The sequence below is a fragment of the Streptomyces sp. NPDC026417 genome, assembly GCF_055567695.1.
Genome location: NZ_JBVHPY010000011.1, coordinates 230754 through 272959 on the forward strand (window position 1 = coordinate 230754; position 42206 = coordinate 272959).

Genomic DNA, 42206 nt, shown 5'->3' on the forward strand with positions numbered 1-42206 from the left:
CCTTTTCTGGGTGCCTTGGTTCCCTTTTCCCCCCCCCCCCCCCCCCCCCCCCCCCCCCCCCCCCCCCCCCCACCCCCCCCCCCCCCCCCCCCCCCCCCCCCCCCCACCCCCGCCACCCCCCCCCCCCCCCCCCCCCCCCCCCCCCCCCCGGCCCCCCGCTCCGTTTCCCCCGTTCCCCCGTGCGGTGGCCTACTCGGCGAGGACCGGCGACGGCAGGGTCCCGGTCCGGGCGGCCTCCCGGTACCAGTGCGCGCTCGACTTCGGCGTACGGGCCAGCGTCGAGTAGTCCACGTAGACCGCGCCGAACCGCTTGCCGTAGCCGTAGGCCCACTCGAAGTTGTCCATCAGGGACCAGAGGTAGTAGCCGCGGACGTCGGCGCCGGCGGTGATCGCGTCGCGCACGGCGGACAGATGGCCGTGCAGGTAGGCGATGCGCTCGGGGTCGTGCACACGGCCGTCGGGGTCGGGCTTGTCGTCGTACGCGGCGCCGTTCTCGGTGATGTACAGCGGCAGGCCGGGCACCTCGCGGGTGTAGCGCATGATCAGCTCGTGCAGGCCCGTCGGGTCGATCGTCCAGCCCATCTCCGTGCGCTCGCCCGGCGTCTGGTGGAAGGCGACGTCCTCCGCGCCCGGCCACGGCGAGAACGCGCTCGCCCCGTGGCCGTCCGCGCGCGGTCCGGCCGCCTCCGTCTCCGCGGCCGACACCAGTGCCGGTGTGTAGTAGTTGAGCCCGAGCGCGTCCAGCGGCTGGTGGATCAGCCGGAGGTCGCCGTCGAGCACGTACGACCAGTCGGTGACCGAGGCCGTCGCCGTGAACAGGCTCTGCGGGTACGCGCCGTGCAGCATCGGACCGTGGAAGACGCCGTTGGCCAGGTCGTCGATGCGCCGCGCCGCCGCCAGGTCCGCCGGGCTCTGCGAAAGCGGCCTGACCACCGACGAGTTGAGACTGACCGCCACCGTGTTGCGGGCGGGCATGGCGGAGCGCAGTGCCGACGTGCCGAGCCCGTGCGCCAGGTTCAGGTGGTGGGCCGCGCGCAGGGACGCCGCCGGGTCCGTACGGCCGGGGGCGTGCACACCCGACCCGTAGCCCAGGAAGGCGCTGCACCACGGCTCGTTGAGGGTGATCCACTGCTCGACCCGGTCGCCCAGCGCCTCACCGACGATCTGCGCGTACTCGGCGAACCGCAGCGCCGTGTCCCGCTCGGGCCAGCCGCCCGCGTCCTCCAGCTCCTGGGGGAGGTCCCAGTGGTAGAGGGTGACGGCGGGCTTGATGCCGTGGGCCAGCAGCTCGTCGACGAGCCGGCGGTAGAAGTCCAGGCCGCGCTGGACGGCCGGGCCCCGGCCGGTCGGCTGCACGCGGGGCCAGGAGACGGAGAAGCGGTAGGCGCCCAGGCCGAGGTCCGCCATCAGGGCCACGTCGTCGCGGTAGCGGTGGTAGTGGTCCACCGCCACGTCGCCCGTCTCACCACCCGCCGTCCTGCCGGGTGTATGGCTGAAGGTGTCCCAGATCGAAGGAGTGCGGCCGTCCTCCCGCACCGCTCCCTCGATCTGGTAGGCGGAGGTCGCCGCACCCCAGAGGAAGGCGGGGGGAAAGGACACGGGCGTCACGGACTCGGGCATGGAAGCGCTCCCATGAAAGGTCGGGGGAGACCGACGGTGAAGAGAGAAGGGAAAGGCGGGGGGCCGGGGCGGCGATGACCCGGCCCCCGGAGGACGAGGGGTCAGCCCTTGACGGCGCCCTGCATGATGCCGCCGACGATCTGCTTGCCGAACAGGGCGAAGACCAGCAGCAGCGGCAGCGTGCCGAGCAGCGCGCCCGCCATGATCAGGGACTGGTCGGGCGTGTAGCCGCGGCCGAGTCCCGCCACCGCGACCTGCACGGTCGGGTTGCCGGTCTGGGTCAGCACGAGGAACGGCCACAGGAAGTCGTTCCACGTCTGCACGAAGATCAGCATGCCGAGGACGGCCATCGCGGGCCGGGCCGCGGGGAACACCACGTGCCAGACCACCCGCCAGCTGCTCGCGCCGTCCACCCGGGCCGCCTCGATCAGCTCGTTCGGCAGCGCCTGGATCAGGTACTGGCGCATGAAGAACACGCCGAACGCGCTCACCAGGGAGGGGAAGATGACCGCCTGGAGCTGGTCGGTCCAGTCGAGCTTGGCGACCATCATGTACAGCGGGATCACGCTGAGCTGCGGCGGCACCATCATGGTGCCGATGACGATCAGCATCATGGCGCCGCGGCCCCGGAAGCGCAGTTTGGCGAAGGCGAAGCCGGCGATCGTCGACAGGAAGACGACGGTGGCCGCCGAGATCCCGGCCACGAGCGTGGTGTTGAACATCGCCTCGCCGAGGTTGGCGTCACCCCAGGCGAGATCGAGGTTCTTGAAGAGGTTGGAGCCGAACCACAGCGGTGGCGGGGTCTGCGCCAGCCGGTTGGTGTCGCGGGAGGCGGCGATCGCGGTCCACACCAGTGGAAACAGCGAGCCGATGGTGAACAGGGCGAGGATCAGGTACGCGATCGGGCCGCCGTGCAGCTGTCCGCCCGCGCGCGCGGACTTGGGGCGCCGGGAGCGTCCCGGCTCCTTCGGCACGGTGTCGGCGGGAGGTGTCGTCAGGGTCGTCGTCACGGCCGGTTCTCCTTAACTACTGGCGCGCAGCCGGCGCGAGATGACGTAGTTGACGATCCCGATCACGATGAGGATCAAGAACATGGTCCAGGCGATGGCCGAGGCCCGCCCGAGGTGCTGGTTGACCCAGCCCTGCTCGTACAGATAGAGCCCGAGCGTCTGGAACTGGTGCTCGGCCCCGCCGGAGGCTCCCTTGTTCTGGTCGAACAGCAGCGGCTCGCCGAAGACCTGGCTCGCCCCGATCGTCGACACGACCACGGTGAACAGGATCGTCGGGCGCAGCTGCGGCAGCGTGACGTGCAGGAACTGCTTCCAGCGCGAGGCCCCGTCCAGGGCCGCCGACTCGTACAGGTCCTGCGGGATGGCCTGCATCGCGGCCAGGTAGATCAGCGCGTTGTAGCCGGTCCAGCGCCACACGATGATCGTCGAGACGGCGATCTGGGAGGGCCACTTGTCGTTCTGCCAGTCGATGCTGTCCACGCCCACGAAGTGCAGCGCCCAGTTGATCATGCCGTAGTCGCGGCCGAAGAGCAGGACGAAGACGAGGGAGGCGGCGGCGATCGACGTGGCGTACGGCGCGAGCATCGCGACCCGGTAGAAGGTCGAGGCCCGCAGCTTGTAGTTGAGGATGTGCGCCAGGCCCATCGCCATCAGCAGTTGCGGGACGGTGGAGATGATGCCGATGGTCAGGGTGTTCTTCGCCGCGTTCCAGAAGAACTCGTCGTCGAAGATGCGCGTGTAGTTGCGCAGGCCCGCCCACTCCATGTCCGTGGGTGCCGTCAGCTCGACCGTGTGCAGCGACGCCCAGCCCGTGTAGATCAGCGGGAAGAGCCCGAAGGCGAGGAAGAGCAGGAAGAACGGTGAGGCGAAGACGTACGGGCTCCAGCGCAGGTCCCGCTGCCAGCGGCGCGAGAGCCGGGCCCGGCGCCGGGCCTCCGCGTCCGAGGGCGCTCCGGCCGGAACGCGGTCGGCCGGGGCCGCGCCCCCCTCCTTCACGGGGGGCGCGGCGGTGTCGTGCCGGGTGGCCATACCGGTCACTTCTCCAGGTTGTTGTCGATGGTCTTCGTGGCCGTCTTCCAGGCGTCCGCGGGGGACTTGCCCTTCGTCACGAGGAACACGCCGTTGTCGGTCAGACCCTGCTGGATGATCTGGTCCTTCGGGCCGATCACCTGGACCGGGCTGTCCTTGGCGGCCGCCGCGAAGATGGTGCCGATCGGGGCGTCACCGAAGAAGTCGTTCTTGGCTCCGGTCACCTCGGGAAGGTCGTAGGAGCTCTGGGCGCTCGGGAAGCTGCCCCGCTTGGCGAACAGGGTGGCCTGCTGCTTGGGCGCGGTCAGCCAGGCGGCGAGCTTGGAAGCCTCCTCGACGTTCTTGCCGGCCTTCGGCACGGAGAGGAACGAGCCGCCCCAGTTTCCGCCCTTGGGCGCCTTGGCGACGTCCCACTGGCCCTTGGTCTCCTTGTTCGCCTTGGACGCGATGTAACCGAGCATCCACGGCGGGCAGGAGACGGCGGCGAACTTGCCGTTGGCGAACGCCTGGTCCCACGTCGGCTGGAACTGCGTGAGGTTGCCGGTCAGACCGTCCTTGGCCGCTCCCGCGGTCAGGTCGAAGGCGGACTTCACGGCGGGGTTGTCCTTGTAGATGACCTCGCCCGACGCGTCGTAGAACTTCTCGGTCTCGCTGCCGAGGACCGCGTTCAGCAGGCCGCCGGGGGAGTCGAGGAAGGTGGTGCCCTTCGGCGCCTTCTTCTTGTACTCCTTGCCGACGTCGACGAACTTGTTCCAGTCGCCCTCCCACTTCTTCGCGAGTTCCTCGCGGTCGGTGGGCAGACCGGCCTTCTCGAACATGTCCTTGCGATAGCAGATCGCCATCGGGCCGATGTCGGTGCCGAGGCCGACCGTCGCCCCGTCCTTGGCGGTGGCCTGCTTCCACTTCCAGTCGAGGAAGTCCCCCTGCTTCACCCCCGAGACCTTGGAGAGGTCCACGAGCTTGGACGCCTGGGTGTCGACGACCTCGGCGATGTTGCCGACTTCGACGCCCTGGATGTCGGCGAGACCACTGCCGGTGGTGAGGTGGTTGACGAGAGCCGGGTAGTAGTTCTCGTTCCGCTCGGTGACGTTCTCCTGGATCTTGATGTCCGGGTTCAGCTTCTCGTACTCGTCGTACAGTCCGGCCTCCTTGAAGCCGAACGTGCCGAACAGACCCAGGGTGATGGTGGTCTTGCCCTTGCCGCCGCCCGACGAGCCAGAGTCGTCACCGCCGTCGTCGGCACAGCCGGCCAGCAGCCCGGCGCCCAGCGCTGCGACGGCCGTGACGACCACCGCCTTGCGGGCGGTAAGGGTACGTGCTCGCATTGCATCCTCCTGTTGCCCTGACGTGCCGACCCCCCGGCCAACTGCTCTGTTGGGCCCGTTAGTTCTCGCTGCGGCTCGGGCGGGGAACGTGCGGGATGTGTTTTGTCAGGTACCGTGGGAGCGCTCCCACAAGTGATGTGTTGAAGAGTCGTCGGTTCACGCGGGGGTGTCAAGGGTGGGGACGCGGAGACCTGCCTTCGGTTATCGGGCTGTTAACTAATCCGTGGCCGGAGGCGGAGCGACTCCTCTCCGGGCGTCGTGCGCGGATCAAGACTGTTAGATTCCAGGCCAACGCGGAGTGACGCGGTGTGAAGGGAGGCGGACCATGGCAGGCCACGGAGCGCGGGGCCGGAGCGGCGGACGGCCGACTCTCGAGGAGGTCGCCGCGCGGGCCGGTGTGGGCCGCGGCACGGTGTCCCGGGTGATCAACGGTTCGCCGCGGGTCAGCGACGCCACCCGCGCCGCCGTCGAGGCGGCCGTCGCGGAACTCGGCTACGTGCCGAACACGGCCGCCCGCGCGCTCGCCGCGAACCGCACCGACGCCATCGCCCTCGTGGTCCCCGAGCCCGAGACCCGCTTCTTCGCGGAGCCGTACTTCTCCGACATGCTCAAGGGCGTCGGCGCGGAGCTGTCCGAGACCGAGATGCAGCTGCTGCTGATCTTCGCGGGCAGCGACCGGGAGCGTCGGCGCCTGGCCCAGTACCTGGCGGCGCACCGGGTGGACGGCGTCCTGCTGGTCTCCGTCCACGCCGACGACCCCCTTCCGGACCTGCTGTCCCAGCTGGAGATCCCGGCCGTGATCAGCGGCCGGAGATCCGCCCGGGAGACGCTCCCGTCGGTGGACTCGGACAACTTCGGCGGCGGCCGGGTCGCCGTCGAGCACCTGGTCGCACGGGGCCGCCGGACCATAGCCCACCTGGCCGGACGCCTGGACGTCTTCGGCGCCCAGCGCCGCATCGAGGGCTACCGCGAGGGACTGGTCGCCGCGGGCCGCGAGGTCGACGAGGACCTGATCGTGGCCGGCGACTTCACGGAGGAGGGCGGCCGGCGGGCGATGGCGGAACTCCTCGACCGCTGCCCCACCCTGGACGCGGTCTTCGCCGGCTCCGACGTCATGGCGGCCGGGGCCCGCCAGGTCCTGCGCGAGGCGGGCCGCCGTATACCGGACGACGTGGCGCTGGTCGGTTACGACGACTCGGCCATCGCCCGCCACATGGATCCCCCGCTGACCAGCGTGCGCCAGCCGATCGAGGAGATGGGGCGCGCCATGATCGACCTTCTGCTCGGTGAGATCGCGGACCGCAGGCCCGTCGCCTCGCGCGACCTGGAGAGCCGTCAGGTGGTCCTGCCGACGGAACTGGTGGCGCGCGCTTCGTCCTGACCTCCGGTAGGGCAAGCTGGCGTCCATGGTCCTCCATCCCTTGCTGGCAGTCGACGAAGTCTCCGCCGTGGAGCCGTATCTGGGCCGGGTGGGTGAGGTGTTCACCGCGTTCCGGGAGCAGGACTCCGGGTGCGTGTCGTACGGGGTACGGCTGCTCGACGGCCAGTGCTGGTTCGTCAAGGAAGCGGTCACCGACCGCGCCCGCCGGTCGCTCGAACGCGGCTGGGCGTTCCACCGCGCGGTACGGCACGCGGCCATCGTCCCGCAGGTCCACCGGATCGCCGTCCGGGACACCTGGGCGGTGGTGATGCCCTGGCGCAAGGGCGAGGTGCTCTGCCACCCCACCGCTGCCGGGCCGGGTGACCGCACGAGCCCGCACACCCCGATGGCCCGCTTCCGCGCCCTGCCGACCGCCGACGTGCTGCGCGCCTTCGACCGCGTCCTGGACGCCCATCTCGCCGTGGAGGGCGCCGGCCATGTCGCGGTCGACTTCTACGACGGGGCGCTGCTGTACGACTTCGCGGGCGGCGTGGCCCATCTGATCGACCTCGACGAGTACCGTCCGGGCCCCTTCGTGGTGGAGGAGGAGCGGCTGCCGGGCTCCCGGCGGTACATGGCGCCCGAGGAGTTCGAGCGGGGCGCGGTGATCGACGCCCGTACGACCGTCTTCACCCTCGGCCGCACCGCCCGGCTGTTCCTGGACGCCGGGGACGAGGAGCGCGCCTGGCGGGGTACGGCGCCGCAGCTGGCGGTCATCGAGCGGGCGACCCGGACGGATCCCGGCGAACGGCACGAGGACGTCGCCGCGTTCGCCGCCGCCTGGCGGGCCGCCTGTCCGGCCCGGGCCGCCTGAGGCCGGCGCCCGCGCGGACCCGGGTCCGCGCGGAGGGCCCCTGATACGCAAACAGCCGGTGACCTGTCTGAACAGGTCACCGGCTGATTACTCAGGGTGAGTGACGGGACTTGAACCCGCGGCATCCTGGACCACAACCAGGTGCTCTACCAGCTGAGCTACACCCACCATGCCCGGCGGTTCTGCGAAAGTCGTTTCACCGACCGGCCGAGAAAAAGTGTACAGGGTCCGAAGGGGTGCTCGCGCCCGCCTTTTCCGCGAGGCGGGCGGGAGGCTATTCGGCGGGCAGGACGTGCTTCGCGGCGATGGTGCGGGCGGTGTCGGAGTCCGGGCCCGGCTGCGGGACGAAGATCGCCTCGCGGTAGTAGCGCAGCTCGGCGATGGACTCGCGGATGTCGGCCAGCGCCCGGTGGTTGCCGTTCTTCTCGGGGCTGTTGAAGTACGCCCTCGGGTACCAGCGGCGGGCCAGCTCCTTGACGGAGGAGACGTCCACGATCCGGTAGTGGAGGTAGTCCTCGAGCGTCGGCATGTCCCGGAGCAGGAAGCCGCGGTCGGTGCCGACCGAGTTCCCGCACAGCGGGGCCTTGCCGGGCTCCTTGACGTGCTCCCGTACGTAGGCGAGGACCTGTTCCTCGGCGTCCGCCAGGGTGGTGCCGGCGGCCAGTTCGTCGAGGAGGCCGGAGGCGGTGTGCATCGTGCGCACCACGTCCGGCATGGTCTCCAGCGCGGCGTCGGGCGGACGGATCACGATGTCCACCCCCTCGCCGAGTACGTTCAGCTCCGAGTCCGTGACCAGTGCGGCCACCTCGATGAGCGCGTCGTCCGACAGCGAGAGGCCGGTCATCTCGCAGTCGATCCACACCATGCGATCGTTCATGTGTCTTACCCTACGGCCCGCTCCGGCCCGCCGGACCGCCCGTGCACCGGGCATCGGGTGCGTGGGGCGGCGGTGGGCCGGGTGGGAGCCCGTGGGCCCCCACCCGTGGGGTGCTACGGCGCGCTGCGCTGTCCCGGCAGGCTCGGGCGGCCCGCCGCGTAGAAGTCCTGGCCGTGCCGGGCCGGGTCCATGGACAGCGAGGCGGACGGGCCGACCGCGCTCGCGGCCGCCGTACGCCGGGCCTGGAGCGGTACCGGGCTCTCCTGGTGCACCGCGGGAGCCGGTCCCGGGGACCCCGCGGAGCCCTCGTTGTCCGACGGGCGCTCACCCTGCGGACGGCGCGCCCGGTAGGCGGCGCGGTACGCGGCGGGGGAGGACCCCAGCTGACGGCGGAAGTGGCCGCGCAGCGCCACCGGCGAGCGGAAGCCGCAGCGGCCCGCGACCTCGTCCACCGAGTAGTCCGACGTCTCCAGCAGCCGCTGCGCCTGGAGCACCCGCTGCGTGATCAGCCACTGCAGGGGAGCACTCCCGGTGAGCGAGCGGAAGCGCCGGTCGAAGGTCCGCCGGCTCATGTAGGCGCGCGCGGCCAGGGTCTCCACGTCGAACTGCTCGTGGAGGTGCTCCAGCGCCCAGGCGACGACCTCGGCGAGCGGGTCGGCGCCGATCTCCTCGGGTAAAGAGCGGTCGAGGTAGCGCTCCTGACCGCCGCTGCGGCGCGGTGGCACCACCAGACGGCGGGCCAGCGCGCCGGCCGCCTCGTTGCCGTGGTCCGTCCGCACGATGTGGAGACAGAGATCGATTCCGGCCGCGGTGCCCGCCGAGGTCAGTACGTCCCCGTCGTCCACGAACAGTTCGCGCGGGTCGACGTGGACCGACGGATAGCGCTTGGCCAGCGTCGGTGCGTACATCCAGTGTGTGGTGGCCGGCCGGCCGTCCAGCAGTCCGGCGGCGGCCAGCACGAAGGCGCCGGTGCACAGCCCGACTATGCGGGCGCCCTCCTCGTGCGCCCGGCGCAGTGCGTCGAGCGCCTCCTCCGGTGGCGGTGAGGTGATCGACCGCCAGGCGGGCACGACGACGGTGCCTGCCCGTGAGATCGCCTCCAGCCCGTGTGGCGCGGTGAGTTCGAGGCCCCCTGTGGTCCGCAGTGGGCCTTCCTCACCGGCGCTCACCAGAAGTCGGTAGCGCGGAACTCCCGCGTCCTGGCGGTCGATGCCGAACACCGACAGCGGTATGGAGCTCTCGAAGATGGGGCCGCCGCTGAACAGCAGCACCGCGACGATCTCCTTGCGGCGTCGCCCGGACAGTTTCCGGGCCGCGGCTTCCGGCGCGGCAGTGGAGTCGTGGCTCATACTGCTAAGCCCCCCTCGGTGGTCGCGGCTCCTCGGTTGTGTCGCTCCTGCACGTTTCCCCTTGGTCCTGCACGAGTCCCCCGCCGTAAGACAGTCATGATCGAATCTACTGTGTCCCGTGGTGCCGGCGTGACCAGTTCACCATCCGGCACATTGTCGACATGGCAACTTGGCGTGAAGCATTCGATCACGAAGCGTTGCACTCGTGGGCCGTGCAGGGAAGTGCGCCTTGTGCCAGTGGCCGGTCCCCATAGGGTGCGTACGTCCCCCGGAAGCCTTTCCGTGCAGGTGGAACGGGGGTTGAGGGGTCGTTCGACCAAGCCATGCACGGGTAAGCGAAGTTGGCTGAAAAGATGCGGGGGCGTGCGCACAAACCGGTCAGTCGCCCGGCGTATTTCCCCCCACGCGCCGGCCGCCCCGGTGCGCCCCCGCACCGTTCCTCCCGTGTGCCCCGGCCGCACCGAGGAAACCGCCCCGGACGCCCGGTCCGCCGGACATCGCGTGCGAGCCGCTCCGCACCCGGTCGCCCTTCCCGTTCCCGCCGCCCGCGGACGGACCCGGCCGGCCGTGCCGCCCCCGGTGCGGGGCGCGTTCCTCGGCACGCAGCCGGGCCGCGCCCCGCTCGGACTGCCGCAGCAGCATCCGGCAGACGGCGGTCACGGCCCCCAGCCCCAGTGCCGTGCCGGCCGCCCCGGCGAGCGAGGTGCCGTACAGGACGAGCACCACGGGGACCAGGACGCAGCTGAAGACGGCCCAGCGCACCACGTCGCTCGCCGTGTCGGGCGGGGGCGGCGCGGGCGTGCGCGGCGCGGAGGCGGACGGGGACGCGGTCTCTGGTCCGGGCACGCTGTGCTCCCTTGTACTCCCGTGCTTCCCGTGGTCGTGGCTCACCCGGTTCAACGCCTGTTCGACCGGCCGGTCACTGCCCGGAGGCCGCGGACCGGCGGGAGCGGGCCCCACGGTACGCTCCCGCCGGCCCGCGGAGCCCGGGTCGGGGCGAACCCCGCGCAAACCGCCTGTACGGGGCAGCAACCATTGCGTTACGGGCGCCCCCTCGTGCATGCTCCCTGGAACCCCGCGCAGAAGGCACGGGAGATGGGCAGAGGAGGCGTACCGCCGTACCCTTGGGGGTATGGGGTTGGGAAGGTGATTCCCGGACACAGCTCCGCCGCTCTCTGTCGTCCCACCCACGAGGATCCACACGCCGAGACACTCATGGCCGGTCACGAATTCTTCGATCCCGCGGACCGCAAGCGCCCCGTCGCCGATCCCACGGCGGCCGAGCCCTTGGCGGCGAAAGAGCCACGCCACTCCTGCGATCCCGCGTTCAAGCACGGTGTCGTGGTCGGCTTCGACGGCTCCACGTCCAGTGAGCGCGCCCTCGCCTACGCGATCGGCATGGCCCACCGCTCCGGCTCGGGGCTGATCATCGTGCACGTCGCCAACCGGCTGCCGACCACGGTGTGGGCGGGCTGCGAGCCCCCGGTCTTCGTCGACGTGCCGGACCACCGCACCGAGGTGCTCGGGCTGGAGCTCGCCTGCGCGGAGTACCTGGCCGAGGTGCCCTGGATCCTCGTCGAGCGCGGCGGCGACATCTGCCACGAGCTCGAAGAAGTGGGGCAGGAGTACGAGGCGGACGCCATCGTCGTCGGCTCCACGCACGGCATCGTCGGCCGCCTCTTCGGCTCGGTGGCCGGCCGGCTCGCCAAGCGAGCCAAGCGGCCCGTCATCGTCATCCCGTAGCACACCGCGCACGTCGTGCACCGCCGAGGCGCATCTCCCCCCCGTTCGGGGCGGGATGAGGCGCCGACCGGCCAACTCCCTTGCCGCGCAACCCGAATCTACTCGCGCGTAGAGGTGTTTGTGCCTTTGTGAAGGGCATATACCGGTCGCCGGTCCCCGCCCTTCAGGGGCGCGCCGCCGGCCGGGGGGTGACGGCCGCCGGCCGGAGCGGGCGCGGGCCGGGGCAATGGGCGGCCCCGGCCCTGACAGAGCGGCCCCCTGCGCGAAGGTGGCACGCGCGGGGGGCCGTTCATGTTCCGGAGGGTGCAAGTCCCGCCAGGAGCAGGCGGATTACTCCACCGTCACCGACTTGGCCAGGTTGCGCGGCTTGTCGATGTCCCGGCCCAGGGCCAGCGCCGTGTGGTAGGCGAGGAGCTGGAGCGGGATGCCCATGAGGATCGGGTCCAGCTCGTCCTCGTTCTTCGGGACGACGATGGTCTGGTCGGCCTTCTCCTGCTCCTGGTGCGCGACGGCGAGGATCTTGCCGCTGCGGGCCTTGATCTCCTCCAGCGCGGCGCGGTTCTTCTCCAGCAGGTCGTCGTCCGGGACGATCGCGACCGTGGGCAGGGCGGGCTCGATGAGCGCCAGCGGGCCGTGCTTCAGCTCGGAGGCGGGGTAGGCCTCGGCGTGGATGTACGAGACCTCCTTCAGCTTCAGCGAGGCCTCGCGGGCCACCGGGTAGCCGCGCACCCGGCCGATGAAGAGCATCGAGCGGGCCTCTGCGTAGTTCTCGGCCAGCTTCTTGATCTCGTCCTCCTGCGCGAGGATCTCGGAGATCTGGCCGGGCAGCTTGCGCAGGCCCTCGATGATCCGCTTGCCGTCGCGCACCGACAGGTCGCGGGTGCGGCCCAGGTGCAGCGCGAGCAGCGCGAAGGCCACCGTGGTGTTGGTGAAGCACTTGGTGGAGACGACGCAGACCTCGGGGCCGGCGTGGACGTACATGCCGCCGTCGGCCTCGCGGGCGATCGCCGAACCGACGACGTTGACCACGCCCAGCACCCGGGCGCCCTTGCGCTTCAGCTCCTGGACGGCCGCCAGCACGTCGTAGGTCTCACCGGACTGCGAGACGGCGACGTACAGGGTGTCGGGGTCCACGACCGCGTTGCGGTAGCGGAACTCGGAGGCCGGCTCGGCGTCCGCGGGGATGCGGGCCAGCTCCTCGATCATCTGGGCGCCGATCATGCCCGCGTGGTACGAGGTGCCGCAGCCGAGGATCTTCACCCGGCGGATCTGGCGGGCCTCGCGGGCGTCCAGGTTGAGGCCGCCGAGGTGCACGGTGGAGAAGCGGTCGTCGATGCGGCCGCGCAGCACGCGGTCCACGGCGTCGGCCTGCTCGTGGATCTCCTTGTGCATGTACGTGTCGTGGCCGCCCATGTCGTACGACTCGGCCTCCCACTCCACGGTGGTCGGCTCGGCGGTGGTGCGGGTGCCCTCGGTGGTGTACGTGCGGAAGTCGTCGGCCTTGAGGGTGGCCATCTCGCCGTCGTCGAGGGTGACGATCTGGCGCGTGTGGGTGACGAGCGCGGCGACGTCCGAGGCGACGAACATCTCCTTCTCGCCTATCCCGAGGACGACGGGCGAGCCGTTGCGGGCCACCACGATGCGCTCGGGGAAGTCGGCGTGCAGGACGGCGATGCCGTAGGTGCCCTCGATCACGCGCAGGGCGTCGCGGACCTTGTCCTCGAGCTTCTCGGCCTGCGAGCGGGCGATGAGGTGGGTGAGGACCTCGGTGTCGGTCTCGGAGAGGAACTCGACGCCGTCGGCCTCCAGCTTCTTCCGCAGGTCGCCGGCGTTGTCGATGATGCCGTTGTGGACGACGGCGACCTTGCCGTCGTGCGAGAGGTGCGGGTGCGCGTTCACGTCGGAGGGCGCGCCGTGGGTGGCCCAGCGGGTGTGCGCGATGCCGGTGGTGCCCTTGAAGCGAGCCGGGACCTTGGCCTCCAGGTCGCGGACCCGGCCCTTGGCCTTGACCATCTTCAGGCCGGTGGCCTTGGGGGTGGTGACGACGATGCCCGCCGAGTCGTAGCCCCGGTACTCCAGGCGCTGCAGCCCCTCCAGGAGCAGCGGTGCCACATCACGCCTGCCGATGTACCCGACGATTCCGCACATACGTCCCTCGGTTCCCCTCTGTCGTTCTGTTCGCTGTGTCGTTCGGCTCCGCCGCCGGCGGTCAGCCGTAGACGATGCGGCGCAGCTGCCGGAGCGTGAGCTCGGGCGGCGCGACCGCGCGGTACTTCAGATCCGCCTCGATCCGTTCGAAGATCGCCGTGTTGACCAGGCCCTGGGCCTGGAGCTCGCGGTGGCGGCGACGGACGTACTCCTCGGTCGTCTCGTCGAAGTAGGCGAGCACGTCCTGGATCACCCGTAGTGCCTCGCCCCGGTTGAGAGGGCTGGAGCGCGTCAGGTGATCAACAAGTTCGTCGTGCACCCGTTGATCCTGGGGTACGCGAGGGTGATGCGCAAGAAACCTGCCCGATATCGGGCAAGCGGCTGTTGAATCTCTCATGGACCGCTGTTTGCGGACTGTCCATCCCGCGTCCTGCCGACCGTTGCTTGCCTGGAGCAACTTCTGGCTCCATGGACACACCACGCATGGGCGTACCGGAGCAGCTCGCCGACCGGATGAGCATGGCCGAGCAGCACGAATACCTCCGGGCGCGCTTCTCCCGGCGCACGATGATGCGGGGCGGCGCCGTCACCCTGGGCGCGGTCGCCGGCGGCGCCTTCGTGCCGGGCGCGACCGCGCAGGCCGCCACTCCCGTCCGGGGGACGAGCACCGAGAAAGTGGACGGCGCCTTCGTCGCCCCCTTCGGCCGCCACCTCGCCTACGGCGCCGACCCGCGCACCGAGATGACCGTCTCCTGGCAGGTCCCGGTCGCGGTCCGCAGGCCGTACCTGCGTATCGGCGCGCACCCCTGGGACCTCTCCCGCAAGATCGAGGCCGAGGTCCGGGAGCTGTTCACCCCGGCCGGCGTCGGGGCGAGCGGCGACCACACCCAGTACTACCTGCACGCCCGGCTCACCCGGCTGCGGCCCGGGAAGACCTACTACTACGGGGTCGGCCACGACGGCTTCGACCCGGCGTCCGCCCGCCTCGCGGGCACCCTCGGCACCTTCACCACCGCTCCCGCCCACGCACAGCCCTTCACCTTCACCGCCTTCGGCGACCAGGGCGTCAGCTACCACGGGCTGGCCAACGACAGCCTGATCCTCGCCCAGAACCCGGCCTTCCACCTGCACGCGGGCGACATCGCCTATGCCGACCCCGCCGGGCAGGGCAGGAGCAGCGACACCGGCTTCGACTCGCGCACCTGGGACCAGTTCCTCGCGCAGACCGAGTCGGTCGCCAAGCAGGTGCCGTGGATGGTCAGTTACGGCAACCACGACATGGAAGCCTGGTACTCGCCCAACGGCTACGGCGGCGAGGAGGCCCGCTGGCAGCTGCCGGAGAACGGGCCCGACCGGGCGAACCTGCCCGGTGTCTACTCCTTCGTGCACGGCAACACCGCCGTGATCTCGCTGGACGCCAACGACATCTCCTTCGAGATCCCGGCCAACCTCGGCATCTCCGGCGGCACCCAGACCAGGTGGCTGGAGGCGCAGCTGAAGAAGTACCGGGCCGCTGCCGACGTCGATTTCGTCGTGGTCTTCTTCCACCACTGCGCCTACTGCACGTCCACCGCCCATGCCTCCGAGGGCGGGGTGCGCCGGGAGTGGGTGCCGCTCTTCGAGAAGTACACCGTCGACCTGGTGATCAACGGCCACAACCACGTCTACGAGCGCACCGACGTCGTCAAGGGCGGCCGGGTCGCCAAGCAGCTCCCGATCGGGGGCACCGCGTATCCCGAGACGGACGGCGTCGTGTACGTGACGGCGGGCGCCGCGGGCCGCGGCCTCTACGCCTTCAGCGCCGCCGAGTCGTACCAGGGCCACGAGAAGGACCTGGACTCCGTGTCGTCCTTCGTGTGCCTGGAGGACGGCGTCAGGCAGAACGAGACGGTCGACTGGTCGCGGGTGCGCTACCTCGACTACTCGTTCCTGCGGGTGGACGTGACGCCCGCGCCGAAGGGGCGCACCGCCACGCTCACGGTGCGGGGGATCGCCGAGACGGGCGAGGAGGTGGACCGCTTCACGGTGGCCCGCCGGGTGTGAGCCGGCCGGCGGCGGTCCTCACATCCTCCTGAGGACCGCCTGCTTGGCCAGCGTGAACTCCTCCTCGGTGAGGACGCCCGAGCGGTGCAGTTCCCCGAGTTCGCGCAGCCGGCGCAGCAGCGCGTCGTGGTCGTCCTCCACGGGCGGGGCGTCGGCGGTGAGCTGCTTGCGCTCGTCCCGCGGCGGTGGCACGTCGGCGACGGCCGCGGCCGGGTGCGGCAGCCGCGCCTGCACCGCCGCCGCCACCAGCGCCATCAGCGGGTCCTTCTTGAAGCCCCACAGCTGCACGGAGTTGGGGTCGTACTTCGGTGGCACCCTGGTCTGCTCGCCGCGTACCGAGAAGCGCAGGTAGCCGTCCTCCAGCCCTGCCGAGGGATGCCACTCCACGCCCGCGATGTCGGCGACGGGCAGCGTGCGCGGGCCCGCCGCGGCCTTGGCGTCCTCCGTCTTCCAGTTCCACTCCAGGCGCACCTGCTCCCCGTCGAAGCTCGCCGTGCCGTCGCCCGCGGACACGGACAGCGGCACCGGCGGGCCGGGCAGCAGGTAGGAGGCGACGGGCGCGGCCGGAACCCCGTCCAGGAGCAGGGCGTTGCGGACCTCGTCGACCAGGTACTCGGCGACGCCGTAGCGGTCCGACTCGACGACGAGCTGATACGGGTCGGCCGCGTCCGCGAGTCTGCCGCCGGTCGCCTGGAGCAGCGGGTCCGCGCCCTCGCGCAGCCGCAGCCGCAGGCGCCCCGCCTTCTTGCCCTGCTCGACGGAGATGCCGGCCAACGCCTGCAGCGGCACGCTCAGTTCACCCAGGGTCCTGCGGAGCAGCCCGACGTTCTTGTCCCGTCCCGGGGTCAGCCGCAGCGCGTCGCCGTCGAACGTCCACGTGCCGTCCCTCTGGATGATTTCCGCCATGAGGGGGATTGTTCCACCGGTGGTACGGGAGAGTGGTCTATACCCATCAGGGTCCGGACCAGGGCCCCGTCGGAGCTCGTTGAGCTTCATGGAAGGGAGCGCATGTGAGACAGCACCACAGAACGCCCCGCCTGCTCGGTACGCTGCTGCTCGTGGTGGCCGCCGGAATCTCCGTGGCCGGCGCGGCACCCGCCGCGACCGGCACCCCCGCCGTCCCGCTCGGCCGGGTCGTGCCCGCGCCGGCCTCCGTCGAGGCGAAGGGGTCGCCGTACCGCATCACCGCCGGCACCCGCATCCGGGTCGACGGTTCGCCGGAGGTCCGCCGGGTCGGCGAGTACCTCGCGGACGTGCTGCGGCCCTCCACCGGCTACCGGTTGCCGGTCACCTCGCGCGGCGGCGACGGCATCCGCCTCAGGCTCGGGTCGAACGCGGCGCGCGCCCTCGGCGACGAGGGGTACCGCCTCGACAGCGGCCCGTCCGGGGTCACGATCACCGCCCGCAGGCCGGCCGGTCTCTTCCACGGCGTCCAGACGCTGCGTCAGCTGCTGCCGGCCTCGGTCGAGCGGAAGTCCGTGCAGCCCGGTCCCTGGCTCGTCGCGGGCGGCACCGTCAAGGACTTCCCGCGCTACGGCTACCGCGGCGCGATGCTCGACGTCTCCCGGCACTTCTTCACCGTCGGCCAGGTCAAGTCCTACGTCGACGAGTTGGCGCTCTACAAGATCAACAAGCTGCATCTGCACCTCTCCGACGACCAGGGCTGGCGCATCGCCGTCGACTCCTGGCCGCGCCTGGCCACCCACGGCGGTTCGACGCAGGTGGGCGGCGGCCCGGGCGGCCACTACACCAAGGCGCAGTACCAGGAGATCGTCCGGTACGCGGCCTCGCGCCATCTGGAGGTCGTCCCAGAGATCGACATGCCGGGCCACACCAACGCGGCGCTCTCCTCGTACGCGGAACTGAACTGCGACGGAGTGGCGCCACCGCTCTACACCGGCACCGAGGTCGGGTTCAGCTCGCTGTGCGTCGACAAGCCAGTGACGTACGACTTCGTGGAGGACGTGATCCGGGAGCTGGCCGCGATCACACCCGGCCGGTACCTCCACATCGGCGGGGACGAGGCGCACTCCACGAGCCACGCCGACTACGTGGCCTTCATGGAGCGGGTGCAGCCGATCGTCGCCGAGTACGGCAAGACCGTGATCGGCTGGCACCAGCTGACCGGCGCCGCGGTGGCCGAGGGGGCGCTGGCCCAGTACTGGGGGCTGGACGGCACGAGCGCCGCCGAGAAGGCGCAGGTAGCGAAGGCCGCGCAGCACGGGACGGGGCTGATCCTCTCCCCGGCCGACCGGGTGTACCTCGACATGAAGTACACCGCGGACACCCCGCTCGGCCTGGACTGGGCCGGACTGGTGGAGGTGCGGCGGGCCTACGACTGGGACCCCGGGAGCTATCTGCCCGGCGCCCCCGCGTCGGCCGTCCGGGGCGTGGAGGCCCCGCTGTGGACCGAGACCATCCTGAACTCGGACCACATCGAGTACATGGCGTTCCCGCGCCTTCCGGGCGTCGCGGAGCTCGGCTGGTCGCCGGCCTCGACGCACGACTGGGACGCCTACCGGGTGCGGCTCGCGGCGCAGGGGCCGCGCTGGGACGCGCTGGGGATCGACTACTACCGGTCGCCCCAGGTGCCCTGGCCCGCTCCGTAGTCCGCCGGACGAAGGTGGGGCCCGGGAGGACCGTCTCCCGGGCCCCACCCGGCTTTCACAGGCCCGCGATGGGGTTCTTCAGGCTGCCGACGAGCTGGAGCGCGCCCGACGGGTCGGCGAGGTCCACCATCTGCCTGTTGTTGCGCAGCTGGAGCCGGTTGAGGCAGGACAGGGCGAACTCGGGCGCGAACATGTCGTACTGCCGGAACTTGTCCGCGAGTTCGGGAGTCGCGTCCTGGTACGCGCGTACGCACTCGGCGACCGTCCGCCAGAAGTCGTCCTCCTCCAGGATGCCCTCGGTGGCGAGGTTCGCCGCGAGGAAGCGGAAGAAGCAGTCGAAGACGTCGGTGAAGATCGACAGCAGCTTCGTGTCCTCGGGTACCTCCACCCGGATCCGCTCGACCGCCGGCGGCAGCACCGCGTCCGGGTCCATGACGGCGATCTCCTCGGCGATGTCCTTGTAGATCGCCCGGCGGACCGCGCCGTCCTCGAGGACCAGGATGACGTTCTCGCCGTGCGGCATGTAGACGAGGTCGTACGCGTAGAAGCTGTGCAGCAGCGGTGTGAAGTAGGCCCGCAGATAGCCCCGCAGCCACTCCACGGGGGTCAGTCCCGACTGCCGGATCAGCGCGCCCGCCAGCGACGCCCCCTCGTGGTCGACGTGGAGGAGGGAGGCCATCGTCGCCAGGGTCTCGCCCTCCTGGAGCGAGGGCACGGGGCTCTCGCGCCAGAGCGCGGCGAGCATCTTGCGGTACGGGGAGTAGCGGTCGGTCGCCGCCTCGTACTCCAGATGGCGATAGCCGACGGCGGCGCGCTCCCGGATGATCGACAGACCGGTGGACTTGAGGACCGGGTCGTTGTCGACGAGCTGGGCGAGCCAGTCGTTGATCGCCGGGGTCGCCTCCATGTAGGCGGCGGAGAGCCCGCGCATGAAGCCCATGTTGAGCACCGACAGCGCGGTCTTCACGTAATGCTTCTCCGGGGCGCTCCTGTTGAAGAACGTCCGGATGGACTGCTGGGCCAGGTACTCGTCGTCGCCCTCGCCGAGGCAGACGAGGTGGCGCTGGGCGACCTCCGCCGCGAAGGTCACCGAGAGCTTGTTCCACCACTGCCACGGGTGGACGGGGATGAAGAGGTAGTCGGCCGGGTCGAGACCCTGGGAGGTGAGCGTGCCGGTGAAGCGCTCGACGGTCTCCTCGCCCAGCTCCTCGCGCAGGAAGGACTCGTACTCGATGCCCACGCCCGCCGTGAAGGCGGCCCGTGAGCGGTGCGCCGCCAGCCAGACCAGCCGGACCGGGCTCGCGGTCTCGGGCGCGTACGAGAGGTACTCGTGCACCCCGAAGCCGAGCCGCCCGTTGTTGGCGACGAAGCAGGGGTGGCCCTCGGTCATCCCGGTCTCGATGGCCTGGAAGCCGCCGGCGGCCAGCTCGGCGGAGCCGATCTGCGGCTTGGTGAGCTTGTAGCAGGTGCCGGAGAGGGTGGAGGAGATCTCCTCCAGATACACCGGCAGGACCTCGTCGCTCAGCCCCAGCGAGGACTTCAGCTCGATGAAGAAGTCCAGTGCGGAGAGCGGGAGTTCGGTGCCGTCGCGGTGGCGGGTGAGGGAGCCGGCGTCCACCTGCCAGTGGTCGAGCGCGCGGCGGCGGGCGGTGAAACCGTAGCGGGTGAGGCCGTCGTCGCTGCGGACGGTCCAGCGGTCCCCGCCCTCCGGCTGCGGGGTGATCAGCCGCTCGTGGGCGAACTCGGCGAGCGCCTTGCGGACGAGTTGACGGTTGGCCTCGGCCCAGCGCTCGGGGGAGAGGTGGGCCACGGCGTCGGACAGGGTCATATCTCCACTCCTCGGACGGCCGCCAGGACCGCCGCCTCGCGGGCCGCCAGATACTGCTCGCGCGTGCAGAAACTCAGCAGCGCCTTCTTCTCCGGCTTGTCGATCTCGCGGTCGGGGACGAAGCCGACCGCCGTGTTCAGGGCATGGACGGCCGTGTTGCGCACGTCCGGTTCCACCACGACCCGGCGGGTGCGGGGGTCGGCGAAGAGTTCGTCCATCACCGCGGTGATCACCGCCCGGGTGAAGCCGTGCACGGGTGTGTCGGTCGGTGCCACCAGGAAGTGCATGCCGACGTCACCGGGCTCGGGGTCGTACAGGCCGACGAGTTCGACGTGCGCCGGGTCGTAGCGCTCCATCAGGAACGTCGGCTCGCCGTGGTTCAGCCCGAGGAAGGCGTCGTGGTGCTCGTGGGCCGCGATCGCCATGTACTCGCGCTCCACGTCCTGCAGTGCGGCGTCCTGCATCATCCAGAACGCGGCCTTGGGATGCGTGACCCAGCCGTGCAGCAGTTCGGCGTCCTTCAGGGGGTCGAGCGGGCGGATGGTGAAGCTGGTGCTCATACGGCGAACTCCTGGAACGCGATCGTCTTCTCGACGGGGTAGTACTCGGTGCCGAGCAGCTCACGGATGATGTACGCGTTGCGGTACGCGCCCATGCCCAGGTCCGGGCTCGTGATGCTGTGGGTGTGCACACCGGCGTTCTGCAGGAAGACCCCGCGGCCGGTGACGTCGATGGCGTAGTTGCGGGCCACGTCGAAGTTGTTGCGCGAGTCGTAGCGCAGCCGGTCGCGGACCGGCTTGAGGAACTCCGGTTCTGCGTACTTGTATCCGGTGGCCAGGATCAGGCCCTCGGAGGTCAGCTCGTAGTCCTTCTGCTGCTCCTCCTGGCGCAGCCCGAGCGTGTATCTGCCGTCGCGGTGGACCGCGCTGTTCAGGGAGGAGTTGGTCAGGAGCCGGGTGGGGACGGGTCCGCCGACGTTCTTCTGGTAGAGCAGGTCGAAGATGGCGTCGATCAGCTCGCCGTCGATGCCCTTGAACAAGCCCTTCTGCTCCGACTGGAGGCGGTAGCGGGTCGGCTCCGGCAGCGCGTGGAAGTAGTCGATGTACTCGGGGGAGGTCATCTCCAGCGTCAGCTTGGTGTATTCGAGCGGGAAGAACCGCGGCGAACGCGTCACCCAGTTCAGCCGGTAGCCGTGGACGTCGATCTCGCTCAGCAGGTCGTAGTAGATCTCGGCGGCGGACTGCCCGCTGCCGACCAGCGTGATCGACTCCTTCTGCTGCAGCTCCTGCTTGTGCTGCACATAGCGGGAGTTGTGGATGAAGTCGCCGCCCAGGCCCGCGCAGGCCTCGGGGATGTAGGGCGGCGTCCCGGTGCCGAGGACGAGGTGCCGGGCGCGGAAGGTCTCGCCGGCCTCGGTGCGGACGAGGTAGACCTCGGCGCTCTCGTCGTAGGTCACCTCCGCCACCGTCGTGCCGAACCGGATGCTGCTCAGCTTCGAGGCGGCCCAGCGGCAGTAGTCGTCGTACTCGACCCGCAGCGGGTAGAAGTTCTCGCGGATGTAGAACGCGTAGAGACGGCCCGATTCCTTCAGGTAGTTGAGGAACGAGTACGGGGACGTGGGGTCGGCGAGGGTGACCAGGTCCGACATGAACGGGGTCTGGAGGTGGGCGCCTTCCAGGAACATGCCGGAGTGCCACTCGAAGTCCGGCTTGGACTCCAGGAAGACGCCGTCCAGTTCGGTGATCGGCTCGGTGAGGCAGGCGAGGCCGAGGTTGAAGGGGCCCAGCCCGATTCCCACGAAGTCGTGCACGCGGGCGGATTCAGGAAGCGCGGTCAAGGGACTCTCCCAGGTACTGCTCGGCATGGCCGGCGATCAGACCGAGTACGGCGGCGATGTCGTCGGCCGTCGTCTCGGGATTGAGCAACGTGAACTTCAGGTAGTGGCGGCCGCCGACCTTGGTGCCCGCGACGACGGCGTCGCCGGAGGCGAACAGCGCCTTGCGGGCGTAGAGGTTGGCGCGGTCGATCTCGGCCGGGTCGGTGACGGCCGCCGGGATGTAGCGGAAGACGAGGGTGGACAGCGAGGGCCGCACGACCACGTCGAAGCGCGGGTCGGCGGCGAGGAGCTCCCAGCCCTCGGCGGCGAGGTCGCAGACCTCGTCGAAGAGCTGGCCGATCCCGTCGGCGCCCATCACGCGCAGCGTCATCCACAGCTTGAGGGCGTCGAAGCGGCGGGTGGTCTGCAGGGACTTGTCGACCTGGTTGGGGATGCGCTCCTGCACCATGCGGCGGGGGTTGAGGTACTCCGCGTGGTAGGTGGCGTGCCGCAGCGTGGACGCGTCGCGCACCAGCACGGCGGACGAACTCACGGGCTGGAAGAAGGACTTGTGGTAGTCGACGGTGACCGAGTCGGCACGCTCGATTCCGGTGAGCCGGTCCCGGTTCTTCAGCGAGGTGAGCAGGCCGCAGCCGTACGCGGCGTCCACGTGCATCCAGGCGCCGGACTGGGCGCACAGCTCGGCGATCTCGGGCAGCGGGTCGATGGAGCCGAAGTCCGTGCTGCCGGCCGTGGCGACGACCGCCATCGGGGTCAGGCCCTCGCGCTTGCAGCGGTCCAGCTCGTGGGCGAGGGCGACGGTCTGCATCCGCTTGTCGTGGTCGACGGGGATCGACACGACGCTGTCCGCGCCCAGGCCGAGGAGTTTGGCGGACTTCTTGACGCTGAAGTGGCTGACCTCGGAGGCGAAGATGCGCAGCGAGGCCAGGTCGTCCGCCTTGGCCTCCTCGCGGGCCAGCAGCAGCGCCTGGAGGTTGGACTGCGTGCCGCCGCTGGTGAACACGCCGTCGGCGGCCGGTCCGAGGCCGATGCGCTCCGCCGTCCAGTCGACGAGCTTGCGCTCGATGAGGGTGCCGCCGGCGGACTGGTCCCAGGTGTCCAGCGAGGAGTTGACGGCGGAGAGGACCGCCTCGCCGAGCACCGCGGGGATGACGACCGGGCAGTTGAGGTGCGCGAGGTAACGGGGGTGGTGGAAGTAGACCGCGTCCCGGAGGTAGACCTCCTCCAGCTCGTCGAGGACCGCGGTGGTGTCGTGCAGCGGGCGGTCCAGGTCGATCTGCTCGATACGGGGGGCGAGGGCGTCGACCGTGACGCCGGTGAACGGACGGTCGGTGGTGGCGAGTTTGGCCGCCACCCGCTCGACTCCTTCAATCACGGAGCGGCGGTACCGATCCGCGGTCGTGTCATTGAGCAGGTGCGAGCGCATGTGGGGGTCCTCCGTGCGGGAGAGTCCGAGCCGGACGGGAGCGGAGCGGGACAGGGAAAAGAGACGAGGTCGCGCGTTCAACTTAGGTTAGCCTAACCTAAGTCGATCGTGCGACCCCGCCCCACCTGCGTCTTCAGTGCCGGGTTCCTCGGTCCGCCCCGCGGATCACTCCTGCTCCCGCAGCTGTTCCTCCGTCAGGCCGCGCCGCCAGTAACCGACGAACGTGACGCGCCGGCGGTCGAACCCGCGCTCGCGCACGAGATGGCGGCGCAGTTCCTTCACGCAGCCGGACTCGCCCGCGATCCAGGCGTACGGGGCCTGCGCCGCGGGGAGTTCGGCGTCCCGGATCGCGTCGAGGGCCATGGGGGCCGGGGCGCTTCGCGCGCCCTCGACGCGAGGGGCGGTCTCCGCGCGCACCAGCCAGGTGATCTCGGCGTCGGCGTCGGTCGCCAGGTCCTGGATGTCCCCGGCGTGGGGGACCTCCAGCCAGACCCGGGCGCGCATCCCCGCGGGGAGCGATTCGAGGATGGCCGAAGCGGCGGGGACGGCCGTCTCGTCGCCCCAGACGACCACCAGATCGGTGTCCGCGGGCGGGCGGAAGCGGATCGCCCGGTTGTCCTCGATCGCGGGACCGAGCAGCAGGACCCGGTCACCGGCCGCGGCGCGCGCCGCCCACCGCGAGGCGGGCCCCGCCGGAGTCGCTGCGCCCGGTGTCATGCCGTGCAGTGCGAAGTCGATGTCGATCTCGGTGGTGCGGCCCAGGGCATCGCGGCGCAGCCCCCGCAGCGTGTACGAGCGCATCACGGCCCGCACGTCGTCCGGGAGTTCGCGCCACCCCTGCCACCAGCCGTCCCCGAGTTCGACCGGGACGGCCGGCTCGGACTGGCCGGGCTGCGGCAGGAAGAGCGACAGGCTCTGGTCCCGGCCGTCGGAGAGGAAGGCGTGCAGGTCGGGGCCCGTGAAGGTGGCCCGGAGCAGAGACGGGCCGAGCCGCCTCGTCCGTGCGACCTGGAGGGCGAAGAAGCGGAACGGGGCGGCTACGGCCGTCGTCATGAGTGCTCCTGAGTCATCGTCAGGGGGCGTGGGTGCGGGCGGTCGGCCGGAGCCGGCAGCCCGGAGCGGGTCAGCTGACCTTCTTGGCCTTCTCGATGGCGGCGGCGAGGTCCTCGAGGATCGGGGCGCACTTGTCGTACGAGAAGATCGGCTCGGTGACGCGGGGGATCACCTGGCCCGCCTTGACGGCCGGGAGCTTCTTCCAGGTGCCTTCGGTGATGTCGTCGGGCTGGATGGTCGCCGAGCGGTTGTCCATCATGATGATGTCCGCGTCGTACTTGTCGACGTTCTCCCAGCTCAGGTTCTCGAACCAGCCGCCGCTGGCCTTCAGGGTCTTCGCCGGGGGCTCGACGATGTTCACGCCGAGCGCCTTGAAGTACTCCAGGTCCACGGACAGGTTGGAACCGGACACGTAGAAGATGTCCTGGCTCGCGGAGCCGATCAGGACCTTGATGTCCGGGTTGGCCTTGGCGGCGGCGCGCAGCTTGGCGGCCGCGTCCTCGAAGCGCTTCTTCGCCTTGGTGACCTTCGCCGACTTCACGTCGGCGCCGAGCGACTCGGCGAGCGCGAGCATCCGCTCCAGGGGCTGGGTCATCTGGCGGTCGTAGACGGAGATGCCGACGCTCGGGGCACCGACCTTGGAGATCTTGCCCTTGGACTCCTCGGGGACGTACCAGAGCGTGCCGGCGTCGTCGAACATCGTCGAGACGAGGAGGTCGGGCGCGAGGGCCGCGTACTTCTCGATGTTGAACTGGCCGTACTCGTTGCCGAGGATCGTCAGCTTGCTGATGTCCATGTCGCCGGCCTGGACGTCGGCCTTGCCGTCCTTCGTCCTGGTCGGGCCGAAGACCCCCTTGACCTCGATGCCGTAGTCGTACAGCGCGGCGGCCACACCGGTGAAGGCGACGATGTTCGCCGGGGTCTTGTCGGCCTTGGCGGTCTGGCCGCGGTCGTCCTTGAAGGACCAGGGGCCGGACTTCGCCGCCTTGGACGGGCTGTCCGAACCACCGCTTTTCGCGTCGTCGTCGCCGCAGGCGGCGAGCGCGGCGCCCAGACCGAGGGCGCCGCCCGCGGCGAGGATGCCGCGGCGGGAGAGGAGGGTGGCACGGGGCTTGGACATGTGTGTGGCTGCTTTCGGCACGGGGCGGTCCGCCCGCCGGACAAGTTCGAAGGTAGGTTAGCCTAACCTCAGCACTTGTCCAGAGGGCGGGGCCCCGTGACCCCGGCGGGCGGACCGCACCGCCGCGCCACACGGTCCGCCGAGGGCGCGCGGGACTGGCGGTCCGTCAGCCCACGAGGCCGAGTTCCCGGGCGATCAGCATCCGCTGCACCTCGCTGGTGCCCTCGCCGATCTCCAGGATCTTGGAGTCGCGCCACATGCGGGCCACCGGGTACTCGTTCATGAAGCCGTACCCGCCGTGGATCTGCGTGGCCTCCCGCGCGTTGTCGACGGCGACGGTGGACGAGTACAGCTTGGCGAGCGCGGCCTCCTTCTTGAAGGGCTCCCCGACGACCAGCCGGGACGCCGCGTCGCGCCAGGCCAGCCGGGCCGTGTGCGCCTTCATCTCCATGTCGGCGATCTTGAACTGGATCGCCTGGTACGCCCCGATGGTCCGCCCGAACGCGTGCCGTTCCTTGGCGTACTTGACCGATTCGTCGACGCAGCCCTGCGCGAGCCCGGTGGCGAGGGCCGAGATGGCGATCCGCCCCTCGTCGAGGATCCGCAGGAACTGCGCGTACCCGCGGCCCTCCTCGCCGAGCAGGTTCGCCGCCGGGACGCGGACGTCGGAGAAGGACAGCTCACGGGTGTCGGAGGCGTTCCAGCCGACCTTCGAGTACGGGGCGGCGACCGTGAAGCCGGGGGTGCCGGACGGCACGATGATCGAGGAGATGCGCGGCCGGCCGTCCGGCTTGCGTCCGGTGACCGCCGTGACCGTCACCAACCCGGTGATGTCGGTACCGGAGTTGGTGATGAAGCACTTCGTGCCGTTGATCACCCATTCGTCGGTGTCCTCGTCGAGCCGGGCCGTCGTGCGCGTCGCGCCCGCGTCCGAGCCGCCGTCGGGCTCCGTCAGGCCGAATGCGCCGAGGACCTCGCCGGAGCACAGCCGCGGCAGCCACTCGGCCTTCTGCTCGGGTGTGCCGAACAGGTGGATCGGCATCGCGCCCAGCGAGACCCCGGCCTCCAGCGTGATGGCCACCGAGGAGTCCACGCGGGCCAGTTCCTCCAGGGCGATGCCGAGGGCCAGGTAGTCGCCGCCCATGCCGCCGTACTCCTCCGGGAACGGCAGGCCGAACAGCCCCATACGGCCCATCTCCCGCACGATCTCGTACGGGAACTCGTGCCGCTCGTAGAAGTCGCCGATCTTCGGCGCGACGACGTCGTGCGCGAACTCCTCGACCGTGCGCCGGAGTTCTTCGAGTTCGGGGGAGAGGCGGTGGTCCATGGGGTCACTGCTCCTTGTGGGAGAGGGCTTTGACGGTGCGGGAGGGGCTGGGTCGGCCCAGTTGTCCGGCCATCCACACGCTCGTGGCGGTGAGGCGGCCGAGGTCGACACCGGTCTCGATGCCGAGGCCCTGGAGCATCCACACCAGGTCCTCCGTGGCGAGGTTGCCGGTGGCGGACTTGGCGTACGGGCAGCCGCCGAGGCCGCCCGCGGAGGCGTCGACGGTCGTCACGCCGTGCTGGAGGGCGGCCAGGGTGTTGGCGAGCGCCTGGCCGTAGGTGTCGTGGAAGTGCACACCGAGCACGCTCGACGGGACGCCCGCCTCGCCGAGCGCGGAGAGCAGCGCGCGCACGTGCCCGGGGGTCGCCACGCCGATGGTGTCCCCGAGGCTCAGCTCGTCGCACCCCAGGTCGAGCAGGGCCCGGCACACGCGCACGACCTGCGGGACGGGCACCGGCCCCTCCCAGGGGTCGCCGAAGCACATCGAGAGGTAACCGCGCACGTGCAGTCCCTCCGCGCGCGCCCGCTCGACGACCGGCGCGAACATGGCGAGGGCCTCGTCGACCGTGCGGTTGAGGTTGGCGCGGGCGAAGGACTCGGTGGCGCTCGCGAAGACGGCGACGTGACGGGCGCCGAGCGCCAGCGCGCGGTCGAGCCCGCGCGCGTTCGGCACGAGCACCGGCAGGGCGACCGGCAGCTCGCTGACGAGCGGGAACAGCTGCTCGGCGTCCGCCAGTTGGGGCACCCACTTCGGGTGCACGAAGCTCGTCGCCTCGATGGTCGTCAGGCCCGCGTCGGCCAGGCGCCGGACGAACTCCGCCTTGACCTCGGTCGGGACGGTCGCCTTCTCGTTCTGCAGACCGTCACGTGCGCCGACCTCGTGGATCCTCACCCGCGCGGGCAGGTCCGGTGCCGGCAGCACCATGGGCAGTCCGGGGCGGGGCGTGGTCATGACGTCTCCTCGCGTGCCGGGGACTCGTGCGGCGGTTCCGGGGCGGCGGCCTCGGCCGGCGTGATGACCGCCAGGACCTGGTCCATGGCGACGGTCGAGCCCGGGGTGACGTCCAGCTCGCTGACGGTGCCGGCGTGCGGCGCCGAGACGACGTGCTCCATCTTCATCGCCTCGACCACCAGCAGGCTCTGGCCCGCCGCCACCTCGTCGCCGACGGCGACCTTCACGACCGTCACCGTGCCCGGCATGGGGGCGGTGAGCGAGTCGGCACCGGAGCGGCCGGCGCCGGTGAGGGACGCGGCGACGGCGTCGTGGTCGCGCACCTGCCAGGCGTCGCCGTCGCGGCCGAGCCAGTCCCCGGAGCGGTGGAAGGTGTGGCGGACGCCGTCCAGGGTCACGGAGACCTGGTCGGCGGTGACCGTGTGGCTGCCGCGCGGACGGTGGACGACGGGGTCGAGGCCCGGCACCCGCAAGGAGAAGGCGAGCGGGGCCGGTTCGCCGCCCAGCCGCCATCCGCCGGGCACCGAGAACGGGTCGGTCCAGCCGGCGCCGGCCGGTGTCAGGGCGTCGAGACGGACGGCCGCCGCCGCCTCGTACACCTCCTCCGGGACCTCGCCCGGAACCAGGGAGTCCGCCTCGCGCTCGACCAGCCCGGTGTCCAGCTCGCCGGCCACCACGGCCGGATGGGCGAGCAGCCGCCGCAGGAACCCGGCGTTGGTCTGCACGCCGAGGGTGACCGTCCCCGCCAGGGCGGCCCGGAGCCTGCGCAGCGCGGTGGCTCGGTCGGGGCCGTACGCGATGACCTTGGACAGCATCGGGTCGTACAGGCTGCCGACCTCCGTGCCCTCGGACAGGCCCGAGTCGGTGCGCACACCGTCGTCCCCGGGTTCGCGCAGGGACAGCACCGTCCCGCCCGAGGGCAGGAAGCCGCGGGCCGGGTCCTCGGCGCAGATCCGCGCCTCGACCGCGTGTCCCGTGAGCGTGATGTCCTTCTGCTCGTACGGCAGCGGCTCGCCCGCGGCGACGCGCAACTGCCACTCGACCAGGTCGAGGCCGGTGATCAGCTCGGTCACCGGGTGCTCGACCTGGAGACGGGTGTTCATCTCCATGAAGAAGTACGAGGACGGGTCGCCGCCGGGGACGATGAACTCCACCGTGCCCGCGCCCCGGTAGCCGCAGGAGCGGGCCGCCTGGACGGCCGCCTCGCCCATCGCGGCGCGGGTGTCCTCGTCCAGCAGGACGCTCGGCGCCTCCTCGATGATCTTCTGGTGCCGGCGCTGGAGGGAGCACTCCCGCTCGCCGAGGTGCACGACGTTGCCGTGCCCGTCCGCCAGCACCTGGATCTCGATGTGCCGGGGGCGGTCGATCCAGCGCTCGACGAGGAGGGTGTCGTCGCCGAACGAGGCGCGGGCCTCGCGCCGGGCGGCGGCGATCTCGTCGGCCAGCAGCGACTCCTCGCGCACCAGCCGCATGCCCTTGCCGCCGCCGCCCGCGGACGGCTTCAGCAGGACGGGCATGCCGATCCCGCGCGCGGCCTCGGCCAGTTGGCCGTCGGTGAGCCCGCTGCCCGAGGAGCCCGGGACGACGGGGACGCCCGCCGCCTGCACGGTCTCCTTGGCGCGGATCTTGTCGCCCATGAGGTCGATGGCGGCGGCGGGGGGTCCGATGAAGACCAGCCCGGCGTCCGCGCAGGCCTGGGCGAAGCCGGCGTTCTCGGCGAGGAAGCCGTAGCCCGGGTGGACGGCCTGCGCCCCGGTCCGGGCGGCCGCCTCCAGCAGCCGGGGGACGGACAGATAGCTCTCGGCGGCCGGGGCCGGACCGATCCGCACCGCCGTGTCGGCCTCCCGGACGTGCCGGGCGTCCGCGTCGGCGTCGGAGAAGACGGCCACCGAGCGCACGCCCAGGGCCCGCAGCGTGCGGATGACCCGGACGGCGATCTCGCCGCGGTTGGCCACAAGTACCGTGTCGAACATCGTCAGGGGTCCCCTCACATCCGGAAGACGCCGAAGCCGGGATCACCCAGCGGGGCGTTGGCGCACGCGGTCAAGGCGAGGCCCAGCACCTGCCGGGTCTCCATCGGGTCGATCACACCGTCGTCCCAGAGCCTGGCCGTCGCGTAGTAGGCGTTCCCCTGCTGCTCGTACTGGGCGCGGATCGGGTCCTTGAAGGCCTCTTCCTCCTCGGCGGGCCAGGACTCGCCGCGCGCCTCGGCCTGGTCGCGCTTGACGGTCGCGAGGACGGACGCGGCCTGCTCGCCGCCCATCACGGAGATCTTGGCGTTGGGCCACATCCACAGGAAGCGCGGCGAGTACGCCCGGCCGCACATCGAGTAGTTGCCCGCGCCGTACGAACCGCCGATCACCACGGTCAGCTTCGGCACGCGCGCGCAGGCGACGGCGGTGACCATCTTGGCGCCGTGCTTGGCGATGCCGCCGGCCTCGTACTGCCGGCCGACCATGAACCCGGAGATGTTCTGCAGGAACAGCAGCGGGATCCCGCGCTGGTCGCACAGCTCGATGAAGTGCGCGCCCTTCTGGGCGGACTCGGCGAACAGGATGCCGTTGTTGGCGACGATGCCGACCGGGTGCCCGTGGATCCGGGCGAAGCCGGTCACCAGGGTCTGCCCGAACTCCGCCTTGAACTCGGCGAAGCGCGAGCCGTCGACCACGCGCGCGATGACCTCGCGCACGTCGTAGGGGGTGCGGGAGTCCACCGGCACCGCGCCGTACAGTCCGGCGGGGTCCACCTTGGGCTCGACGGCCGGCTCGACCGTCCAGGGCAGCTGTCCGCGCGCGGGGAGCGTCGCGGCGATGTTCCGCACGATGCGCAGCGCGTGCGCGTCGTCCTCCGCGAGGTGGTCGGTCACGCCGGAGACGCGCGAGTGCACCTCGCCGCCGCCCAGCTCCTCCGCGGTGACGACCTCGCCGGTGGCGGCCTTCACGAGGGGTGGGCCGCCGAGGAAGATCGTGCCCTGGTTGCGCACGATCACGGCCTCGTCGCTCATCGCCGGCACGTACGCGCCGCCCGCCGTGCAGGAGCCGAGGACCGCCGCGATCTGCGGGATGCCGGCGCCCGACATGCGCGCCTGGTTGTAGAAGATGCGGCCGAAGTGCTCCCGGTCGGGGAAGACCTCGTCCTGCATCGGCAGGAAGGCGCCGCCCGAGTCGACCAGGTAGATGCACGGGAGACGGTTCTCCAGGGCCACCTCCTGGGCGCGCAGGTGCTTCTTCACCGTCATCGGGTAGTACGTGCCGCCCTTGACCGTGGCGTCGTTGGCGACGACCACGCACTCGCGCCCGCTCACCCGCCCGATCCCGGCGATCACGCCCGCGGCCGGGGCCGCCCCGCCGTACATCCCCTCGGCCGCCAGCGGGGCCAGCTCCAGGAACGGCGAACCCGGGTCCAGGAGGGTGTCCACCCGGTCGCGGGGCAACAGCTTGCCGCGCGCGGTGTGCCTCTCCCGGGCCCGCTCACCACCGCCGAGCCGGGCCGCGGACAGCTTGCGCCGCAGCTCCTCGCCCAGCGCGTGGTGCGCCGCCTCATTGGCCCGCCAGGCCTCCGACGCGGGATCGGCCGCGCTCGTCAGCTCCGGTGCCTCGTGCATCCTGCGGTCCCCTCACCTTGTTAATGAGCGTTAACGCATTTCCTCCAGGTTAACGACCGCTAACCTCCCTGTCTAGAATTGCTTTCATGGCCACCAGAACCGACGCCCCCACCCGTCGCGAGCAGATCCTCAGGGAGGCCGCCCGGCTGTTCGCCGAGCGCGGCTTCCACGGCGTCGGCGTGGACGAGATAGGAGCGGCCGTCGGCATCAGCGGCCCCGGCCTGTACCGGCACTTCGCGGGCAAGGACGCGATGCTCGCCGAGCTGCTGGTGGGGATCAGCGGCCAGCTGCTGACGGGCGGCAAGCGCCGGGTCGCCGAGGCCCGGGGCGGCCCGGAGGCGGTCCTCGACTCGCTGATCGAGGGGCACATCGACTTCGCGCTCGACGACCGCCCATTGATCACCCTGCACGACCGTGAGCTGGACCGCCTCCGGGACAGCGACCGCAAGCTCGTACGGCAGCTCCAGCGGCAGTACGTCGAGCTGTGGGTGGAGGTCGTCCGCGAGGTCTACCCCGGGCTCGCCGAGCCCGCGGCGCGCTCGGCGGTGCACTCCGTCTTCGGCCTCCTGAACTCCACGCCCCACCTGGGCCGCCCCGGTGCCCTGCCGGGCCGGGCGGGGACCGCCGAACTGCTGCACCGGATGGCGCGCGGGGCCTTCGGAGCGGCCGGAGCGGCCCCCGGGGCGTGACGAGCGTCATGGGGTGGTTGCTCTGGACGACCGTCGTGACCGACGGGTAACCTGGACTCTGAGCAAGCGCTTAGACAGATACCCCAGACGGAGGTGGCGGCGGTGCGCCGTACGGTGTTCAACGAGGATCACGAGGCGTTCCGGGAGACCCTCCGGGCCTTCATCGAGGCCGAGGTCGTACCTGTCTACGACGAGTGGTTCGCCGCCGGCCAGGCGCCGCGCGACTTCTACTACAAGCTCGCCGAGCTCGGCGTCTTCGGCATCCGCGTGGACGAGGAGCACGGCGGCGCCGGCATCGACTCGTACAAGTTCGAAGCGGTCATGTACGAGGAGACCGCCCGCGCCGGCGTGCAGTTCGGCGGCTCCGGCGTGCACGTGCTGCTCGGCCTGCCGTACATCAAGATGCTCGCCACCGACGAGCAGAAGAAGCGCTTCCTGCCGAAGTTCGTCTCCGGCGAGGAGATGTGGGCCCTCGCGATGACCGAGCCGGGCACCGGCTCCGACCTCGCGGGCATGAAGACCACCGCGAGGCTCTCCGAGGACGGCACGCACTACGTCCTCAACGGCTCCAAGACCTTCATCACCGGCGGCGTCCACGCCGACCGCGTGATCGTCTGCGCCCGCACCTCCGCCCCGACGGCCGAGGACCGCCGCCACGGCATCTCCCTCTTCGCCGTGGACACCAAGTCCGAGGGCTACTCGATCGGCCGCAAGCTGGACAAGCTGGGCCTGAAGACCTCCGACACCGCCGAGCTGGCGTTCGTCGACGTGAAGGTCCCCGTCGAGGACCTCCTCGGCGAGGAGAACAAGGGCTTCTACTACCTCGGCCACAACCTCGCGTCCGAGCGCTGGGGCATCGCCTTCGGCGCCTATGCGCAGGCCGCAGCCGCCGTCCGCTTCGCCAAGCAGTACGTCCAGGAGCGCACGGTCTTCGGCAAGGCCGTCGCCTCCTTCCAGAACACCAAGTTCGAGCTGGCCGCCTGCCAGGCCGAGGTGGACGCCGCGCAGGCCGTCGCCGACCGCGCCCTGGAGGCCCTCGACGCGGGTGAGCTGACCCCGGCCGAGGCCGCGTCCGCGAAGCTGTTCTGCACCGAGGTCGCGCACCGCGTGATCGACCGCTGCCTCCAGCTGCACGGCGGCTACGGCTTCATGAACGAGTACCCGATCGCCCGCCTGTACGCGGACAACCGCGTCAACCGGATCTACGGCGGCACCAGCGAGATCATGAAGACGATCATCGCCAAGGACATGGGCCTGTAAGGCCGGCGGAAAAAGTTCACGGTACAACTGACTTCATGAGTCAGGCACTTGAGTCCCTGCTCGATCTGCTCGACCTGGAGCGGATCGAGCGGGACATCTTCCGCGGTCAGTCACGGTCCGCCGTCGTCCCACGCGTCTTCGGCGGACAGGTGGCGGCGCAGGCCCTGGTCGCCGCGGGGCGCACCGTCCCCGAGGACCGGCCCGCGCACTCCCTGCACGCGTACTTCCTGCGCGCCGGGGACCCGGGCGCGCCGATCGTCTACACGGTGGACCGCATCCGCGACGGACGCTCCTTCACCACCCGCCGGGTCGTCGCCGTCCAGCACGGACAGCCGATCTTCCACCTCTCCGCGTCCTTCCAGACGTACGAGGACGGCATGGAGCACCAGACGGCCATGCCCCCCGCTCCGGATCCCGAGACGCTGCCCACGGCGGCCGAGATGCTCCCGCGCTACGCCGACGTCTTCACCGATCCCGGCGTGGCCCAGCGCATCCTGGAGGCACGCGAGGCGGTCGATCTGCGCTATGTCGACGCCCCGCCCTTCGGCAGCGTCGGCGAGGCCCGCGAGCCCCGCTCCCAGGTGTGGTTCCGCACGAACGGCAAACTCGGCGGCGCCATCGACGAACCCCTCCTGCACGTCTGCCTCGCCACGTACGTCTCCGACATGACGCTCCTCGACTCGGTGCTGCTCCCGCACGGGCGCGGCGGCTGGGCCATCGGGGACGTCGTCGGGGCCTCCCTGGACCACGCGATGTGGTTCCACCGGCCCTTCCGCGCCGACGAGTGGCTCCTGTACGACCAGGAGTCCCCGTCCGCGTCCGGCGGGCGCGGACTGGGGCAGGCCCGGATCTACACCCAGGACGGGCGGCTCGCCATTTCGGTCATCCAGGAGGGCGTGGTCCGCGTTCCTCGGTGAGACTGGGCCCCATGGGCGCAGCGCGGGAGCAGCAGGAACCGGGCGGCGGCGAGAGCACGTTCACCGTGATCGTCGCCGCCGTCGCCAATCTGGGGATCGCGCTGGCCAAGGCCGTCGCCGGTGTCATCAGCGGGTCCAGCGCGATGCTGTCGGAGGCCGCGCACTCGGTGGCCGACACCGTCACCGAGGTGCTGCTGCTCACCGCCCTCAAGCGCAGCGAGAAGCCGGCCGACGAGGAACACCCCCTCGGCTACGGACCGGAGCGCTACATCTGGGCGATGCTCGCCGCCGTCGCCACCTTCGTCGGCGGCGCGGTGTTCTCCCTCTACGACGGCATCCACACCCTCGTCGCGGGCGAGGACCTCGGCGACCCGCTGGTCTCGTACATCGTGCTGGCGGTCGCCTTCCTGCTGGAGGGCTACTCCCTGCGCACCGGGGTCCGCCAGGCACGCGGTGAGGCCGAGCGCCACGGGACGCCGTTCGTCGGCTATCTCCGGCGCACCCCCGACACCGCGGTCAAGGCCGTCGTCATGGAGGACTCCGCCGCGCTGGTGGGACTGGTGCTCGCCGCGGGCGGACTGCTCGGCGGACAGCTCACCGGGTCCGGCGTCTGGGACGGCATGGCCTCCCTCTGCATCGGTGTCCTGCTGCTCTACGTCGCCTGGGTCCTCGGCCGCTCCAACGCGCAGCTCCTGATCGGCCGCCCGCTGCCCCGCCCGGTGCGCGCGCGGATCCGCGCCGAGCTGCTCGCCGTGGAGCACATCGAGGCCGTGCTCGACCTGGTCACGCTGGTGCAGGGGCCGCGGGAGGCCCTGGTCGCCGCCAAGATCGACTTCCGGGACGCGTCGTCCGCCGCCCAGATCGAGTGGGCCTGCGAACGGGCCGAGCGGCGGCTGCGCGAGACGTTCCCCGCCATCGGCCGGGTGTACCTGGACCCGACGCCGGGATCCGCCCAGCGCCGGGAGGAGGGCCTCAGCCCGTGGCCGTGACGCCGGCGCCGGCCGCCCGGCGGGTCACTCCAGGCCCGCCGCGTTCAGCAGGTACGCCGTCATCGGGTCGTAGTGGCGCGGGCTGGTGACGTGGTCGTCGAGGGGGATCGTGACCTGGAGCGTGCCCTCGGCCTCGGCGAGGAAGAGGGCGGGGTCGTTGCAGTCGGCGTAGCCCATGGAGTCGAGGCCGAACTGCCCCGCGCAGCCCGCCCAGCCGTGGTCGGCGACGACCAGGTCGGGCAGCGGGCGGCCGTCGCGCTCCAGCCCCTGCAGGATCGCGCGCATCGGTTCGCCCGAGTGGGTGTGCCACAGCGAGGCCCCGTGCTCCAGCACCGCCACGTCCGCGAACTGGAAGACGTAGCCCTCGTCGGTCTGCAGCCCGGCCGGGATGACGACGATCTCGCAGCCGGCTCTCCGCAGCGCGTCCGCGGTCGCGCGGTGCACGTCGAGCAGGCCGCCGGGGTGGCCGGTGGCGAAGAGGACCCGCTCCTCGCCGGCCGCCGCCTTGCGCAGCCGGGCCGCCATCCGGTCCAGGGCGTCGACGGTCAGCTCGGGGTCGATGGTGTCCTGCCCGTAGCGGTACTCGGGGTCGTCGTTCACGCCGCACCGCTCCGCCATCACCGCGAGCACGTCCTGCTCGTCGCTCCAGCGGTCGCCGAGCTCCAGCCCGAGCCAGAAGTTGCGGTCGCCGTTCGCGAGCTTGCGGTAGTGGGAGAGGTTGTTCTCGCGGGGCGTGGCGACATCGCCCGCGATACGCGTCCGGACGAGGTGGTCGACGAGCTCGGCGCGGCTGGGGGTCCCGGGTATCGGCATGTCTCTCATTGTGCCGGGGTGTCCCCTCCGGGGCGCCGGAGTCCCGAGCCCTGGGACGTGTGTCACTCGGACCGCGCCGCCCCGGTGACCTCCCCGGTCACCCCTCCCTCAGGGCGAACCACAGCTCCATGCGTACGTCGGGATCGTCGAGGTCGGCCGCCAGCAGGGTCGCGCACCGTGCGATGCGCTGGCGCACGGTGTTGCGGTGCACCGACAGGGCCACCGCCGTGCGGTCCCAGTTCCCGTGCAGGGAGAGCCAGGCGCGGAGGGTCTCGGTGAGGGCCGGGACCGCGGCGACGGGAGCGAGCAGGGTCCGCGCGTGCGCCTCGGCGTCGGCCGCCGGGACGAGATCCGCGAGCGCCGGGCGCTCCCCGTGCCGTACGAGGGGCGCCCGCGTGGCACGGGCGCGGGCCAGGGCGCGGGCGGCCTGGGCATCGGCCGCCGCCCAGTCCGGCGGGTCCGCGGGGGCGCTGACACCGCAGATCCAGCCCGGCTGGGCGGCCGGTTCGTGGTCGGCGGGGACGAGGACGCGCACGACGCCCCCGCCGACGTCGACGAGGGCGGAACCGAGCGCGGCGCCGAGCGCTGAGGCGGCGACGGCGTCCGGGGCGGGGGCGTCCCCGGCGGGCCGGGCGTGCACGACGAGCCGCCGCTCCCCGCCCAGCAGCGGCGCCACGTCCTCGGGGGCCGCCCCCAGCAGCAGCCGCACCAGGGCCGCCGAGCGGGCCGCCCCGGTCCCGCTCTGGTGCTCCCCGGTGAGGAGGGAGAGCAGGACGGCGGCCACGGAGGCGATGGTGTGGTCGCCGGGGGCGCGCCGGGGGCTCGCGACCCCGAGCACGAAGCCCTGCCCGGCACCGAGGGCGTACGCGGCGAGGTGCGTGCCGCCGACGGTGTCGGTGGCGGACGAGGGGCCGGGCGTGCCGCTGCCCGGCCGCACGACCCGTACCAGGGCGTCCAGCGCCCGCAGGGCCGCCGCTCCCGACGGCGGGGCGTCGTGCGCGGCCGGGAGCCGGGGCGCGCCCTCGCGGGGCGAGCCCCCGAGCGGCGGGGCACCCGAGGGATCCACCTCCGGCCCGGGCGGACGGTCCGGCCCGTCGGCGGGCGGTGCGGCGGCGGGGCGGGCGGTCCCGCGGTGGGGTGGTCCCGGTGCCGGGTGCGGCTCCGGCCCGCCGGTCCGGGGCGACGGCTCGGTGGGGAGGGGGGCGGTCGCGGGTGCCGGTGGTCCGGCCGCCGTGGGCGGGTCCGACCGCTCGTCGGCGCCGGCCGGGGGCGCGGGGGCCGGGAGGCGGCCCGCCGCGAGCAGCTCCTGGCCGTCCGGGCCGTACAGGGCGGCCCGGCCGCCCACCCGCTGGGAGAGCCGGCGCAGCACGGCCGGGACGGGGTCGGGCCGGGCGGCGGCTGCCGCGAGGCTCTGCTGCGCCTCGGTGACGCGGCGCAGCTCCGCGAGGCGGGCCTGGGCCATCAGCTGCCAGACCGCGCGGGCCACGCCCGAGAACGTGGTCTGCGGCGGCACCTCCAGCAGCGGCAGCCCGTACGCGTCGCAGGCGGCGACCAGGGCGGGCGGGACCGTGTCGTGCACGGGCGCCAGCCCGAATCCCAGCGCGGCCCCGCCGGCCGCGACGATCCGCGACACATAGCCGTCGAAGTACGGGCCGGAACCCGCGTCCTCCGGGATGTGCACCCCGGCGGTCAGCAGCAGCTCACCTCCGAGCAGATACGGGTACGGGTCGGCCATCTCCGAGGTGTGCGCCCAGTGGATCACCGCGTCGGGGTCGGCCGGGCCCGCGATCCGGCGCAGCCCCAGGTCCTCGCGGGCCAGGAGCGCGCTCAGCGAGACCGGCGGGGTGGGCGGGACAGGCGGGGCGGTCGGATCCGGCACGGTGGACGTTTCCTCCATCCGGAGTGGCTGCAGTGGATGAAAAGTACACTTCAGAGTCGCTTTCCGGCCACCTAGGGTCGGAGCCGTCGGTAGCCGCGGGTACGGGCGGATGTCCCCGCGAACAGCTGCCGCACACCGGTCGCGCGATCGCGCCGGCCGCGTCCCCGCTGCACGACACGCCACCGAGAGTGCGCGAAGGAGGGCCCCATGGCCGTCGACTACACAGTGATCGTCGTCTATCTGGCCGGCATGCTGGCCATGGGCTGGTGGGGCATGCGCCGCGCCAGGTCCAAGAGCGAGTTCCTCGTCGCGGGCCGCCGCCTCGGGCCCGTGATGTACTCCGGCACCATGGCCGCGATCGTGCTCGGCGGCGCCTCCACCATCGGCGGGGTCGGCCTCGGCTACCAGTACGGCCTGTCCGGCGCCTGGATGGTCTTCACCATCGGCCTCGGACTGCTCGCCCTCTCCGTCTTCTTCTCGGCCCGCATAGCGCGGCTGAAGGTCTACACCGTCTCGGAGATGCTCGACCTGCGCTACGGCGGGCGGGCCGGCGTGATCTCGGGCGTCGTCATGTGGGCGTACACCCTGATGCTCGCGGTGACCTCGACCATCGCCTACGCCACGATCTTCGACGTCCTCTTCGACATGAACCGCACGCTCGCGATCGTCCTCGGCGGCTCGATCGTCGTCGCCTACTCGACGCTCGGCGGCATGTGGTCCATCACGCTCACCGACATGGTGCAGTTCGTGGTGAAGACCATCGGCGTGCTGCTGCTCCTGCTGCCGATCGCCGTCGTCAAGGCGGGCGGGTTCGCCGAGATGAAGGCCCAGCTGCCCACCGAGTACTTCGACCCGCTGGGCATCGGCGGCGAGACGATCTTCACCTACGTGCTCATCTACACGTTCGGCATGCTGATCGGCCAGGACATCTGGCAGCGCGTGTTCACCGCGCGCAGCGACACCACGGCCAAGTGGGGCGGCACGGTGGCCGGCACCTACTGCCTGGTGTACGCGCTGGCCGGCGCCGTCATCGGTACGGCGGCCAAGGTCCTCTACCCGAAGCTGCCCAGCGCCGACACCGCCTTCGCGACCATCGTCAAGGACGAACTCCCCGTCGGCGTGCGGGGCCTGGTGCTCGCGGCCGCCCTGGCTGCCGTCATGTCCACGTCCTCGGGCGCGCTGATCGCCTGCGCCACCGTCGCCAACAACGACATCTGGTCGCGGCTGCGCGGAGCCGTCACCCGTGACTCGGGCGAGGAGCGCGACGAGGTCCGGGGCAATCGCGCCTTCATCCTGGTCATGGGCGTCGCGGTGATCTGCATCGCCATCGCGCTCAACAACGTCGTCGAGGCGCTGACCGTGGCGTACAACCTGCTCGTCGGCGGCCTGCTCGTCCCGATCCTCGGCGGTCTGCTGTGGAGGCGGGGGACCGCGCCCGGCGCCCTCGCCTCCGTCGCCGTCGGCGGCGTCGCGGTCGTCGGCCTGATGGCGGTGTACGGCATCCTCGCGAACGAGCCCGTCTACTACGGTCTGCTCTCCTCGCTGGCCGCCTACGTGGTGGTGTCCCTGGCGACCCGGCCCACCGACGCCGCCGTGCTCGCCGCCTGGCGCGAGCGTCTGGCCGGCCGCGGCTCCGAACCCTTGTCCGAACCCGTCCCGGCTCACCAGTAGAGTCGTATCTGTCGTACATACGCGACGAAGCGTAGGAAAGAGAGCACTTCACCATGAGCAGCAACGAGACGCCCCGCGGCCCCGTCGACTCGTCCCGCATCCCGCGGTACGCCGGACCCGCGACCTTCGCCCGGCTGCCGCGCCTGGACGAGGTCGGCTCGGCCGACGTCGCCGTGGTCGGCGTCCCGTTCGACTCGGGCGTCTCGTACCGGCCGGGCGCCCGCTTCGGCGGCAACGCGATCCGCGAGGCGTCCCGGCTGCTGCGCCCCTACAACCCGGCGCAGGACGCCTCCCCCTTCGCCCTCGCGCAGGTCGCCGACGCCGGTGACATCGCCGCGAACCCGTTCAACATCAACGAGGCGGTGGAGACCGTCGAGGCGGCGGCCGACGAGCTGCTCGGCACCGGCGCCCGGCTGATGACCCTCGGCGGCGACCACACCATCGCGCTGCCGCTGCTGCGCTCGGTCGCCAAGAAGCACGGCCCGGTCGCCCTGCTCCACTTCGACGCCCACCTCGACACCTGGGACACCTACTTCGGCGCCGAGTACACGCACGGCACCCCGTTCCGCCGGGCCGTCGAGGAGGGCATCCTCGACACCGAGGCGCTCTCCCACGTCGGCACGCGCGGCCCGCTGTACGGCAAGCAGGACCTGACCGACGACGAGAAGATGGGCTTCGGCATCGTCACCTCCGCCGACATCTACCGCCGCGGCGCCGACGAGGTCGCCGACCAGCTCCGCCAGCGCATCGGCGACCGCCCGCTGTACATCTCCATCGACATCGACTGCCTCGACCCGGCGCACGCGCCCGGCACCGGCACCCCCGAGGCGGGCGGCATGACCTCCCGCGAGCTGCTGGAGATCCTGCGCGGCCTGTCGTCCTGCCACCTGGTCTCCGCGGACGTCGTGGAGGTCGCCCCCGCGTACGACCACGCCGAGATCACCGCGGTCGCCGCGTCCCACACGGCGTACGAGCTGACGACGATCATGTCCCGCCAGATCGCCCAGGAGAAGGCCTCGAAGTGACCCACGACCACGACCTGGACCTGCGGCCGACCGCCGCCCAGACCGAGGCGGCGCTCAACCCCCCGCCGGGCCGCAACGGCGGGGACCTGGTCGTGGAGACCCTCGCCGGTCTCGGCGCGACGACGGTGTTCGGACTGCCCGGCCAGCACGCGCTGGGCATGTTCGACGCCCTGCGCCGCTCGTCCCTGCGGTACGTCGGACTGCGCGTCGAGAACAACGCCGGGTTCGCGGCGGACGCCTACGGCCGGATCACGGGGGAGGCGGCGCCGCTGCTGCTGTCCACCGGTCCCGGGGCGCTGACCTCGCTGGCCGCGCTGCAGGAGGCGGCCGCCGCCTCGGCGCCCGTCCTCGCGATCAGCAGCCAGGTCCCGACCGCCGGACTCGGCGGCGGCCGCCACGGCTACCTGCACGAACTCCCCGACCAGCAGGCCTCGTTCCGGGGCGTGGTGAAGTCCGTGCACACGGTCCGCTCGCAGTCGCAGATCCCGTCGGCGATCGCGGCGGCATGGGAGTCGGCGCTGACGGCCCCGCACGGCCCGGTGTGGGTGGAGATCCCGCAGGACGTGCTGCTCGCCGAGGCGCACCTGCCGGTGGTGACCGCGATGGACGCCACGCCCGAGGACGTGGTCCCGCGCCCCGAGCTGACCGCGCTGGCGGCCGACCTGCTGTCGCGCGCCGAGCGCCCGGCCGTCATCGCGGGCGGCGGTGTCGTACGGGCGGACGCGTCCGGGAAGCTCAGGGCGCTGGCGGAGAAGCTGAACGCGCCGGTCGTCACCACCTTCGGCGGCAAGGGCGCCTTCCCCTGGACGCACCCTCTCTCGCTGCAGTCCTGGCTGGAGGACCGGCACACGACCGACTTCCTGGAGGACGCGGACGTCCTGCTCGTGGTGGGCTCCGGCCTCGGCGAACTCTCCTCGAACTACCACACGTTCAAGCCCCGCGGCCGGGTCATCCAGATCGAGGCCGACCTCGGCAAGCTGGAGTCCAACCACCCGGCGCTCGGCATCCACGCCGACGCCCGCCTCGCGCTCTCCGCGCTGCTGGAGACGGTGGAGGAACGCCCCGATCCGACCGCGGCCGACCGCGTCACCTCGGTGCTCGCCCGGGTCGCGGACCGGATCGCCGGCCAGGAACTCACCCTGGAGCAGAACGTGCTGGCGTCCGTGCGCCGGGCCCTGCCGGACGACTCCCCGTCCTTCTGGGACATGACGATCCTGTCCTACTGGGCCTGGTCGGCCTTCGACGCCCGCCGCCCCAACACCATGCACTCGGCGCAGGGCGCGGGCGGCCTCGGTTACGGCTTCCCGGCGGCGCTGGGCGCGGCGGCGGCCGACCCGACCCGGCCGGTCCTCGCGGTCTCCGGCGACGGCGGCGCCCTGTACTCGATCGCCGAACTGGCCACGGCGAAGCAGTACGGCCTGGACGTCACCTGGCTGATCGTCGACGACGGCGGCTACGGCATCCTGCGCGAGTACATGACGGACACCTTCGGCCAGGCCACGGCGACGGAACTGACGCGTCCCGACTACGTCGCGCTCGCCGAGTCGTTCGGCGTCCCGGGCGTCCGGACGTCGCCGGAGGCGCTGGAGGCGGACCTCGCGAAGGCCCTCGCGACGCCCGGTCCCTCGGTGGTCCTCCTCCCGGCGGTGCTGCGGATGTTCGCGCCGACGCACCTGGGCTGACCCCGCCGGAACGCGAAAGCGGGGGGGGGGGGGGGGGGGAACCCCCCCCCCCACCCCCCTTCCGTGGTCTGTTGGTGGCGGGAGGGGAAGAAAAGGAGGGGGGGGTGGGGAGGGGAGAGCGTGTTTTTGGCGTAACACAGGGGGGGA

Annotated in this window: 34 protein-coding genes and 1 tRNA gene; 12 read left to right on the forward strand and 23 right to left on the reverse strand. The window is 71.6% G+C overall.

Going from position 1 to position 42206, the window contains the following annotated elements; genetic code table 11:
- Positions 1-189: 189 nt before the first annotated feature.
- The 4 genes from ACZ4NT_RS19650 to ACZ4NT_RS19665 form a co-directional block, all read right to left on the reverse strand.
- Positions 190-1620 (reverse strand): GH1 family beta-glucosidase, encoded by a 1431-nt coding sequence (locus tag ACZ4NT_RS19650; RefSeq protein WP_467726553.1) that lies wholly within the window; start codon positions 1618-1620, stop codon positions 190-192.
- A 101-nt stretch (positions 1621-1721) separates the two neighbouring features.
- Entirely contained in the window at positions 1722-2630 is a 909-nt protein-coding gene (locus ACZ4NT_RS19655; protein ID WP_121402860.1) for a carbohydrate ABC transporter permease, read from the reverse strand.
- 12 nt (positions 2631-2642) lie between these two features.
- Positions 2643-3659 carry a carbohydrate ABC transporter permease gene (locus ACZ4NT_RS19660; protein ID WP_121402861.1) on the reverse strand — a complete coding sequence of 339 codons (1017 nt, stop codon included), beginning with the start codon at positions 3657-3659 and terminating at the stop codon, positions 2643-2645.
- Between the two features lie 5 nt (positions 3660-3664).
- Positions 3665-4984, reverse strand: a complete 1320-nt coding sequence (locus ACZ4NT_RS19665; protein WP_121402863.1) for an extracellular solute-binding protein — start codon at positions 4982-4984, stop codon at positions 3665-3667.
- A 325-nt stretch (positions 4985-5309) separates the two neighbouring features.
- Between ACZ4NT_RS19665 and ACZ4NT_RS19670 the strand changes: the two genes are divergently transcribed.
- Entirely contained in the window at positions 5310-6365 is a 1056-nt protein-coding gene (locus tag ACZ4NT_RS19670; RefSeq protein ID WP_121402865.1) for a LacI family DNA-binding transcriptional regulator, read from the forward strand.
- Between the two features lie 25 nt (positions 6366-6390).
- The gene (locus tag ACZ4NT_RS19675; RefSeq protein WP_121402867.1) at positions 6391-7218 is read left to right on the forward strand and encodes a serine/threonine protein kinase; all 828 of its coding nucleotides are present in this window, start codon (positions 6391-6393) and stop codon (positions 7216-7218) included.
- 95 nt (positions 7219-7313) lie between these two features.
- Here the strand turns inward: ACZ4NT_RS19675 and ACZ4NT_RS19680 are convergent.
- The 4 genes from ACZ4NT_RS19680 to ACZ4NT_RS19695 all read right to left on the reverse strand — a co-directional run bounded on the left by ACZ4NT_RS19680 (position 7314) and on the right by ACZ4NT_RS19695 (position 10290).
- Positions 7314-7386, reverse strand: a tRNA-His gene (locus ACZ4NT_RS19680).
- Between the two features lie 106 nt (positions 7387-7492).
- Positions 7493-8095, reverse strand: a complete 603-nt coding sequence (gene orn / locus ACZ4NT_RS19685; RefSeq protein WP_121402869.1) for an oligoribonuclease — start codon at positions 8093-8095, stop codon at positions 7493-7495.
- A gap of 113 nt (positions 8096-8208) precedes the next feature.
- The gene (locus tag ACZ4NT_RS19690; protein ID WP_121402871.1) at positions 8209-9444 is read right to left on the reverse strand and encodes a helix-turn-helix domain-containing protein; all 1236 of its coding nucleotides are present in this window, start codon (positions 9442-9444) and stop codon (positions 8209-8211) included.
- 378 nt (positions 9445-9822) lie between these two features.
- Entirely contained in the window at positions 9823-10290 is a 468-nt protein-coding gene (locus ACZ4NT_RS19695) for a hypothetical protein (protein WP_467726556.1), read from the reverse strand.
- A 369-nt stretch (positions 10291-10659) separates the two neighbouring features.
- On the opposite strand from ACZ4NT_RS19695, the gene ACZ4NT_RS19700 reads away from it, so the two are divergent.
- Positions 10660-11187 (forward strand): universal stress protein, encoded by a 528-nt coding sequence (locus ACZ4NT_RS19700; RefSeq protein WP_121402873.1) that lies wholly within the window; start codon positions 10660-10662, stop codon positions 11185-11187.
- A gap of 330 nt (positions 11188-11517) precedes the next feature.
- On the opposite strand, the gene glmS is transcribed toward ACZ4NT_RS19700, so the two are convergent.
- Positions 11518-13335, reverse strand: a complete 1818-nt coding sequence (gene glmS / locus ACZ4NT_RS19705; protein WP_121402875.1) for a glutamine--fructose-6-phosphate transaminase (isomerizing) — start codon at positions 13333-13335, stop codon at positions 11518-11520.
- 61 nt (positions 13336-13396) lie between these two features.
- Complete coding sequence (locus ACZ4NT_RS19710) at positions 13397-13654, reverse strand: hypothetical protein (protein ID WP_121402877.1); 258 nt, start codon at positions 13652-13654, stop codon at positions 13397-13399.
- A gap of 164 nt (positions 13655-13818) precedes the next feature.
- Between ACZ4NT_RS19710 and ACZ4NT_RS19715 the strand changes: the two genes are divergently transcribed.
- Positions 13819-15378, forward strand: coding sequence for a purple acid phosphatase family protein (locus tag ACZ4NT_RS19715; protein ID WP_467726589.1), 1560 nt, complete (start codon positions 13819-13821; stop codon positions 15376-15378).
- Between the two features lie 18 nt (positions 15379-15396).
- Here ACZ4NT_RS19715 and ACZ4NT_RS19720 read toward each other — a convergent pair whose 3' ends face one another.
- Positions 15397-16284 carry a DUF4429 domain-containing protein gene (locus ACZ4NT_RS19720; protein WP_121402881.1) on the reverse strand — a complete coding sequence of 296 codons (888 nt, stop codon included), beginning with the start codon at positions 16282-16284 and terminating at the stop codon, positions 15397-15399.
- Positions 16285-16388: 104 nt separating this feature from the next.
- Between ACZ4NT_RS19720 and ACZ4NT_RS19725 the strand changes: the two genes are divergently transcribed.
- Entirely contained in the window at positions 16389-17987 is a 1599-nt protein-coding gene (locus tag ACZ4NT_RS19725; RefSeq protein ID WP_467726558.1) for a beta-N-acetylhexosaminidase, read from the forward strand.
- Positions 17988-18042: 55 nt separating this feature from the next.
- Here the strand turns inward: ACZ4NT_RS19725 and ACZ4NT_RS19730 are convergent, their stop codons facing one another.
- From ACZ4NT_RS19730 to ACZ4NT_RS19775, 10 genes are all read right to left on the reverse strand, one after another.
- Positions 18043-19815, reverse strand: coding sequence for an IucA/IucC family protein (locus tag ACZ4NT_RS19730; protein WP_467726560.1), 1773 nt, complete (start codon positions 19813-19815; stop codon positions 18043-18045).
- Positions 19812-20375 carry a GNAT family N-acetyltransferase gene (locus ACZ4NT_RS19735; RefSeq protein ID WP_467726562.1) on the reverse strand — a complete coding sequence of 188 codons (564 nt, stop codon included), beginning with the start codon at positions 20373-20375 and terminating at the stop codon, positions 19812-19814. The genes ACZ4NT_RS19730 and ACZ4NT_RS19735 overlap by 4 nt, the downstream gene beginning before the upstream one ends.
- On the reverse strand, positions 20372-21652 hold the full coding sequence (locus ACZ4NT_RS19740; RefSeq protein WP_183116839.1) for a SidA/IucD/PvdA family monooxygenase: 1281 nt from the start codon (positions 21650-21652) through the stop codon (positions 20372-20374). Before ACZ4NT_RS19740 ends, ACZ4NT_RS19735 begins: the two co-directional genes overlap by 4 nt.
- A complete protein-coding gene (gene desA / locus ACZ4NT_RS19745) occupies positions 21636-23078 on the reverse strand; it encodes a lysine decarboxylase DesA (protein ID WP_121402890.1) in 1443 nt (480 codons plus the stop codon). The genes ACZ4NT_RS19740 and desA overlap by 17 nt, the downstream gene beginning before the upstream one ends.
- A gap of 165 nt (positions 23079-23243) precedes the next feature.
- Positions 23244-24131, reverse strand: a complete 888-nt coding sequence (locus ACZ4NT_RS19750) for a siderophore-interacting protein (RefSeq protein WP_467726564.1) — start codon at positions 24129-24131, stop codon at positions 23244-23246.
- A gap of 70 nt (positions 24132-24201) precedes the next feature.
- Positions 24202-25251 carry an ABC transporter substrate-binding protein gene (locus ACZ4NT_RS19755; RefSeq protein WP_121402894.1) on the reverse strand — a complete coding sequence of 350 codons (1050 nt, stop codon included), beginning with the start codon at positions 25249-25251 and terminating at the stop codon, positions 24202-24204.
- 166 nt (positions 25252-25417) lie between these two features.
- Entirely contained in the window at positions 25418-26578 is a 1161-nt protein-coding gene (locus tag ACZ4NT_RS19760; protein WP_467726566.1) for an acyl-CoA dehydrogenase family protein, read from the reverse strand.
- 4 nt (positions 26579-26582) lie between these two features.
- Positions 26583-27530: a hydroxymethylglutaryl-CoA lyase gene (locus ACZ4NT_RS19765; protein WP_121402898.1), complete on the reverse strand. Its 948-nt coding sequence runs from the start codon at positions 27528-27530 to the stop codon at positions 26583-26585.
- Positions 27527-29503, reverse strand: a complete 1977-nt coding sequence (locus tag ACZ4NT_RS19770; RefSeq protein ID WP_121402900.1) for an ATP-binding protein — start codon at positions 29501-29503, stop codon at positions 27527-27529. The genes ACZ4NT_RS19765 and ACZ4NT_RS19770 overlap by 4 nt, the downstream gene beginning before the upstream one ends.
- Before the next feature lie 14 nt (positions 29504-29517).
- Positions 29518-31134 (reverse strand): carboxyl transferase domain-containing protein, encoded by a 1617-nt coding sequence (locus ACZ4NT_RS19775; protein WP_121402902.1) that lies wholly within the window; start codon positions 31132-31134, stop codon positions 29518-29520.
- An 86-nt stretch (positions 31135-31220) separates the two neighbouring features.
- On the opposite strand from ACZ4NT_RS19775, the gene ACZ4NT_RS19780 reads away from it, so the two are divergent.
- The 4 genes from ACZ4NT_RS19780 to ACZ4NT_RS19795 all read left to right on the forward strand — a co-directional run bounded on the left by ACZ4NT_RS19780 (position 31221) and on the right by ACZ4NT_RS19795 (position 34989).
- The gene (locus ACZ4NT_RS19780; protein ID WP_121402904.1) at positions 31221-31823 is read left to right on the forward strand and encodes an SACE_7040 family transcriptional regulator; all 603 of its coding nucleotides are present in this window, start codon (positions 31221-31223) and stop codon (positions 31821-31823) included.
- A 102-nt stretch (positions 31824-31925) separates the two neighbouring features.
- Positions 31926-33083 (forward strand): acyl-CoA dehydrogenase family protein, encoded by a 1158-nt coding sequence (locus ACZ4NT_RS19785; protein ID WP_121404715.1) that lies wholly within the window; start codon positions 31926-31928, stop codon positions 33081-33083.
- Between the two features lie 35 nt (positions 33084-33118).
- Positions 33119-34000 carry an acyl-CoA thioesterase gene (locus ACZ4NT_RS19790; RefSeq protein WP_121402906.1) on the forward strand — a complete coding sequence of 294 codons (882 nt, stop codon included), beginning with the start codon at positions 33119-33121 and terminating at the stop codon, positions 33998-34000.
- 11 nt (positions 34001-34011) lie between these two features.
- The gene (locus tag ACZ4NT_RS19795) at positions 34012-34989 is read left to right on the forward strand and encodes a cation diffusion facilitator family transporter (RefSeq protein ID WP_121402908.1); all 978 of its coding nucleotides are present in this window, start codon (positions 34012-34014) and stop codon (positions 34987-34989) included.
- Positions 34990-35013: 24 nt separating this feature from the next.
- Here the strand turns inward: ACZ4NT_RS19795 and ACZ4NT_RS19800 are convergent, their stop codons facing one another.
- Entirely contained in the window at positions 35014-35802 is a 789-nt protein-coding gene (locus tag ACZ4NT_RS19800; RefSeq protein ID WP_121404716.1) for a phosphatase, read from the reverse strand.
- 97 nt (positions 35803-35899) lie between these two features.
- Entirely contained in the window at positions 35900-37699 is a 1800-nt protein-coding gene (locus ACZ4NT_RS19805; RefSeq protein ID WP_467726570.1) for a PucR family transcriptional regulator, read from the reverse strand.
- A gap of 189 nt (positions 37700-37888) precedes the next feature.
- Between ACZ4NT_RS19805 and ACZ4NT_RS19810 the strand changes: the two genes are divergently transcribed.
- Genes ACZ4NT_RS19810 through ACZ4NT_RS19820 form a run of 3 tightly spaced genes read left to right on the forward strand, consistent with a single transcriptional unit; the run spans position 37889 to position 42059 of the window.
- Positions 37889-39352: a sodium:solute symporter family protein gene (locus ACZ4NT_RS19810; protein ID WP_467726572.1), complete on the forward strand. Its 1464-nt coding sequence runs from the start codon at positions 37889-37891 to the stop codon at positions 39350-39352.
- Between the two features lie 53 nt (positions 39353-39405).
- A complete protein-coding gene (gene speB, locus ACZ4NT_RS19815; RefSeq protein ID WP_121402914.1) occupies positions 39406-40377 on the forward strand; it encodes an agmatinase in 972 nt (323 codons plus the stop codon).
- Entirely contained in the window at positions 40374-42059 is a 1686-nt protein-coding gene (locus ACZ4NT_RS19820) for a thiamine pyrophosphate-binding protein (protein ID WP_121402916.1), read from the forward strand. The genes speB and ACZ4NT_RS19820 overlap by 4 nt, the downstream gene beginning before the upstream one ends.
- The last annotated feature ends 147 nt before the right edge of the window (positions 42060-42206 follow it).

Coding starts and splice junctions, on each gene's coding strand:
- ACZ4NT_RS19810 (WP_467726572.1), top strand. CDS start 37,889: ATGGCCGTCGACTACACAGTGATCGTCGTCTATCTGGCCGGCATGCTG.
- ACZ4NT_RS19730 (WP_467726560.1), bottom strand. CDS start 19,815: ATGACCCTGTCCGACGCCGTGGCCCACCTCTCCCCCGAGCGCTGGGCC.
- ACZ4NT_RS19805 (WP_467726570.1), bottom strand. CDS start 37,699: ATGGAGGAAACGTCCACCGTGCCGGATCCGACCGCCCCGCCTGTCCCG.
- ACZ4NT_RS19690 (WP_121402871.1), bottom strand. CDS start 9,444: ATGAGCCACGACTCCACTGCCGCGCCGGAAGCCGCGGCCCGGAAACTG.
- ACZ4NT_RS19700 (WP_121402873.1), top strand. CDS start 10,660: ATGGCCGGTCACGAATTCTTCGATCCCGCGGACCGCAAGCGCCCCGTC.
- ACZ4NT_RS19650 (WP_467726553.1), bottom strand. CDS start 1,620: ATGCCCGAGTCCGTGACGCCCGTGTCCTTTCCCCCCGCCTTCCTCTGG.
- ACZ4NT_RS19760 (WP_467726566.1), bottom strand. CDS start 26,578: ATGGACCACCGCCTCTCCCCCGAACTCGAAGAACTCCGGCGCACGGTC.
- ACZ4NT_RS19720 (WP_121402881.1), bottom strand. CDS start 16,284: ATGGCGGAAATCATCCAGAGGGACGGCACGTGGACGTTCGACGGCGAC.
- ACZ4NT_RS19780 (WP_121402904.1), top strand. CDS start 31,221: ATGGCCACCAGAACCGACGCCCCCACCCGTCGCGAGCAGATCCTCAGG.
- desA (WP_121402890.1), bottom strand. CDS start 23,078: ATGCGCTCGCACCTGCTCAATGACACGACCGCGGATCGGTACCGCCGC.
- ACZ4NT_RS19735 (WP_467726562.1), bottom strand. CDS start 20,375: ATGAGCACCAGCTTCACCATCCGCCCGCTCGACCCCCTGAAGGACGCC.
- ACZ4NT_RS19670 (WP_121402865.1), top strand. CDS start 5,310: ATGGCAGGCCACGGAGCGCGGGGCCGGAGCGGCGGACGGCCGACTCTC.
- ACZ4NT_RS19790 (WP_121402906.1), top strand. CDS start 33,119: ATGAGTCAGGCACTTGAGTCCCTGCTCGATCTGCTCGACCTGGAGCGG.
- ACZ4NT_RS19675 (WP_121402867.1), top strand. CDS start 6,391: ATGGTCCTCCATCCCTTGCTGGCAGTCGACGAAGTCTCCGCCGTGGAG.
- ACZ4NT_RS19665 (WP_121402863.1), bottom strand. CDS start 4,984: ATGCGAGCACGTACCCTTACCGCCCGCAAGGCGGTGGTCGTCACGGCC.
- ACZ4NT_RS19800 (WP_121404716.1), bottom strand. CDS start 35,802: ATGCCGATACCCGGGACCCCCAGCCGCGCCGAGCTCGTCGACCACCTC.
- ACZ4NT_RS19795 (WP_121402908.1), top strand. CDS start 34,012: ATGGGCGCAGCGCGGGAGCAGCAGGAACCGGGCGGCGGCGAGAGCACG.
- ACZ4NT_RS19750 (WP_467726564.1), bottom strand. CDS start 24,131: ATGACGACGGCCGTAGCCGCCCCGTTCCGCTTCTTCGCCCTCCAGGTC.
- speB (WP_121402914.1), top strand. CDS start 39,406: ATGAGCAGCAACGAGACGCCCCGCGGCCCCGTCGACTCGTCCCGCATC.
- orn (WP_121402869.1), bottom strand. CDS start 8,095: ATGAACGATCGCATGGTGTGGATCGACTGCGAGATGACCGGCCTCTCG.
- ACZ4NT_RS19755 (WP_121402894.1), bottom strand. CDS start 25,251: ATGTCCAAGCCCCGTGCCACCCTCCTCTCCCGCCGCGGCATCCTCGCC.
- ACZ4NT_RS19775 (WP_121402902.1), bottom strand. CDS start 31,134: ATGCACGAGGCACCGGAGCTGACGAGCGCGGCCGATCCCGCGTCGGAG.
- ACZ4NT_RS19765 (WP_121402898.1), bottom strand. CDS start 27,530: ATGACCACGCCCCGCCCCGGACTGCCCATGGTGCTGCCGGCACCGGAC.
- ACZ4NT_RS19660 (WP_121402861.1), bottom strand. CDS start 3,659: ATGGCCACCCGGCACGACACCGCCGCGCCCCCCGTGAAGGAGGGGGGC.
- ACZ4NT_RS19770 (WP_121402900.1), bottom strand. CDS start 29,503: ATGTTCGACACGGTACTTGTGGCCAACCGCGGCGAGATCGCCGTCCGG.
- ACZ4NT_RS19715 (WP_467726589.1), top strand. CDS start 13,819: ATGGGCGTACCGGAGCAGCTCGCCGACCGGATGAGCATGGCCGAGCAG.
- glmS (WP_121402875.1), bottom strand. CDS start 13,335: ATGTGCGGAATCGTCGGGTACATCGGCAGGCGTGATGTGGCACCGCTG.